The following is a 57,671-nucleotide window of genomic DNA, read 5'->3' as shown; positions in this document are numbered from 1 at the left end:
TTTGCAGCGGGAAACATCAAACGAGTTTCCGCAGCATAATGAAGTGGTTGAACAATTGATGAATACCATCATCACTATTGCCGCCCGTAACATCACCCTGCAGCAGCATGCCAATATTATAAAGCAACCATCAACAACTACACTGCCGCTGCTTAACTACATTCATGAATATATTTACCAGCCCGACCGCTTAAAAGCCGAGTGCATAGCCTCATCATTTAACTTTTCGCCAAATTATATCAGCGAATATTTTAAGAAAACCACCGGCGAAAGTTTGCAGCAATACATCACCAGCTATAAGCTAAAGCTGATAGAAACCCGCCTGCAATACACCGATAAGCGCATGAGCGAAATTGCCTATGAGTTTGGTTTTACCGATGAAAGCCACCTGAACCGCATTTTTAAAAAATATAAGGGAGAGAACCCGACGGCGTTCAGGAAGAGGTATGCGGAGGTGAATAGGTGAAAACAAAAAGGGACTTGCAATTTGCAAGTCCCTTTTGTGCTCCCGACGAGATTCGAACTCATATCGATGGTACCGGAAACCATAATTCTATCCATTGAACTACGGAAGCAGATGGGGCAAAGATATAAAATTGATTTAAACCAAAAGCATTGTTTAATACATTAACGTATTGTAATAATGCACAGCTTTAATAACAAATTATTATCAACGCTATGAGCATTATGTAAACGTTTACGTAAATAAAAGTGTGCCACCGCCCGCAACTCAATTGAAAGTTTAATAGTTTAGGTGTTTAATGTACAATTAAACGCTTCCTGTTCGTAAACTTGAGGAGCGATAAACCTGCTTGAATTTTTCTCTTAATAATAACGTATAATGAAAATTCTTCATTTTTTAGCCCTGCTCATAACGCCGTTTGCCTGTTATGCTCAGCAAAAAGTATTTAACATTACCGATTATGGCGCCAAAGCTGATGGTATTACCAATAACACCATCAGTATTCAAAAGGCTATTGATAATGCAAGCGTACAAGGCGGCGGTACGGTATACGTGCCTGCCGGCAAGTTTTTAACGGGTGTTATCAGCATGAAATCAAATGTTACGCTGAACCTTGCCCAAAATGCTATACTGCTGGGCAGTGCAAAAAGGATTGATTATGGAGAAGGTCACGCGGCACCGTTAATTGCTGCCAATGGCCTGCAGCATATTGCCATAACAGGTAAGGGGACAATTGATGGAAACGGGGAAGAATTACTGAAAGACGTTTTCGCGATGCTGAAGGCGGGTAAGTTAAGAGACTCGTTATGGCAAAAACAAAACCCCTGGGGGCAAACTCAACCCGAGGAGCCTAACCGGCCTAAATTGATCCATTTTTCAAACTGTATTGATATCCAAATAAAAGGCGTAACCATGAAAAACGGCCTGGTGTGGGTACAGGATTATACCAAATGCCGCGGCCTGGTGATTGACAGTATAAAAGTTGAAAGCAATACTTACTGGAATAACGATGGTATTGATCTGGTTGATTGCCAAAATGTAAAGCTTACCAATAGTTTTTTTAATGCCGATGATGACGGTATCTGTTTAAAATCGAGCGACAGGAATAGCAGCTGCGAAAATATTTATATAGCAAATTGTACCACCAGGTCAAGCGCCAGCGGGATCAAATTTGGAACAGCTTCAAGGGGAGGTTTTAAAAAGATAACAATAAAGAATGTAAAAATTTACGATACCTACCGGTCGGCCATTGCATTGGAGTGTGTTGATGGTGGGGTGATGGAAGATATTGATATCAGTGACATTCACGCGGTAAATACGGGCAACGCTATTTTTATTCGCCTTGGTCATCGTAATAAAGATGCTGTAGCGAGCACTATTAATGGCATCCATATCAGTAATGTAACAGTAGATGTACCTAAAGGCAAACCCGATAAAGGTTACCCGATGGAAGGCCCCCTGGTTAAAGGAAACCATAATACTTTTCCTTCATCAATTGCCGGGCTGCCCGGGCATCCTGTTAAAAATGTGATACTTGAAAATATTAAGATTGTGTACCATGGTGACGCCAGTAAAGAGATAGCCAATGTCAGTCTTGATTCATTAACAAAGATCCCCGAAAATCCACATGATTACCCCGAATTTTCGATGTTTGGCGAATTACCTGCCTGGGGCTTTTATACCCGTCATGCAGAAGGGGTGACGTTTAAAAATGTAACCCTTGGCTGCCCAGGTAATGATTTCAGGGCTGCCGCTGTGTTTCATGACGTGGATGGATTGAGTATTAACGGCCTTAAGATACCTCAGATTAAATCACTGCCGGTGGTTGTGTTTAACGGGGTAACCAAATCTTCGATTAAAGGTATTCAGATCCCCGGAAAGAGTAAAATTAAGATACTCAGGAAGTAATGCTATAAAATCCATCAATTCTTTTCACATAAAAAGAATTAACCTTGCTAAATCAATTTAAAGGCTTTTAGCCTTATGTATTAGGCATTTAGCATTAATATAACTTAATCGTTTACGTAAATAAATATCGCACATAATATAAAAGCACCGTTTTTTTTATCAAAATTTAATCATTATAAAACTAAACGGAGCATTTAATTGCAGTCCCAGATAAAACTTCATAGCCGCAATACTTAATTGGATTTTTCTGTGGTGTTGGGTTTAGGAGTGCAATAAAAGATAAGGTGCTTATTATTTAATAAAGGTTTACGATATGGAAAAGTTAACTGAAAAAGAGATGTCGCCATTGTCAAGTCTTGATGTATGGGAAGATGATGTATTGAGCAGGTATCCCGAGCCGGGTACTGCCAAAGCCAAAGACGAGTTTAGGGTTTATAACGATGCAGGGGATAACCCGGTACGTGAATTTTACAGGCTTAACCATACTTATCAAACCTATGGCAACGTATTGGCTAAAAAGGCCAACTTTTTACAGTTTGATAAAAAGGAAATGCCATGGTGGTCGGCCATGGAATATTTGAATACGCTGGTTGATGAATCAGACCCGGATATTTCGCTTGATCAGCTGCAGCATTTACTGCAAACATCTGAGGCTATCCGCGCTGATGGTCATCCTGATTGGTTTGTGTTAACCGGCTTTATACATGACCTGGGCAAGGTACTTTGCCTTTTTGGCGAGCCACAATGGAATGTAGTAGGTGATTCGTTCCCTGTGGGCTGCAAGTTTTCGGATAAGATAGTTTACCCTGAGTTTTTTGCTGCGAACCCTGATAATGATGATGAACGCTACAATACCAAATACGGCGTTTATACTCACCAGTGCGGGCTCGACAATGTGCATATGTCATGGGGCCATGATGAGTACCTGTACCACATTACCAAAGATTATTTGCCTGAAGAAGCCTTGTATATGATCCGTTATCACTCTTTTTACTCGCAGCACCGCGAAAAGGCATATGATCATTTACTGAATGCTCATGACCAGGAGATGTTTAAATGGGTTGATAAATTTAACCCATACGACCTTTACTCCAAGAGCCCGAAACCACCGGTAGTATCGGAGTTAAAACCATATTATGAAGATTTGATCGCCAAGTATTTGCCTGCTACAGTGAAATTGTAATTTCGGCCGGTATTTCATTTGATCATTCAAGTTTACCCGTTTGGCTCAGGCTGTAAGCAAAGTAGTTTTACAGCTTGAGTTGAACTTTAAGAAAAGGCAATAAGCCTCCTTTAACCAATTACTGAATAAAATTATTAATGATGTTGCTGTGAAGCATATCTATTGAAAAAAAAATAGTTGTACTATTAACAATAATTCCTTTCTATTGATTAATGAATAAATAAATAATTATCAGGTTTTTATGAGTATAAATGGAGATAAAGATTTAGTGTTTCGCTTACACGATGATGACATCAGTGCATTTGATATGCTTTATCAAAAATATCACCATGCCATTCATCGCAATATTTGCAAACTCACTAAAGATGATGATATCGCCAGGGATATTTTGCAGGATACTTTTATTGCCCTTTGGGAAAAGCGGGCCGATATTATCCCTGATCAATCTGTAAGTGGCTGGCTGTTTGTGCTCAGCTTTAACAAATCCATCTCTTATCTCCGTAAAAAAGTACGCGAAACCGCAATCGTTAACACCATGCCTTTCGCCGAAATGGAAACTGACAACGGTGACGTGCAATTAATGGATGAGCAATATTATTTATTGCAGCAAGCCATCAATCAGCTATCGCCGCAGCGTAAAAAAGTATTTACCCTTTGTAAGCTGGAAGGAAAAACTTATGAGGAAGCTGCCGAAAAACTGAACCTGTCAAAACATACCGTTAAAGAGTATCTTGGGCATGCGGTTGTAGCAGTTAAAAACCATATAAAGGAACATCATGCTGAATGGAAAACAGCAGGGGTTACGCTGGTTTGTTACTGGATAGGGTTAAATCAGTAGTCAGGCAGGTTGCTTTAATTATTGGGGATACAATTCGGTGATCATAGGGTAGGGCATCCTGCAGATGGCTTGCAGGCCGATCACGATAACCCCAGCTGGTATATCTGAAACTTTCAGGCATCCATCTTCTTTCGTCCTACAAACCTAATCACCGACCCTTGGCCACTGTGATAAAGCCCTTCATTTAAATCGATCTCTGTTTCCAAAAGTTCTAAAATCTCATAATTATTAAAATCGGCTTTAATTTCTTCTAAAGAAAATAGTGATTCGATATCTCTCGGACCGCCCATTTTTTCATCTTTTGCCAGGTAGTCCAGGTGGTTTTTACTAAAAGCCTCGAAAATGATAAGCCCGCCGGCGTTTAAATATTTATTAAGGGTTTGATGTACAGACGATTTGATGTTGGCAGGAAAATGCGCATAAATTAAGGCGATCACGTCAAATTGACTTTCCGTATAGTTGAGCGTCTGCAATTCTCCAGCCTGGTAATCAATAGTTACCTGTTTTTTTTCTGCAAGTTTCAGCGCTTTCTTTTGCCCTTCAATGCTAATGTCGAATGCGGAAACTGTCCAGCCAAGCCCGGCGGCAAAAACAGCATTACGGCCTTCGCCTTCTGCAGGGAAAAGAATTTTGCCGGGTTTTAGAAGTGACAGTTGTTGTTGCAAAAAAATATTAGGCTGTTCACCATAGGCAAATTCTTCATCGGCATATCGTTGGTCCCATTTTTCAGTCCAGGTATCTTTCATATGAGGGGTAGTTATTTAACTCTTTACTGGATGATAAAGGTAGTATTTAAGTAAGTCAGCACAAGGGCTATTGTTCATTGAAAAGACTTATCGATGTTTTTAATTTTTTTGAGGTTCAACGCGTTCTAAATATCTACCAGGACATTCACAGTGGCGGATCTGTATAGCGTATACATCAGGGTCCTCTGCGAGAGACCCTGATGGGACGTCAACACCAACCAAAAACAAATTTTTATTTTTCTTTAAAATAATCACAAATCCATCCCCCCGTTTTAAGGCTCCCGGCGTATTTATATAAAAAAAGCTTGTGGAAACCATTGTTAAACGCTTAGAAAGGCTTTATAATACTGAAAACTTAACTCCTGAAGATAGGCGCTGGCTTGCCGAATATCTACAGGGTGATGTTTCAGAATTATACCTTGTGGCGCTTGAAGGTTTCAGTAAAGATGTATTGGAAAAGAAGGTAAGCCTGAGCGTGCAGGCATCCGACCAAATACTCGCCAACATCCATCAACGGATAGCACCACCGCCTCCAAAGCAGGTATTTCCCATTTGGCGACTGGTGATTAAAATGGCTGTTGCTGCATCTGTTACCGCTATTTTTTGTGCTGGTTACATTTTTAGAAAACAATTGGATAACTGGCTGAACCCGGTTACCTACCAGGAAACGGTAGCCCTAAACGGCGAAATAAAGCTGATCACCTTACCCGATGGTACAACCATTTGCCTTAATGCTGGCAGTCGGTTAAAATATCCCGATAAGTTTAAAGAGAATACACGGGAGGTTATCCTTACCGGCGAGGCTTTTTTTAAAGTAGCTCATGATATCAGCAAGCCGTTTATCATCCATTCGGGTAAAATTAAAACCACCGTTTTAGGTACAAGCTTTAATGTTAAGGCCTATACCGAAGATAAAGCGATCAAGATCACGGTGGTAAGCGGAAAAGTTGGTGTGCTGCCAATAGCTTCAAAACATCCTGTATTACTTACGCCGGATATGCAGTTGGTGTATAACAAAGCCAGCCAAACATTGGTTACCGAAAAAATTGCCGACGCTTCATCTGTGATCTGCTGGCAGCAAGGGAAGTTGCAATACCATAATGCCCCTCTGTTTGATGTTTTGGCTGATGTTCAGCGAAAATACAACGTAGTGATCAGGGCCGACAAGAATTTACTGAACTGTACATTATATGCCGATTTTAATAATATGCCATTAGAGAAAGTATTAAAGCTGATGGAAGCCCTTGTAAATGCACATTTTAAAAAAGATGGCAATGCTTATACTTTAAAAGGCAAAGGCTGCAATTAATGTACCCGATATACCAATTATACGAGCGAATAAAATGTTTGACACCTAAAATAGAATTGCTATGAGTTAAATCCAGGAAAGAGAAATGATCCTCCAAAATGGCCGGGCCAGTTTTGGAGGAAATAAAATGTAAAGATTTTTTTAGTGGATCATGCACAAGGCCTCTCAAAACCGTAGCACGTTCCAGCTTGACCTATAACACTTTAATATAGCAAAAATATGAAAAAAACCATACCCGAAAGAGTCTTTCGAGCCATAACATATGTTATGAAAATTAATGCGATCATTTTATTAGTTGTCTGTTCACTGTCAACCATTGCCATGGCTGATAACTCATACGGACAAAGCGTACTGGAAAAGCCGGTTACGCTCAAATTGAAAAAAGCACCCCTTTCTGACGCGCTGGAGCAGATCTCCGCAAATACAGGCGTACGGATCATGTATACAGGGAATAACATTGAAAGCGATGTTAAAGTGACACTTACAGCCCGCAAGGAAAAGCTGGAAACTGTTCTGAAAAAAGTTTTACTGGATAATCAATTTACTTATACCGAAGTTGAAGGCAGTTTATTGGTTAAGCCGGCACCAAAACCTCCGGTAGAAAAGAAAGTAGAAATTCCGGCTATTATTGTTACAGGATCTGTTGTTGACGATAAAGGGTTGCCTTTAATAGGTGTTTCTGTTAAAATAGAAGGTCTTTCAACAGGTGCGGTAACCGATGTGGATGGTAAATTCAGGGTTCAGGTTGCCAATGAAAAGGCCGTGCTGGTGTTTTCCTATATCGGCTTTGATACTCAGAAAATAGCTGTAGGTAAGCAAACGGTTATAAAAGTTACGTTGTTGCCTTCAGCCAATTCATTGTCTACCGTTGTGGTAATAGGCTATGGTACAACTACCAAAAAGGAGTTGACCAGTTCAATTGCTACTGTTAAGGCCGAGCAATTTAACGCCGGCGTTGTAGCAACTCCTGCCGATTTATTGGAAGGTAAAGTTGCCGGTTTAAATATCACCAACGATGGTAACCCCAATGGTAAGGCTTCAGTAACATTGCGTGGCCCATCGTCAATCAGGGCGGGTGCCGCATCTGTGCCTTTTTATGTAATTGACGGTGTACCAGGTGCCGACTTTAACTTGCTGGCCCCATCAGATATTGCTTCGATAGATGTATTGAAAGATGCTTCGGCCGCGGCAATTTACGGAACCAGGGCTACCAATGGTGTGATCATCGTTACTACTAAAAGAGCAAAAGCAGGTCAGCTAAGATTGACCTATAACGGATACGGATCGTTTGAAAAAGTATCTAACCAGTTTGAGGTAGCGAGTGCCGACCAGCTAAGAGCTTATGTAAAAGCTAACGGGCAAAGTTTTACGCCTGCAAATGATAATGGTGGCAATACTGATTGGCAAAAAGCTGTTGAACGTACCACTGGTTTCTCTCAAAATCATAACCTTTCTTTTGGCGGCGGTACTGATAAAACCACTTATAACGGAAGTATAAACTATTTGCAAAATCAGGGTATTGTTAAAAGCAGCGATATGAAGCGCGTTATAGGCAGGCTTAATATCACCCAAAAAGCGCTGAATGATAAACTAAAGCTTGACTTTTCATTAAGTAATTCGGTAACCAATTCCAACCTGTTAGTTAATGATATTCCGCTGTCATCGGCAAACGGACAAAGCCCCGGCCTGTTTAAGTCGATAGTTCAGTATTTGCCTACCCGTACTATTTATAACGCTGATGGTACTTTTTATAATGACCCAACTCTAAAACTGGGTTATAACCCGGTAGGGCTTATCACTAACGATAGCTACAAGCAAAAAATTAATTTATTATTGGGAAATGTACGAGGCGAGTTGATATTGCCCGCAGGCCTGCTTTACAATTTTAATTTAGCTTACCAGGAAACAAATACTGATAATAATACCTATTACAACTCGGCATCAGAACTTGCGCCGGGTCTTAACGGTAAAGCTATCCGTTCAACTTATGAGGATACCAAAAAGTTATTTGAAAACTATTTAACTTACGCTCACAAATGGAACGATAAACACGACTTTAAAGCCTTATTTGGTTACTCAATAGATCAAACCACAACAGGTAATGGTTTTCAGTCAACCAACCAGGGCTTTATTTCGGATGCAACAGGTTCAAGTAATCTTAGTTTAGGCACACCCAGTGGAAACTATCGTGTTGATTATGGTTCCGTGCCCCTTGAAACTTTACGTTTGATATCCTTTTATTCTCGTCTTAATTACAGCTACGCAGGTAAATACCTTTTACAGGCATCTTTACGCCGTGATGGTTCAAACGCTTTTGGTACCAACAAACGCTGGGGATATTTCCCGGCAGCTTCTGCCGCATGGCGCATAATTGACGAAGGCTTTATGAAATCTCAGACCCTGTTTGATGATTTGAAATTGCGGGTTGGTTATGGTAAAACAGGTAACTCATTAGGCTTCTCACCTTATACGCCTATAACGCTTTACGGTACTACCGGTAGCTTTTATTACAATAACGCTTATATAGGTGCTATTGGTGTAATCCAAAACCCTAATCCCGATTTAAAGTGGGAGAGTACAGCTACCCTGAACGGTGGTGTTGATTTCTCGTTATTTAAAGGTCGTTTGGGAGGTTCGGTTGATATCTACAATAAAAAAACAACCGACATGATCACCTCGGTGCCGGTATCGCTTATTAACAACTTTGTTGGTACAAAAATTGAAAACGTAGGCAGCATGACCAATAAAGGCGTGGAGATAGCACTTAACGGAACGCCAATAAAAACAAAAGACTTTACCTGGAGCAGCTACGGAAATATTTCATTTAATAAAAATAAGATCACTGCACTGGCGCCAAACCTTTCAAAGATCTATGCAGGTGATCCGGAAGGGCCGGGACAAAGCGGTATCAAGGTTTCCATTATCGAAGCCGGTTATCCGCTGGGCGAGTTTTATACATTGAAGTATCTTGGCCGTGTTAATGGCGTATCTACCTTTTTAGGCGCCAACGGTCAGCCAACAACAACACCTCAAAGTACAGATCAAACTTATGCGGGCAATGCGCAGCCAACATATACATTTGGTTTTGGTAATGATTTTACTTACAAAAACTTTAGCCTTAATTTCTTTTTCAGGGGCCAGGGCGGTAACAAGATCATGAATGCATCATTGGCCAGCTTTAACCAGCCAACCCAGGCTTCGGCGCATGGTGTACCTGCTTTCACACTCAGTGAGCCTGGTACCGATGTTAACGCCAATTTATATTCAACACGTTATCTTGAAAGCGGCGCTTTCATCAGGTTAAGCAATGCTACGCTGGCTTATAAAATAAATGTTGCGGGCAATTATGTACATGGCATCCGGTTGTATGTTACCGGTACCAATTTATTTATTATCACCAAATACAAAGGCGTCGATCCTGAATTGAACTTAAACATCGATAACCAGGCAAGCGGCCAGTTTATCGGGGTAGACAGCAATAATTTTTATCCAAAAACAAGGAGTTTCCTTGCCGGCGTACAAGTTGATTTATAATAAATTTTAACCTAACTGACATGAATAATTTAAAAAGATATATAAAACCTGGCCTCATTGCCATGTTTATAGGAGCAATTTACCTTTCGGGTTGTACAAAGTTGGATATTACTCCAAAATCGGCGCTTACAACGGCCAATTTTCCAACCACACCGGCGCAGTATGTAGCTGCTACCGGGCCTATCTATACCTCATTTCGCGGGGCGCCGGGCAGGCAATACTGGTTGTTGCAAAACTTAAGTACCGATGAATGCGTACTTGTTGCACGTGGTGGTAACTGGCTTGATGGAGGTACTTACTCAACGGTAAACCTACACACGGTTACACCTGATAACGGTATGACCGAAACTTGCTGGTCAGGTGGTTACGGAACCATAAGTTTATGTAACCAGGTACTGTCGTTACTGGCACCTACCCCTGAGAGCGATGCAAAAAAACAAACCATTGCCGAAATTAAAACCATGCGTGCCCTGTCATACTTTTACCTGATGGATTTGTTTGGTAACGTTCCGATCAGCAAAACTTTTGGCGACACTACCAACCTGGGCACCCAGTCAAGGGCTACTGTATTTGCATTTATTGAAAGCGAATTACTTGCGCAAATTGCGGACCTGAGCGGTACTGCAGGGGTAACTACCTACGGCAGACCAACTAAAGGTTTAGCTTATGCCATACTTGCAAAAATGTATTTGAACGCACAGTATTATATTGGCACACCCCGGTACCAGGATGCTGTTACCATGTGTGATAATGTTATAAAAAGCGGCCAGTACGGTTTAGATGCAGATTATTTAGGCATGTTTAAACCTAATAATGGCCCGGGTATTAAGGATTTTATTTTTGCCATACCTTATGATGGTGTCCTGGCACAGGGGCAGTATTACGCCCGCTGGACATTGAATCCTAATTTGAAAAACAAGTATAAGATGCCATACACGCCCGATGGGCCTGTGTACACTTACAAAGAATATTATGCTTTGTTTAACGATGCTAACGATATCCGCAAAAAGCAATTTTTAGTTGGTAAGCAGTACAATAATGATGGCACACCAATCAATATTACCACAACCAACATCGGGCTTGATGCAAGTTACTCTGGCCCTAATCCAAATGCTACAGTGATTCACCAATTGGAGTTTACACCTGATATTGTGTGGAAAAACCCGGCAACTTTTGATATTGGTAATGATGAGCTTGCTAACGAAGCAGGTTACAGGAATAATAAGTTTTATCCTGATAGCCTGAACACAGATCGTAACCAGGGTAATGATGTGCCTATGTTCAGGTATGCCGATATTTTGCTGGAAAAAGCAGAAGCTATTTTACGTGGTGCATCAGCAACCAATGGCGATTCACCTTTATCTTTGGTTAACCAGGTTAGGTCACGTGCAAAAGCTTCAGCTTTAACTGCCGTAACCCTGTCTGATATATTGGATGAGCGTGGCCGCGAGTTTTCTATGGAAATGTGGCGTCGTAATGACCTGATCCGTTTTGGTCAGTTTGAAAAATCGTGGGGCATAAAAACAGATGCTAATCCTAACAAGCGTATTTTCCCTATACCAAGACCCGAAATGCAGTTGAACCCAAAACTGGTACAAAACCCGGGTTATTAATTTAATAACTATTATTTAAAAAACAAATGCAGGCCGTGTAACAGCCTGCATTTGTTTTTTAAGGACATTATTGATCTTAAAACTCCCGGAATTTCCTTCGGTATTCCATTGGCGTATTCCCAGTAGCCAATTTAAAATACCTGTTGAAGTTGGAAAGATTATTAAATCCCGAATCACGGCTAATTGAATTTATATTTTCATTGGTCTCCCTGATCAGTTTACACGAGTTCTCTATTCTTACCGTCAGCAAAAAATCAAAATAGGTTTGGCCGGTACGCAATTTAAAGTAATGGCAAAATGCCTTAGGCACCATATGAATAATGTTTGCTATTTCTTTAAGTTTAATATCCTTATAAAAATTGTCCATCGTATACAGGTAAATTTTTGTTAACCGCACCTCATCTATCCTGTTAAAGATCTTTTTTTCGGTTTCACCGGCTAAATTTGAGATTTGTTCTCCCTCTGCAATTTTATTTAACAATTGCAGTAATAGCGGAAGCTGCTCATGCTTAGCCGAGCCTTCTATTTGCCTGATAGATTCAATTGCCATAGCTTTTGAATTACTATTGATCAGCAATCCATTCTTAGCACTGTTTAAAAGATTGTTCAGAAGGCTGTTTTCAGGCAGCATCATGAAGGTGCTTCCTAATTTATTCGGATCAAAATGAAGCGTAAGCAGTTGCAGCGGTGTGGGTATCTTACCGCTTTTCATGGAGTAATCGTAATAGCGGTTAGTTTCAAATTTGAACATGTGGGGTACATTGCAACCAATCATGATCATGGTGTCTCCTGAAATTCTTTTTGAAGTATTTCCTATCGAAAAAGTTCCCTCTCCGCTTATAATATATATCAGTTCGAGCTCGGGATGGTTATGGAAATTATTAATGGCATGATAAGTATTTGCTTCGGCTATTGTAAAAGCTGAGTTGTCGACCTTTAAAATCTGCTCGAAAAAATCTTTCATTTTATACTATAGTGATATAAAAAAGTAAAAATAGGTAATATGTTATGAATATAGTATTACTTCTTATGAATATTTAAGCATAGGGCAGTTTGCTAAGCGGCTATCTTCGTTTTATAAAATTTTAGCCATGAAGGAAAAGAAATTTACTATGAAACTTATTGAAGCCTCAATAGGAGACATTGAATTAGTAGGAGGTAAAAATGCATCGCTTGGTGAAATGATGCAGAACATCTCTCAATTTGGCATTGATATTCCTGATGGGTTTATCGTAACAAGTAAGGCCTACTACCAGTTCATCGCAGACAATCAGCTTGATAAGCAAATCAGGGACATTATTGAGGATAAAGATGTTACCGATTTGCAGGTTCTTTTATTCTGTGGCAGTAAAATAAGGGAGCTTATCCAAAACGGTCATTTTTCTGCCACTATGGAAAATGAGATTGTTGAGGCTTATAAAGAGTTATTGATTCAATACGCAGATAACGCTGCCGATGTTGCAGTGCGTTCGTCGGCTACTGCTGAGGACCTGCCTGATGCCTCGTTTGCAGGTCAGCAGGACACTTACTTAAACATAAGGGGAGAAGAAAGTTTATTAACAGCTATAAAAAATTGCTTCGCGTCATTATTTACCGACAGGGCCATTAGTTACAGGGAGTCTTTTAACTATGATCACTTTAACATTGGCCTTTCTGTCTGTGTTCAAAAGATGGTCCGTTCGGATAAAGGTGTTTCCGGGGTTGCATTTTCTTTGGATACCGAAAGCGGTTTTAAAGACGCCGTTATTATTAACGGATCATACGGCCTGGGCGAAATGATAGTCCAGGGATCCGTTAACCCTGATGAGTTTATTGTTTATAAGCCATTGCTGAAAAGCGGTTTCCGCTCAATCCTCGAAAAGAAATTGGGCAAGAAACATAAGAAAATGATTTACGGAAATCCCGGGGAAGAGGCCGTAAAAATCATTGATACCCCTGTTGAGGAAAGCTCAAGGTTTTGCTTGTCGGACGATCAGATCATTCAACTCAGCAACTGGGTAATTATCATTGAAGAGTATTATACCAAATTGAAGGGTAAATGGTGCCCGATGGATATTGAATGGGCGGTAGACGGGATAACTGGCAGGTTATTTATAGTACAGGCAAGGCCCGAAACCATTCACTCCCGCAAAAAAGTAAATCTGCTTACCGAATTTCGGATCAATGATCCGGACAGAGCAAGTAGGATCTTGCTGAAAGGCATTGCTGTTGGCGATAAAATTGCCACCGGCAGAGTGCATAATCTTTCAGGAATCGGAAAGCAAAATATCCATGAAATAAACTTTTTGCCCGGCGATATCATGGTAACCGACATGACCGACCCCGATTGGGAACCGGTAATGAAAAAAGCATCGGCTATCATTACCAATAAAGGTGGCCGCACCTGTCATGCTGCCATCGTGGCCCGGGAGTTAGGTGTTCCTGCAATAGTTGGCTGCGAATGTGCAACTACCACCCTTAAAACTGGAGATGAAATAACCGCTTCATGTGCAGAAGGTGATGCCGGAATTATATATAGCGGCATAGTGGCGTTTACCATGCGGGAACATGACCTGAATGACCTGCCTGAAATTGAAACCCCGCTGATGATGAATATCGGATCGCCCGAAATTGCCTTTCAATACGCGCACTATCCCGGAAAAGGCGTTGGCCTTGCCAGGGAAGAATTTATCATCAATAACTATATAAAAATTCACCCATTGGCCCTGCTCCAGCACAGGAATTTGAATGATAGCTCATTAACAGCTCATATTGAGGAAGCCATGCTGGGTTATGATAATGAAGAGGCATTTTTTATTGAAAAACTATCCTACGGGATAGCAAAGATAGCTGGCGCATTTTATCCCAATAAGGTAATTGTACGTTTCTCGGATTTTAAAACCAATGAATATTACAATATGCCTGGCGGCAAATATTTTGAACCGGCCGAAGAAAATCCGATGATAGGCTGGAGGGGGGCATCCCGGTATTATTCTAAAGTATATAAAGAAGCTTTTGGAATGGAGTGCAAGGCTATCAGGAAGGTGCGCGAAGTAATGGGACTTGATAATGTGGTTGTCATGATACCGTTTTGCCGGACAGTGAACGAGCTTTTATTGGTATACGAAACCATGAACGAGTATGGCCTTAAACGAGGCGAAAACGGGCTTGAAGTTTACCTGATGGCCGAAGTTCCATCTAACGTGATTTTGGCCGAGCAGTTTGCTGATTATGTAGATGGTTTTTCCATCGGCTCCAATGACCTTACCCAACTTGTATTGGGGCTCGACCGTGATTCATCCTTAGTGGCCGGCTTATATAACGAGCGTAATGATGCGGTGAAATTTATGATCTCATCGTTGATAAAAACCGCGAAGAAAAGAGGCGTGAAAGTGGGGATCTGTGGGCAGGGGCCATCTGATTATCCTGATTTTGCCCAGTTCCTGGTAGAAGAAGGGATTGACAGTATCTCCGTAACGCCCGATTCGTTTTTTAAAACCGTAATGGCAATCCGGAAAATAGAGGATGAGCTTGAAGCGGCAAAACGGCTCTGCTTATCTGCCTGACAACTGAAATATATTAACTAATGCTAACAACCGCTACCTGGTTCCGGGTAGCGGTACTAATCCTAAAATATTATTTATATGAAAACGGTGAAAACTTTAGGTCAGTTTATTATTGAAAACCAAGCTGAATTTCCTTATGCTAAAGGCGAGCTCTCCAGGCTGCTGAGAGATATAGGTATTGCTGCAAAAGTGGTTAACAGGGAAGTTAACAGAGCAGGATTGGCTGATCTGACCCTCGATAACGGTTCGGTAAACATACAGGGCGAACACCAGAAGAAGCTGGATGTTTATGCTAATGAACAGTTTATTTCGGCCTTACAGCAGGGCGGCGAATGTTGTGTGGTGGTATCGGAAGAAAGTGATGAATATATTGATATTGACAGCGAGATCTCAAAGCATGCCAAATATATTGTAGCAATAGACCCATTGGGTGGTTCATCCAATATTGATGTAAATGTGAGCGTGGGCTCTATTTTCTCCATCTACCGTCGGAAAACAACGGATGGTAGGGCTACTATTAAAGATGTTTTGCAAAATGGCACCGAGCAGGTAGCGGCAGGCTATGTAATTTATGGTTCATCAACAATGCTGGTTTACACCACCGGAAAAGGGGTGAATGGGTTTACTTTAGATCCCTCACTGGGCGAGTTTTGCCTGTCGCATCCCAAAATGCGTATTCCTGACGATGGTGTTATCTATTCTATAAACGAAGGTTATTACTCTCATTTTCCTGATGGGGTAAAGAAATATATCAAATACTGCCAGGTGGAGGATGTAACAACAAACAGGCCGTTTAAAGCAAGGTATATAGGATCGATGGTGGCCGACCTGCATCGAAATATGATAAAGGGAGGGGTCTTTATTTACCCCGCCAATGCAAGCGACCCAAAAGGGAAATTGCGCTTGATATATGAATGTAACCCCATGGCCTTCATCATTGAACAGGCCGGGGGCAAAGCCAGTAACGGGTACGAACGTATTTTGGACCTGGAAGTCACAGAACTACATCAACGCTCCGGTATCTTCATTGGTTCAAAAAATATGGTAACTAAAGCCGAAGAAATGATGAAGCGCTTTTCGCCGATTACAACCAATGTTGACTATAGTTATATGGAATTGATATAAGCTGAACATATTCAATTAAAGGCTGCCCGGGGTACACATTATTATTCACATTTGGCTGTGTTTAAAATAATTAAATGTGTATTATTGCTTTACGTGTGCGTACACGTAAAGCAATAACTCAATCGATTTGTTAAAAAGCCAATCCCGGTTGAGCTTGATCATAAATAGCCTTTAAAAATTATTATGAAAGCTTATTTACAGCGCAGCTTAATTTTAACCCTGCTTATTGTGGGGTTAAGGTTTTCAGCATTAGCCATTAATGTAAAGCCGGTTGATTCGGTTCAGATAAAAGGTTTTCACCTCGATATGCGCATCCAGGTGATGAAGCTGCCTGCATTAAAAAAGTTTGTACTCAACTTAAGCCATAACGGTATCAATACCCTGGTAATGGAATGGGAGGGAAGCTATCCGTTTGCGAAGGAACCGCTTATAGCCAACAGGTATGCCTATTCAAGAGCAGAGGTCCGCGATTTTATTAGCTATTGCAATTCGCTTCATATCCGGGTAATTCCGCTTCAGCAAAGTTTTGGGCATGTAGAGTACATCCTGCGTAATTATAAATACGCTGCCCTGCGCGAAGATCAGAAGGATTTTAGCCAGGTTTGCCCAAGTGAGCCTGAGTTAAATAAAAAGCTGTTCACCACGCTTTATACCGACCTGGCTTCAACCCATAATTCGCCTTATATTCATATTGGCGGTGATGAAACTTATTTATTGGGTCACTGCGAAAAATGTAAAAAACGGGCTGCTGAAATAGGCTTATCCCGGTTGTATTTTGATCATATTAAAATGCTGTGCGATATTGTAGTTGGTTTAGGTAAAAGACCAATTGTTTGGGCCGATATCGCTCTGAAATATCCTGACTACATTAACCTGCTACCTAAAGAAACTATTTTTGTGGACTGGAATTACGGCTGGGACGTGAACCATTTTGGCGATCATGCCAAGCTGTTAAAATCGGGTTATGAGATCTGGGGATCGCCGGCCATCAGGAGCTACCCGGACAACTATTTCCTTACCGACTGGCAAAAGCATTTCAATAACATCAGGGATTTTATTCCTTTATCGCGAAAGCTGGGATATAAGGGTATCGTCATGACATCATGGTCAACCTCCGGCGTTTATTCATCCCTGTTTGAATCAGAAGATGAGCTGATCGACTTGTATGCTATCCGTCACGTATACCCTTTAAGCGGGTTCAATATCCTGGTCAGCTATTATTTAAGCACATTAAATGCAGGGCAAAAGTTAACCAACGATCAGTTTATCATCAACTATTGCAGTTCACATTATGGCTTAAATCAACAGCAGGCAATGCAGTTTAAAAACGCCTTGTTTGCTGCGCCATATAATGTAGTTCATGGCAAGGTGATGTCACCAAAGGAAATAACGGTTAGTCAACTATTGGATAGCGCCACTAATGCGCTGAATATGCTAAGATCATTGCAGCCTGTAAAAGGAGCGCAGGAGTTTAAGCATTATGTTTTGATGGCCAGAATCCGGGTGTATTACCTTACCTACATGAAAATAGAGGCCGAAGTAAACTCCCCCGATTTTTCTACCGATCAGGCTCCGGTGTACTTAACAAAACTCAACAAACTATTAGCCGATGAGCAAAGGCTGAATGCTGAGTTTACTGCGCTCAATAAGGATTTTCTTTACAAACCGGCGTTGGATGAAGAAAACCTGTTAAGGAGCCAAAAGATCCATGTAATGTATGATCGGTTGGCTAAGATAAGATGAGGGTGGGGTTGTTCTGTTTGAGGGATTAACTTGTGTATCTGCTTGTTTAAATAAAATAAAATGTCATTTCGAACCCTTGAAGGGAGGAAATAGCCGGGCAAGGGTGAGAAATCTTGTACGGCATGCATCTCGTACAGCATGCATTATTTATAAAACAGGGCGTATAAGATTTCTCTTTCGCTCCACCACTTAGCCTACCTCTGCTCAATCGAAATGACAACGGGTTTTATTTGATGTGTAAGATAGAAAAGATGCATAGCCGTAATAGGGACGATTATCCATTATAAAACAAATAATTTTCCTTCGTGATGATATCAATAGGCATGTAGGTTGATTTTTCAACCTCGCTTATTTTAAAAAGGTGTTTGTAAAGTGCCATAACACCAAGGTAGCCCTGCTCTTTAGGGCGCTGGCAAATCAGGAAGGTAATTTGGCCGGTTATAAGGTGATCGATATTTTTCTTCAAAAAATCATAGCCTACAAGCAAAATGTCAGTTGGTTTATGCTGCGCTAAAATTTCGGCTATGAGGTTTACTCTTGAATTGGTTACAAAAATAGCTTTGATGGTCGGCTCAGCTTCTAAAACAGGTAACAGCGCTTTTTCTGCCGCGGCAAGTTTGGTGTCGTCTATATTGAGTGTGATCACCTCGTTCAGTTTCCCGCTGCTCTCGAAAAGGCTTTTGAAACCCTGTTCCTTCCGCAGCAGGTGATGATTGTTTTCGAGATCGGTTGATATGTTCAGCGTTAAAATCTTATCCTGCTTTTGAATAGCAAGACTGATAAGCTGCGCGGCAAGTTTACCGCTTTGATAAAGCTCGGGGCCGATATAGGCAAGACCGGGTTGATCCGGTAAATCCGAATTAATAAATACCAGCGGCAGTTCAAGCTCCTGGATCTTTTCAGCAAATATTATCGACTCTTCCACAAATGAAGGAGCCATCAATATGGCATCGGGTTCGTTTTGCAGCATCTCTTCAGCAACTGCATGGAAACTGCTTTTTGAGTTGAGATCGTAAAAGTAATATTTAACAGTTACACCAAATTGCCTGATCTCTTCTGCTGCCTGCTTTATACCGTTTAAAGGATAGCTCCAATAATCTGTCTCGTCAGAGACGGCCGGGATCAGGATAGCGAAATTCAATATTTTACGCGAAGCTAACAGGCTTGCCATTTTATTGGGCCGGAAGTCCATCTCCTCAATAATGGCATTTATTTTCTTTTTGGTTTCCTCAGATACGCCTTTCCGGTTGTGGATAACCCTATCGACCGTGCCGATGGATACATTTGCTCTCCGGGCAATTTCTTTAACACCAGTTAATTCGATTCCTGTTTTTTTCATGTGTATACAAGCCAAATGTACTATATTTTGATAATCATTTTTTAAATCGGATAAGGAGGAAGATGCCTGTTTTCAATTAATGCCCGCTTATAATTGTTATTTTTGGCGCAATGAAATTATCTGTACTCAGGGTTATCCTGCTTTTTATATTTATGCCGTTTGCCGGTAACGCGAGTGCTTACTGGATGGAGGTCAAAGGCTCTGGCAAATTAAACGAAACTACATATATCCAGGTTTGTTATGGTAACATTGATGAGTTTAGTGTCCGCCATCGGGATACTGGTACTGAACTTGCCCGCACCGGTGATTTTGAAGTATTTGTTCAGGATGAAAAAGGTGACAAAACAGCATTGCCTATGATAAAAAAGGTAGATTGCTGGGAAGCAGCCTTTACGCCAACACATAATGGCTTTTATAGGATATTAGGAATAAATGACTCCCACGCAGTTGTCGATCGTTCCAAAAGCGGAGGAAAAAACATCAGACCAATAGATTATTTATGCGCTGCTTACCAGGTGGGCGGAGGAAATATAAATTCGGTCCCGGCCCAGCTACTGGATATCATCACCACAGGTAAAAATGGGTTGATAAAAGTCAAAGCATTTAAAAATGGACGCATTGTAGAGCCTAAAACGTCTTTAAGGGTTTTTAATCCCGAAAACTGGGAGAAGGAATTACTTACCAATGAGCAGGGTGAAGCCGTTTTTAAACCAACCATGCCCGGCCTTTATATTATCAGGGAGGATTGGGAAGATCCATCGCCCGGAACTTACAACGGGGTAGCTTATTCAGCCATCCGCCATCGTTGTAATTATTGTTTGCAGGTTTCTGCGGAGGAAATCGTAGCTGAATAATAATCTATTTTGATATAAAACAAAAAGGGGGCGTTAACGCCCCCTTTTTTGTTTAAAACTTAAGACTCATACTGCCAATAAACCTGGCAGGTGCCTGGGGCGTTAACCTTACCGACCATGCTTTTTCGCTGGTCAGGTTATCAACTTTAAAGCTGATACGGTATTTAGGCTGATCATAAAACAGCGTTGCATCAAGCAGTGTGTATGATGGAATAATGATCTTGGTAAGTGTAGTATTGGTTTGGTACGAAGCATTACCATAGTTACCGCCAAAACCGGCACCTAAGCCTCTCAGATTACCTGTTGGTATCCGATAGCTAATCCAGAAGTTTACCGTATGGGGCGAGCCTGACAAGCCCGGGCGCAGGCCCACCGTTGTTGAGTCGCCTTTGGTAACCTTGCTGTCGTTATAAGCGTAACCGGCCACAATGTTAAGGCCTGCAAATGGGTTGGCAGTAAGGTCAACCTCAAGGCCGCGGCTTCGCTGGTTACCATCTTGTACAGAATAGTTTACCGGGTCTGCTGGATCAGGCCTGATGATATCTTTTACTTCAATGTCGTAGTAACTGATGGTACCGGTAAGCCTGTGGTCAAACACATCGCCTTTTACGCCAAATTCAAGCTGGTTAGCATGCTCTGGTTTAAAACTGCTGCCATCTTTAAACACGCCGCTTTTGTTAAAAAAGCCGTTCATGTAATTACCGAATAGAGATAACTTATCTTTAAATAACTCGTAAACCACGCCCAGTTTAGGAGAGAAAGCGGTTTGACCATACGGGCCTGTTTGTACACCATTGGCACCAAGACCACCGGCGGTTACCCCTGTTGCAATATTGTATACACCGCCGTACTGATAACGATCGGCCCGTAAGCTGGCCATTACCAATAATTGGTCGGTAACATTAAATACGTCTGATATGTACGCTGCATAAGTATTATCACCATTGTTTTCTTTTCGCAGTGTTCCTTTGCTGGTCAGCGAGTCGATCTTAAAACGGCTAATACGATAGCTTGAGGGAACATTGATAAAATCAATTGCCGGAAGGTTAACGGTTACCCTGTCAAAACTGTTAGAGTTGTTGTAATAGTCCAGTCCGGCTACCACGCGGTTGCGGTGGTTACCGATCTTAAAATCGCCGATGAAATTTTGTTGAAGATCTGTTGCTATAAATGAGGTGTTACCCGCAATAACCTGCGGACTCATAGTAGTTGCCGATTTTCCATTAAGTGCCGTGATGTAACCGTTTATGGTTGAACGGGCGCGGGAAATAATGGTTTGCGAGGTCCATTTTTCGGAGATCTTATAGTTGAGCTGAGCAAAGATGTTTATCATCTGGGTTGAATAAGCCAGATCATTGCTCATGAAGGTTTTATTATACGGGAAATCAATATCTGCAATTGATTTTGGAGCTACCGGGGTTTTGTTGCCAACATAAGGGTTAAAACGTACTACCGAAGTTGCTTTGGCCTGACCAAACTCAACGTCAAGCAATAAGGAAAGCCTGTCGGTTATCTGGTATGAAAAACTTGGCGCAAGACTTATAGTATTGGTAAAGCCCAGGTCCTGGAAACTTTTTTGAAAGGAAGTAGCACCATTTAAACGGAACAATGCTGTTTTGTCGGCATTAACCGGGGTGTTTACATCCCAGGCAATACGGTTAAAGTTCCAGCTGCCGCCGTAATAAGCTACTTCGCCGCCAAAGCCGTTGTAAGGCTTTTTAGTAACACGGTTATATAAACCACCGTAGCTGCTGGAGATGCTGGTACCAAATAGTGTTGCCGATGGGCCCTTGATGGCTTCAATACGCTCGAGATTTACCGGGTCGATAAAAGAAAATGCTGCACCTGCTACACCGTTACGGGCGTTAGGCTCAGTTTCAAAGCCGCGTGAACGGAAGGTAACCCTACCCTGGTTGGCAATCATAGGGATGCCTGCTCCCGGTACATTTTTGGAGATACTGCCCAAATCAACCGCTACCTGCTCCTGGATCAGTTCTTTTGAAACTGAGTTATAGACCTGCGGATTTTCAAGATTTTTTAGCGGAAGGCGTGCAATGTACACGCTCTCTTTTTTTGAAAACTTGTTAACATTGCCCGATATGGTAACTTCCTGCAGGGCCTGCACATTTTCTTTGGGCAACTGGTAGTTAACCGTAATGGTTTGCCCTGCAATTACTTTTACAGGGATGTCTTTTTCGGCCGCTCCCAGTACCTGTACTTTGATGGTATAATTGCCTTCGGCGATATTATTGAAAGAATAATTACCGTGCTCGTCGGTAAGGGTGGTTTTGGCAAGTTCGGTGATAGATACCGAACCGGATGCCAGTGGCTGGCCATCAACCAAAGTTACTTTTCCGGTAATATTGCCTGTTGTTTGTGCTTGTAAAGTAAACGGTGTGATGAATAAAAATGCGAGGATGATGGAAAATAAGGGTTTCATCAATAGAAAATATGAGTTAGTGAAACTTAAACGCCGGCAAATATAGACCTTTATTTATAATAAGTCTAAATAAAGAAAGAAGGGTGCCTATTTTTGAAATAATCGCAATAAAATGCCTTAAATCACACTTCTGATTTAAATGTTGCTAAAACGTTTTTTAATTGTCAGTTGCAGCACTTAACTTTAAGGCCAGTCAATTCATCAACAAAACCTATATTCTAAATCTCAAATTAATGAACCTGAAAAAGTATTTACCTTTAGTTTTCGGAAGTTTCTTGCTTAGCACCGGCGCTTTTGCTAAAGTGACAATGCCTGGCGTTTTTAGTGATAATATGGTTTTACAGCAAAAAACCATGGCCCGCGTGTGGGGTAAGGCTGATGCCGGTAAAACTGTCTCCATTACATCGTCATGGAATAATAAAATCTATACAACCGTTGCTGATGCCGATGGTAACTGGAAAGTGAAGATCAAAACACCATCATATGGAGGCCCTTATAAGGTTACCATAACAGATGGCAGCGAACCTGTAGTTTTAAATAACGTATTGATAGGGGAGGTTTGGGTTTGCTCCGGCCAGTCGAACATGGAAATGCCCGTAGCCGGTTGGGGACAGGTTAATAATTATAAGGAGGAAATAGCCAACGCTAATTACCCGGAGATCCGTTTATTGCAGGTATCGCAGGCAACCAACCTTAGCCCGCAAACCAATATAAAAGTTGCTAATAGCGGCTGGATGGTATGCTCGCCTCAAACTATCGGTGAATTTTCATCGGTGGCGTATTTTTTCGGAAGAGAAATTAATAAGCAGGCAAAAATTCCTATCGGTTTGATCAGTACAAATTGGGGCGGCACTATGATCGAAGCCTGGAGCGATGAGAATGCTTTGACCAATAACCCTGTTTTCAGCGAGCAGATCAAACAGCAGCAGGAAACTGCTAAAACAGAAACTTCTACAACCTTTGCACAAAGGCTGGAGGCATGGAATAAACTGGCCACTGCCGCCGATTGGGGCTATACCAACAACAACGCCTTTAATACCGATACTACCGGCTGGCGAACTATGCAATTGCCCCAGTTTTTTGAAAAGAGTACTTTAGGAGATTTTGACGGCGTTGTTTGGTTTCGTAAAAAGATCAGCATTCCTGCAGCATGGGCGGGGCAGGATATTAAGATCAGTTTGGGTAAGATAGATGATAATGAGATAACATGGTTTAACGGTGAAAAAATTGGGGCTACTGACGGCTTTCTGCAGTCGCGCAACTATGTTATTCCTGCCGCAAAAGTAAAAGCGGGCGAAGCAGTTATTACTGTGCGTGTTTTTGATAGTGGTGGCGGCGGTGGATTGTACGGCGTAGATGAAATGCAATTAGTATCAGCATCGGGCGAGAAGATCTCATTGGCCGGTAACTGGGATTATAAAGTTGGTTTTAATATCAAAAGCCTGCCGCCTATGCCCGTTGGCGATAACCCGAACAGGCTGGCTGTATTGTATAATGCCATGATCAATCCGCTGACTCCTATGGCTATCCGCGGTGCTATCTGGTACCAGGGTGAAGCTAATACCGGCAGACCCAGTCAGTACAAGGAGCTGTTTGAAGGCATGATAAACGGTTGGCGCACTACCTGGAACGAAGGAAATTTTCCGTTTTACTTTGTACAATTAGCCAACTGGCAAAAACGCGATGCTGAGCCGATACCGTCTGGATGGGCAGAATTAAGGGAGGCGCAGTCAAAAACGCTCGAACTCCCCAATACAGGTATGGCCGTGGCTGCCGATCTGGGCGAGGCGGATAATATCCACCCCAAAAATAAGCAGGAAGTTGGCCGTCGCCTTGCTTTGGTTGCTTTAGATAAAACCTACCATAAGTCGCAGTCATATTCGGGCCCAATGTACAAATCGCAAAAAATTGATGGTGATAAAATTGAACTAAGCTTTAATTATACCGATGGTGGTTTAAAGGCACAGGGCGGCGAAACAATGCAGGGCTTTGCGATAGCCGGCGAGGACATGAAGTTTCATTGGGCTACCGCCATTATTAAAGGAAACAAAGTTATTGTGAGCAGCCCGGATGTTGCGAACCCGGTTGCAGTAAGGTATGCCTGGGCCAATAATCCGGTGATCACCTTATACAATGGTGTCGGTTTGCCGGCTTCGCCTTTCCGTACGGATAACTGGGTGGGTAAGTAATAAAAATCATGTTCCAGAACGGCGAATCTGCATGGCGTATACATCAGGGTCCTCTGCGAGAGACCCTGATGGGACGTTAGCACTGTCTTTAACAGAAGTTTTAATACAGTTGAAATTTTTTACTGTAAACTATTTTGCCGTCATGGTAAATATTTAACACCCAGTTGCCTTTTAAAACTTCGTGTTTTTTTTCGAGGGTATAACTGCTGTTATTAACCATGTTTGCGGGGATGGCCAGCGGATACTTTAAGCTTGTATTTGTGATTCTCCCGGCAGGATCATGCATTTCCGGATATACCCATTCAACTTCAACAGGAACAGTCTCATTTCTATCAGCCGATACTTTGTATTCAGCACCAAATTTGATGCCTAATTTAGCCGGGACCCTTAGCGTTTTTTTTACCAGTATTGAAGTATCTGCCATGTTATGGTTATCTGTTGGCGATCCGGCCATAGGTTCTTTGGCTACTGTTTTTGAAGCGTAGATACCATAGCTTACTTCGGTAATTTCAAATGTATGTACTACTGTTTGCTGGGCGTTTGTGCGTGCGTTGATAAGCAGCAGGAAGGCAACTAAGCCAAGTGATAAAGGTTTGATCATTTTGTAAAGATTTATGGTTTCGGTAAAGTAACAGGACTATTCCATGTGATAAAGGTTTAATTATTTTGCAAAGATTTATGGTTTCACTAAAGTAATCGACCGGACTATTGGATCAAAAAATAGTCTAAATTTATTGCTATGAAAAAGCATTTCGTTATAAAGCTGGTTGGAAACCGCCCAACGTTTCCGAATGATATGACCGACGATGAGCGGGCCATCATGAAAGCTCATTCCGAATACCTGAAAGGAAAAATGAAAGAAGGACTGGTGCTCATCTTCGGCCCTGTTTTCGATCCGAAAGGTGTTTATGGCTTAGGGATCCTGGCTGTAGATGATGAAGCCCAGATAAAGGAACTGATAGCTAATGACCCGGCCAATGTGCTGGGTAGTTATGAAGTGGCGTTGATGATGCCGATTTTATCTGCTTAGGTAATTGACAACAAAGCCGCCCGTTTGCACAGGCGGCTTCTATTAAAACAATGAAATTAAAAGCTTAATTAAGCGGTGGCTGAAGCTCGGTAGCTATACCTATGCGGTTCCATGCGTTGATGGTGATGATGGCCATAATAACCTGGGCCAGGTAAAGTTCGTCAAGCACCTCGGCTGCTTTTTTATAAGTTTCGTCGGATACGCGGCCGGTGATCAGGGTTACTTCTTCGGTAAGGGCCAGTATGGCACGTTCCTGCTCATCAAAGAAAGGGGTATCGCGCCAAACGCTGATGTTGTAGATGCGGCGTTCGGTTTCGCCGGCTTTACGGGCATCGGTGGTGTGCATATCTACACAAAAGGCACAGCCATTAATTTGTGAAGCGCGGATCTTGATCAGGTCTTTATGACGGGTGATTAAACCAGTACTTTCAATATATTTTTCAAGGGCTATCAGGGCCCTGTATCCAGCCGGTTCGGCGGTGTTCATTTTTAAGCGGTTCATGTTTTTATCTTTTTGTTAATACAAAGTTGCAGATAAACATGCCCTGAAAAAATGAACTGAGTTTAAGAAAATCAGATTTTTTTGGCCCGGAGCCGGCTTAAAAATTGCGGGGTAAAGCCTAAGTATGAGGCCAGCATATATTGGGGCACCCGCTGTACAAAATCAGGAAACAGGCGGGTAAAATAACGATAACGTTCCTCGTCGTTTTGGTTGAAGATATAGCCAATGCGCCGTTGCGAGGCAACAAAGGCCTTTTGCATCATAACACGGAAATATCCCTCCATATGTGGCACTGCTTCAAACAATGCTACGCGATTCTTTTCACTAAGCAGCAGTAATTCCGAAGCCTCAATGGTTTGAATGTAAGTGGTAGCCGGTTGGTGGTTGAGCAGACTGTCCTGGTCGGCAATCCACCAGTTTTCCAAACCGAACTGTATTATTTGCTCATTGAGCTTGTTGTTGACAAAGTACTGCCTGACCAGTCCTTTGGTTACAAAGTAGTTCCCCGCGCAAAGTTTGCCCGGTTCTAAAATGAACTCCTTCTTTTTAAATTTCTTTAATTCAAAATGTTGGCATATGCTTTCGTCATCAGCCGCGGATAGCTGAACATATCGTTTAATGTGGTTGATGAGTTCGGGGTACATATTATTGGGCACAAATTTCTCGAATTGCATCGAATTATACGAATTAGTATTTATGAGTATTTTGGCTATACTAATTGTTATTCATAATTTAAATCGTTCGTTCCGAAAGATGTTTCCATAGGGTCCACTGCTCGTTTCCTAAGTTTTGAATTTGGTGCTGAATCATTGACGATTTTAATTCCTGGTAGTTTTGGTGATAATAGGTTGATAATTTCGCTACCTTTTCATCGCCTGCAACCAGGTATAGATATTCGTTCGCATTTTTCTTACCAGATATAGAATAGGTTAAAAAACCTGCAACCTCGTTGATTTTATAAATCTTTTTCAAACCAAAGCCAAAGTTGCGGACCCTGGTTATTGTATCATCATCAATAATGATTGTTTGTGTTTTATAATTTAATTGATGCCCTATCAAACCACAGATAGTGCAATTAAAAATCATGTAAGGAAATATTAGGAAATGAAGCGGCTTGCCACGGACAAAAAGAATGTCGAAATTGTTGAAAGCATAAAAAAATATAAGGCAACTCAAAAGCAGGCACATCAGCAGAAAAAACTTTGGCCAAAATTTGAATTTAGATTTCATGTGTTTAAGAAAAATAATTCAATAAACTTTATCAGTTCCGTCAAGTTCTGCCTTTTCTTCATAACCTAAACTCAGGTCATCTTCAATTTTTTGCCTGCTGGGGCGCTGGTAAATGAAATAGGCAACAAGGGCTCCTGCTATGGCCAGGAAAATCAGCTTACCGGTTAATAAAAAGCCTATAATACTAAATAGTGAAGGTCCCTCAAGTAATGCGAGCCTTATTATCGTAGCGGATTGATAGGCAATGAGTTTAGCTTTCAGTGGGGTGTCTTTTCTGATGTCGCTTAAAAGTTTTAGAAACAGGAAATGTCCGGCAATAAAACAAGTAATGGCTAAAACAGGTGCAATATAGATTAGCATATCATTGGCTGCGCCTTTTTCCTGGCTTTTAGGAATTATAAATGTAACCGCTGCAAATAAAATCTGGCCTGCTGCAAGGGCCATGTGTATAATATTGAGTGTTTTTACGATAGCCGCCGGGCTTTGATTTTGTGGTTGTTTACTGATCATGTGATATGGCTGGTATTTTGTTGTACCAAGTTAAATAATAAACGCAAAATCCGAAACGTGATTTTATTGTTGTTTGCCGGATATGAATATCACCTGCTATCAGTCGTAAAACACCCTGATAATGTCATTTTCGCCCCCTTTAGTCTCGTGATATAGTGGTTAACTTTATTCTAAACAAAATCAAACTATCATGACAACTAAAGAAATTGTGCAACAGGTTATCGACGCTTTTGATAATAACGACGTTAAAAAGATCCTAAGTTTTTTTGCTGATGACGTAACATGGACTATGAAAGGTTCGTCGATAACTATAATGAACGGGAAGAATGAAGTGGAGCAATTTTTAGGCGGGATGGAAGATGTAAAAATGGTTTCATCAACTAAAGACCATATTATTGCTGAGGGTAATACTGCCGCTGTTGACGGTCTTGTGCAATGCAAAGGCAAAAACGGGGAAGATATGGCTATGTACTACGCCGATTTTTATGAACTGGAAAATGATAAGGTGAAAACACTTACATCATATATAGTTGATAAAAAGGACTGAATTAACACGAATTACACGAATAGCCTTTATGATCGGATTCGTAATAATCCGTGTAATTTGTACTTAAATCGTTGACGGCGCTACCCCAAATGTTTTCTTGAATGAATATGAAAAGTGCGAGAGGTTCTCAAAGCCAACATCAAGGTAAACATCTGATGGCTTGCGCCCTTTTTCGCGGATCAGAAAATAGGCTTCGTTTAGCCGCTTTTGCAATAACCACTGACCCGGAGGAATTTTAAACACCTTTTCAAAATCACGTTTAAAACCGGCAAGACTCCTACCGGTAAGCCGGGCGAACTGGGCTGTTGGTACATTGTACATATAGTGCCGGTTCATATAGGCTTCCAAGTCTATCTTATAAGGTTCGCTGAAATCAAACAAAAAGTTTTTTAGTTCAGGCTTCGCCCTCAGCAGTAATTCAACCGCTTCAAGGGTTTTCAGTTCGGCCAGTTGCGCGTTAAGTTGTGATGAATGGTTAAAGTAGGGGAGCAGTGAATCAAAATAGCCTTTTATGAACGGATCATCGGTGAGCTCAATTAATGGTTCGCCAGTATAATGACCAACCGGCGGCAGTTTGTTTTCGGCAGCATACCGGCGCAAAAAGCCCTGATCTAAAAATATATTGATCGATTTAAAATCGCCACCCAATGCCGGTACTTTTACCGATTTTACCAATTGGTTGCGGCGCACCAGGCCAATCATCCCTTGTTTAAATACCTGTTTTTGGTTGTTGCTCAGGGAGTGAACCTCACCCGATACAATGTATCCAAACGCGTGTTCATGCACAAACTGCTCATTGCCGCGTTGTTTTTGCTCTGTGCATGAATATAGCAGGTTGTTAAACTGGATATGGCTTTTATCTTCCATTGGATTTGATTAGGCTAATATAAATCAAACTGATTTCATCTGGCTGCTAATCAAACCATCGAAGGCGCGATCAGACAACAACTTGCGTAAAAAAAGCAGCAGCGAAGCCATATAGCCGCCATGGTAACGGATTTTTGGTTTTTTACTGGCGATAGCTTTACGTACCAGGTTCACAATCACCATTGGGCCGGGAATTTTAGCTTCAACAGTTTGTGTTAACATGATCGCAAATTTCTTCGCCAACGAAGCATATGCCCCACCGCCCGAAACTTTAAGCAGGTTATCGGCCGCTATGCCGCTCCATTCGGTTTTAATGCCGCCGGGTTCAATTACTACTACGTTAATACCGAACTGCTTTACCTCGTTACGCAAGCTATCGCTCATGGCCTCCAGCGCAAACTTGCTTGAGTGGTACCAGCCACCCAGCGGCGAAGCAAACTTGCCGCCGATACTTGATACGTTGATGATAGTACCTAAACGCTGTTTACGCATACACGGTAACACCAGTTGAATTAAGCGGGCCGCACCAAAAACATTTACCTCCAGTTGGTAACGGGCATCGCTCAACGGCACGTCTTCAATCGCTCCGTACGAGCCAAAACCTGCATTGTTAATGAGCACATCTATCTTGCCTTCGGCCTGAATGATGGTATCAATGCCCTGAGCCATTTCGGCTTCGCTGGTCACATCCATTGCCAGCACATTTACACCGAGCCTGCGGATGTCTTCCATTTTTTCAACGCGGCGGGCGGCTCCGTAAACGATATGCCCGTCTTTTAATAATTCTTCAGCAAATGCTTTACCCATGCCGGCAGATGCCCCGGTTACCAATATTACTTTCTTTTCCATTATTTCAATTTGATTTTTGTCAGCTATGTGGCTCAGTGGCCTTACAGCAAAACAAAGGTCGCGTTTAAACAAGGGCGCAGGTTTGGTGTGCGGCTCAAAGTTGCTTTGGTGTGGAGCTCAGTTTTGAGGCGAAAGATAAAAGGTTAAAGGCGAAAAGTTTAGGGAGGAATGATTAAACTTCTTCCAGTGTTAGCAGGTTATCAATGCCAGCTCTGTCGGTTAACGATTTGAGGTGTTTTTTGCCGCCATCTTCGGGTTTTACTACGGTAAGGTAGGTTTTGCCTCTTTCGGTACTTACATAAAAAGCCTGGCTGTTGGCTTCAATACGGGCTATGGCTTCGGCAACGGAGATCACCACCCTTGGCCTGTCTAGCGATTCATAATAACCTATATGGGTTATTTGCTCGTGTGTGCTTGATGCTTTGGGTTTATCAATACAGTTTACCTGATAGCTTGCCATAAAATATAAATGTGGGATTTGTAAAGATATGGTTTATTGGACAAGAATGTTAAAAAAGCACAGTGGGTTAGGCCCCTGCACTTATCCATCATTGCTTGCACGCAAAGGCGCTAAGACGCAAAGGTTTTTTCTTGGCGCCTCTGCGCCTTTGTGTGCTTATTCAATGGGACAGGCTGATCCGCTTCATGCCAGTAACAAACTATAATTTAAAAACCCTTACTTTTGCCCCTCATCAATCCCCATAAATTTGTACTCAAAAGAACAGGCAACTCAATTAAAACAGGCTTTCTGGACAGCGTTTGGACAATACCTCAAGCCTCAGCTATCTGCCGACGGTCTGCGTACTAACTGGGTTAATTATAAAACAGGCATCAAGCACCTGTACTTTAAAATGGAGGCCGATAAAAGATCGGCTTTTATAGCTATTGAAATGAGCCACCCCGATGTCGACATCCAGCAATTGATGTTTGACCAGTTTATTGAATTAAAAATTATCCTTAACGGCCAGCTTGATGAGGAATGGGAATGGCAGCTTCATACAACTGATGAGTACAACAAAACCGTAAGCCGTATTATTAAAACATTGCCTGACGTAAGCGTATTTAATCAGCAGGACTGGCCTGCGCTGATCTCCTTTTTTAAGCCCCGCATTATTGCGCTTGATGAGTTTTGGAGTATGGCGCAATATAGTTTTGATTTGTTCAGGTAGAGGCTACTAATGTCTAAAACTTTCGTCATTGCGAGGAACGAAGCAATCGCGAACATTACAGAGCGGCTCTGCAAATTGGGGATTGCTTCGTGCCTCGCAATGACGAGGTGGAGAATGCAATGACAATTCCTTTACGCCATATGCGCCAAATCATCGCCTGTTGTTAAAAAGCAATGATTAACAGTGTCGATAACATCGCTCAAGTTAAAAGGCTTGGCAATAAAAGCATCTGAACCATAGTTGCCCAATGATTCAAGTACACGCGGGTAGGCTGATACCATCACCACCGGGATGTGCGCCGTCGCCGGAGTGGTTTTTAGCATGTGGCAAAGTTCGCCACCGTTTATACCGAACAAAATGTAATCCAAAATCACAAGGTCGGCATTTGCTGATAGTGCCGCCCTGCATATGTCATCAGTATAGTTCAGTACCTCAACTTCATAATGCTCCATTTCAAGAGCTTCTTTCATCACTTCCAAAATATCCTCGCTATCATCGAGGATCAATATCTTTTTCGACATAATTAATAATTGGTAAAGAAGATAACGCTGGGAACGTTTCTTTTGTTTTCAAAGTTAAATCCAATTATTGTAACAATCAAGTGGCAGCCTAAGGTCTCTCAAGTGCGGGTATATTTACAGCTTCAGGCTGTCAACCATACTATGAACTGATGCCAAAACTATATCAAGGTTTGTAGGCGAGTCGGTCACTTTGGAGATCATAATACCCCCCTCAATAAGTGCTATCATGCTTAAAGCTGTTTCGGTGGTGTTGATATCCGGCTTCAGTTCGCCGGCTTCTATACCTGCTTTAATGAGGTTTTCGATGCCTGTTTTCCAGCGGGTGATTGCTCTGGCAGCTTTATCTTTTAGTAATGGGTTAGTATCGTCAGCATCAACAGCAGTGTTTAGGATCGGGCAGCCGCCAGGAATAAAATCACCACGGGTAAAGCTATGATATACCTGTGCATAAACCAGCAGTTTATCGTGATAGCTGGTAGCCCGCTGAATTCGCTCCTGAATTTGTTTGCGCACCTTGCCCGAGTTATATTCAAATACTTCAGCAGCTACTTCTTCCTTGTTTTTAAAGTTGCCGTAAATGCTGCCTTTGGTAAGGCCTGTAGCCTCGGTAAGGTCAGAAAGGGAAGTGCCTGCATAGCCCTTTTTATTAAATATGGATGAGGTACGCTCAATAATGAACTGGCGTGTACGCTCAGCCTTTGATAATTCGTTTTCCATAATACAAATATACCAACTGGTATTTAGTTTTTAGTGATCGCTTATAATTACTATAGGCCCGGCTTGTTTTTTACGATTGATAACCAGGAACAAGAGCGGCATCGCCAGTAAAAATATTAAACCCGAAAACAGGTAAGCATCCAGGTAACTTAACAAATATGATTGCCTGTTGATGGTGCTATCAATAACAGCAATAGCTTTTTTCTGGGCATCAAATGATGAAAAGCCCCGGCTGCTGAAATAATTGGTTAGCTTAGCTATCCGCGCTGTAGCCTGATCATTGAAGATGTTGATATTCGCCAACAGGTCGCTGCGGTGCAACCCGAAACGTTGTGCTACGTAGGTGTTAATAACCGCAATACCAAACGACCCGCCTAACTGCCGCATCATATTATTCAGTGCTGTTCCCTGCGGAATATCTTTTGGTTCGAGACCAGATACGGCCAAAGCGGTAAGCGGAACAGTTAATAATGCAATGCCCATAGCCCTGTAAATTAGCGGACCAACCAGATCGCCAGGAGCCGCTTCCAAATTCATGCGCGACATTTGCCAGGTAAAGGTGATGAAGATGATGAAGCCGGCTGTGATAATAATTAATGGTGATACCCCTTTTTTAAGCAACGTGGCCGAAAACAATAAGCCTACAATTGCAAGTACCGCACCCGGCAATAAAATCAGCCCTGTAATAGTAGGCGGAAATAGTAACACTCGCTGTGCCAATACCGGTGTAAGGAATACCGATGTAAACAACCCGAAGCCGGTTACAAATGTTAGTATAGCTGCCACCGCAAGCGATTTACTTTTAAGCACCCTTAAATCAATAACGGGGTTCGGAGTTGTAAGTTCCCACCAGATAAAAGTACTAAGGCTGATAACCGCCACTATGGTAAGCACAATGATATAACCTGCCGAAAACCAGTCGTCAGTTTCACCTCGTTCCAATACAGTTTGGAGCGAGCCTATACCTATCACGAGCAGGAGAATACCCCACCAGTCTACACTTTTTGCTTTGACTTTGATCTCAGGTTCGGTAACCAGCAATAAGCTTGATATAGTTACTGCTATGCCGATAGGAATATTGATGAAAAAAATCCATGGCCAGGTATAGTGTTCGGTAATAAAGCCGCCGAGGGTAGGGCCAATGGTTGGGCCTAAAAATACTCCCACACCAAATAATGCGCTGGCTATACCAACACGTGCTTTACCGTAAACTTCAAAAACAATTGCCTGCGATACCGATAAAAGCGCACCGCCGCCAATACCCTGTAAAAAGCGGAAAGCAACCAGTGTCCATATGTTTGAAGCAAACCCACACATGGCCGAAAAGAAAGTAAAGGCTATAATTGACCCGATATAATAATTACGGCGGCCAAGCTTAGTTGTTAAAAAGCTGGTCATGGGTATTACGATGATGTTGGCTATGGCGTACGCTGTGATCACCCAGGAAGTATCTTCGAGCGTGGCGCCCAAATTACCACTCATGTGCGAGAGGGCTACGTTTACTATGGAGGTGTCTATCAGTTCCATAATAGCGGCGGCTATAACGGTAATGATGAGAATGCTTTTTTTCATTGAAGTAAGAATTATGGAACTACAATCGCTCTAAAAAATACCAATCGGTATTTTTTAGAGCGAAAAAATTAGACCAGAGAATTATCTCTGGTGAAGGGCTTTCAAAGCTTCGGCTGGGTTTGACAGGAACAGACGGTAGAATGGCTCGGTGCCACCAACGCGGATCTCATAGTTGTTGGTTTCGAAGCCAGCTATAAATTCATCAGCAACTTGTGAAGCGGGGATACCGTTGCGCCCGCCAATCTCTGCCGAAAATTCAGTATCAACCAAAGGCGGCATCAGCTCAAATACTTTAATATTGGTATCTTCCAAAGCGGCCCTTAACGAAATGGTGTAAGAGTGTAAAGCGGCTTTAGTAGCTGAATAGGTAGCGGTTTGTTTGCCAGGCAAAAAGGCAACTATTGATGATACGTTTACGATAGCTGCTTCGCTTTGCTGTTGTAATACGGGCAGCAATTTTTCATTAAGGCGTACAACAGAAATGTAATTCGTGAACATTTCTGTTTGTGCGTTTTCAAAAACGTTGGGTGTAGTAAGCAAATCATTGATTGAAGCCGCGCCGGCGTTATTGATCACCACGTTCAGCTGTGGAAAGTCTTTTTTCACTTGAGAGGTTAAGGCTTCCACATCCTCTGCATTGGAAATATCGGCTTTAATTGCAGTTACATTTTGCAATTGGGCAGCTGCTTTATCCAAACGCTCCTGGTTACGGCCAATGATAATTACATGGTTATTTTTAGCTGATAATTGTTTGGCTATTTCAAAACCTATCCCGGCACTGCCGCCGGTAATAAGTACGGTGTTTTCTGAAGTTTTCATGTTGTTTGTTTTTATAGAGCGTTGAAGATTATTTACCAGGATTTATCGCTTTTAAAGCTTCATCTGGGTTTGAAAGATATAAGCGGTAAAACTGTTCGGTACCGGCAACCCTGATCTCGTAGTTGTCAGTTTCAAACGATGCAATCAGTTCATCAGCAACCTGTGAAGCAGGGATCCCCCTTTCGGCACCACCAATTTCGGCAGAAAATTCGGTATTAACCAGTGGAGGCATTAATTCAAATACTTTTACGCTGCTGTCTTTCAATGCCAAACGCAATGCGCGGGTATAAGAATGTAAGGCGGCTTTGGAGGCTGCATAAGTGGCCAGCCCGATGCTTGGTGCAAAGGCTACAATTGATGATACGTTTACGATAGCTGCTTCGGGTTGTTTTACCAATGATGGTAATAGTTTTTCGTTAAGCTTTACTATTGACAGGTAGTTGGTGAACATTTCGGCCTGGGCTTTATCAAAAATGTTTTCATCGTTAATAAGGGTGTTGTATTGAGCAGCACCGGCATTATTAATCACAACATTCAATTGAGGAAAATCGCTTTTAAGCCTGCTAACCAAAGCATCAACGTCTGCAGCGTCTGATACATCTGCTTTAATGGCAGTTACATTTTGTAATTGAGCAGCGGCTGCATCCAAACGTTGCTGGTTACGGCCAACTATAATTACATGGTTATTTTTTGCTGTTAATTGTTTAGCTATTTCAAAGCCTATGCCGGCACTGCCGCCGGTGATTAATATGGTGTTTTCTGAAGTTTTCATTTTCTGTTATGTCGATCATTACTTTCGACACCACAAAAATATACCAATCGGTATATTTTTGTATCATCTTTTTGTCATTGTTGTAAATTGTTGATTTTTAGGGTGGATTGGTGGTTGTTGCGTTTGTTGATAACAAATGCAAGTGTAAAAAAAATGTCATTGCGGAACAACGAAGCAACCGAATGCTTTACAGAGCGGCTATGCTTCCGTGCGGTTGCCACGCTGCGCTCGTAATGACATTTTTCTTATTATCATTGCGAGTTACGAAGCAATCGAATACTATACAGAGCGGCCATGCTTGCGTGCGGTTGCCGCGTTATCGCTCAGCAATGATATGGGTTTATTAGCTTTAAGAAAGTATAAACACCGATAAACTCCGCGGCCCATGCGCCCCGATAACCAGTGATTGTTCAATATCCGCCGTTTTTGATGGACCTGATATAAACGAACCATAACCATAATCAGCCTCGCCAATAGTTTGATAGGCCTGCGCCATGGTAGGCACAAAATCATCTTTGCCAATCACCACTGCCAAATGCTGGGCAATAAAAGGCAATACCCGGCTGCCCATTTCTTTTTCAGTAAGCCAGAGTGCGCCATTTTCGGCAACACCAAGATTGGTACGCAAGACGGTTAACTCTACATCGGCAAAAGTATGACCGTCTTCATGTTTTACAGTATCGGCATAAATGTAATCGCTCAGCTCATCAAGGGCAGATATGATCTTTACTCCTGGCTTAAATTCATTTTTGAGGATGGTTTTGATCTCATCAAAGCCACTTACTTCGTAAACAAAACTGCCGCCTGCAGTGGCAATGGTTTTATATTTGGCTATCAGGTCTGTCCTCACATCGGTGAGCGTGTTCAGCACTTCCATATCAGGCAATGGGTTGGCTGTAGGCTGGTTGAATTTTACAGCGGCTAAGATCTTTTCGCGGCTCATGAGTTTTTTGCTCCTTTCCTTTTTGCATACCATTCGCCAAATGACTCCTCGGGTGCTTTGGGCATTTCCCTTTGGTTATACCAGGGGTTTAATTTATTGTTTACCGCAAATGGGGCGTATTTAAATACCAGTCTGCCGGTTTTGCCGCCCATACGGTATAAGGTTGGTGAGGCCAGTGTTAAGGCCATAGCCTTCATGGCCATAGTCTTTGTTTTGGGCGAATATCCCTCTTTAACAATCACCTGCCGCCATTTATACAGCTGGTCATGAATATCTATTTTAACCGGGCACACGTTACTGCACGAACCGCAAAGGGTAGAAGCAAAGGGCAAGTCGGCATATTTTTTCATGTCGAGGTTAGGGGCCAGGATAGAGCCTATTGGCCCGGCAACAGCAGTATGATAGCTGTGGCCCCCGCTTTTGCGGTAAACCGGGCATGTGTTCATACAAGCCCCGCAACGGATACATTTCAACGAGTTGCGGAACTCCTCGCGGCCTAATTGTATGCTGCGCCCGTTATCAACAATAATAATATGAATTTCGCTGCCATCCTGTGGTTTGCTGAAATGGCTCGAATAGGTAGTGATGGGTTGTCCGGTAGCACTGCGGGTAAGCAGGCGTAAAAACACGCCGAGGTGTTTCCTTTCAGGGATGATCTTTTCAATACCCATCGATGCAATGTTGATCTCGGCCAGGTGAGCGCCCATATCGGCATTGCCCTCGTTGGTGCAGATCACAAATTCGCCGGTTTCGGCCACGGCAAAATTAACGCCGGTAAGGGCTGCTCGACGGGTTAAAAATACCTCACGCAAATGCTGGCGTGCAGTTTCTGTCAATATTTTTGGATCCGATTCGCCTTTGGCCGAACCTAAGTGTTCGTGAAAAATATCGCCTATCTCTTCTTTCTTTTTATGGATACAAGGCAGAACGATATGGCTTGGCGGTTCATTGGCCAGCTGTACAATACGTTCGCCAAGGTCAGAGTCAATTACATCTATACCCTGTTCTTTCAAGTATTCGTTTAAATGGCATTCCTCGGTAAGCATCGATTTGCTTTTTACCATTTTGGTAATGCCACGTTGCTCAAGTAAGCTGTGTACAATCTGGTTATGTTCTGCAGCATCGGCCGCCCAGTGTACTATGATACCATTTTTGATGGCGTTTGCCTCAAACTGCTCCAGGTAGCTGCTCAAGTTTGAAAGTACGTTCAGTTTTATTTGTGATGCCGTTTCGCGCAGCAGTTCCCATTCGGGGAGTTTATGTGCGGCGATATCCCTCTTCGCGCGTACCCACCACAGGGTTTCATCGTGCCAGTTTACACGGGGCTCATCGCGGTTAAATTCTGCAGCTAAATGCGGGTGATCTTTGGTAGTAGCGGTACTCATTACATGCTGTGGTTTAAAATTTCGGCTACGTGAATTACTTTAACATCGCTGTTTTGGCGACGCAGAATACCTTCTAAATGCATCAGGCAAGAAAGATCGGCTGAGGTAATATATTGTGCTCCGTGTGATACGTGATCAGCTACACGGTCTTTACCCATTTTTGCAGATACGGCTTCTTCAACTACACAAAATGTACCGCCGAAACCGCAGCAATCATCCTGGCGGCTGAGCGGTACCAGTTCCAATCCGTTCACCATATCAAGCAGTTGTTCCGGTTTGCTAAAAGGTTCGGCAACCAGCTCGCTCATTTGGGCAATCCGCAAACCACGCAAACCGTGGCAGCTTTGGTGTAAGCCAACCCGGTAAGGAAAGCTGGCCGAGAGTTGTTTTACTCCTAATATATCAACTAAAAACTCGGTAAGTTCATAAACCTTTTTGCGGATCTCTTTTGCTTGTTCCTCTTTCCCATCGGTATGTAAATGCTCCTTGATGTGTAGGGTACAACTTCCTGAAGGACAAACGATATAATCGTATCCCGAAAAATTATCGACAAATAAATTATTACAACCGCCGGTTAAATGCTCATAGCCCGAATTGGCCATCGGCTGTCCGCAGCAGGTTTGATTTTTAGGGTAATGGACTTCACAGCCAAGTTTCTCCAGTAACTCCAGCGTGGCAATAGCCGCTTTGGGGTAAAACTGATCAACATAGCAAGGGACAAACAAAGCAACTCTCATCGTTTACACGTTTACTTTAAATTGGTTAAAGCAATATTAGCGTTTATAATTTGCACAACTATCCTTTGGTATCCTGCAAGGGAGACATGGCTATGCACACTAAACACCGAAAGTACAGCTAAGCGAGTTAACTGTTTTCAATTTTATTTGCAAAATGTTGACGTTTATTAGCAGGAATGAGGTGGCTGAACCGAGATTTGGAGGGATTTATTGGATTAAAAGGAGAGGATTTGCCTAATATATCGCGTCATTGCGAGGTACGAAGCAATCCCCTATTAACAGAGTGGCTGTGCAGATTTCTCTGCATAGTTTGGAATTGCCTCGTACCTCAATGACGCTTTGAGATTAAAAAGAAAAGATGTTTCGTTTGCGAAACATCTTTTCTTTTTATGAACCGCTCCCCTTTTTGTGGGGAAACTCACTGCACATAAGCCAGCTTCACATCCTTATAAGCCGGTTTCTGCAGCTGCTTTTTCAAGCCTTTAAAACTTTCCATTGGCCCCTGGGCGGCAAACATGTTAATAAGCCAGGCAGGTACTGAACCTCCCGGGTCAAGGTGTAAAGTATAAACAATACTTACATGGGCGCTGTCAACTGGGGTAATCACCCATCTGCCGGTTGAGTTTTCAACCCTTACAATACCATCTTTTACAGGCATCATATCTGATATAACCGGCGCATCTATGGTAACAACTTTTGTTTTAGGGTCTTGGGTAACTTTAAGATGTGCTATAAAATCACGGTTATGCACCGGCCAGGGTATGTTAACTTCTGAGTAATAATAAATATCAGATGGGGATACCTCTTTAATAACAGTTGCAGATTTGGTATGATAAACCCATTCTGCACAGGTTTTTATATCCATCAATACAGCTACCAACTGGGCAGCTGTAGCGTTGAATGTACATTCTACTTTTATGGCTTTAATTTTTGAGTCTGCAATGTGTCGGGTATAAACTTTAATACCTTCCTTGTCGCTGCTTAACGACCAGGGTTGTTCCGGGCCGGCTATTGCAAATTTTGCAATGAACAATAATAATATGATCGGGAGTATTCTGCGCATGGTATCAGTGATTGTAAATAAGGTGTGACAAATTTATATACAAAAACAGGCCGGGGTTGCCCCGGCCTGTCAGTAAATGGTCATTTGATATGCGCCAATATTAAAATATGAAAATACTATGGCATTTGCGGCTCTATTATTTCAGCTCGAATACATAACTCCCTGCTGTTGCTTTGTAAGAGCTATTGATGGCAAGTGGCTTGCCGGCCAGGTAAACTTTACCTGCCGGAAACGTGATAGTAGCAGTTGAATTTGCCGGTACGGTAACTTTATAAGTTACACCATTGCCAGTACGCTGCCATGATGAAACGATGTTGCCATACGGCCCTTTGTGGGTTGCCGTAAACTCATTTAAGCCCGGTACAAAATGCGGTTGCAACAATACATTTTTAAAACCCGGATGCTCAGGATCGGGATGGATACCGGCAATGCCTTTATATAGCCATGCACCAATTTCACCAAACATGATATGATTAAGCGAGATATCGGATTTGGCATCTATCTGCCAGTTTTCGTACAAAGTTGTCGCGCCGTTCACCATCCACCAGCCCCATGATGGGAAGGTTTCCTGCGAGGCTATTTTGTAAGCCACATCTGCGTGACCGTTATCGCTCAAAGCACTCAAGATTGCTTTGGCACCCAATATCCCAACATCTAAATGGAAGTTATCGGCAGCAACACGTTGAGCAAGATTATCCGCTACTTTACTTTTCAGGTTTTCGGGTACTACGCCCCAGTAAAGCGGTACACTTAATTCTGTTTGTAAGCCTTTACCGTAAATGCCGGTAGTCGTATCTAAATATTTTGCATTGATTGCATTTTTGATCTTATTGGCCAGTGCTGTGTATTTTACATAATCGGCCTGTTTGCCTAATATTTTAGCTGCTTTAGCCAATATGCTGGCATCGGTATAGTAATAAACAGACGAGGTAAGTTCAACCGGCGAAACCGATTTTACAGGCACCCAGTCGCCCAAGCCCCAGGTAGTAAGACCTGTGGGGTAAAGTTCATCAATATGGTTTACGTATTTTTCAATGGCAGTGTAGCTATCAGCCAGCAGTTTGCTATCGCCATAAAATAAATAAATATTGTAGGGTATAATGGCGATGGTACTTGTCCAGTCGGGACCGTTGCCCCATTCGTAACCCCATCCGCCGGTTGGAATAATGGATGGTAGTACACCGTTTGGCTGCTGTTCATCGCGGTGATCAGCCAACCATTTTTCGTAGACAGTAATACCGTCGAAATTGTATAAACCGGTTTCGCTGGCAATGTGGGCGTCGCCTGTCCATCCGTTTTTCTCGCGTTGTGGGCAATCGGTTGGGTAGCCGAACAGGTTGCTCAGGTAGCTATTGTTGGTGGCAGTCCAGATCTGGTTAATGGTTTGGTTTGATGCTTTGACCGTACCGATCGGCTCCACATCGCTATGCATAAAAAATGCTTTGATGTTTTCCTTACCTATTTGAATTGGTTTGCTGCTGTTTACTTCTATGTATTGAAACCCTTTGTAGTTAAAGCGTGGTGAAAATGTTTCTTCACCCTTGCCGCCTAAAATGAAAATATCGGTTTGGAAAGGATCTTTATCATCGGTAGGGCGGTAATGCAGATCAATGTTGGATTGATCAACATGACCGTTCTTGTTCAATCTTTCGGCATGCTTAAGGCGGATCACTGTGCCCGAGTCGCCTTTAACGGTGATCTGGCTTACGCCCGAAATATTCCGCCCCATATCAAACACCCAAACGTCGCTATCAATTTTGGTTACGCTTTTGGTGCTGATGGTATTAACCGCGCGGATAGGTTGCATAGCCTGCGATACGATATTCATAGAAGGTGCAGAGCGGTTGATAACCGGTTTCCATTTGCTGTCGTCAAAATTGGCAGTGTTCCAGCCTGCTTGCTCCAGTCTGCCGTCATAGTGTTCGGCAGTATAAATGCTATTGAAAACGATTGGGCTAAGCGAAGTTTTCCAATCGGTACCTGATTTTACGGTTTCAACTGTACCATCGGTATAAGTGATGCGCAGATCCATGCAAAATGCCGGGCGACCGCGCCATGGCGCCTGGTGAAAAAACCAAACCGCTGTACTTTGGTGATTGTACCATCCGTTGCCCAATAATACGCCAACGGCATTTTTGCCACTTTGCAATTGAGCGGTAACATCATATGAAACATAAAGTGTACGCCTGTCGAACCGGGTATACATAGGGTCGAGCCTATGATTGCCGATCTTTTTTCCGTTTAGATATAGCTCGTATAAACCAGCCACAGCAATATAAGCCCTTGCCGAGCGGATAGTTTTTGTCACCTTAAATGTATTCCGAAAATAGGGGGCGGGGTTTACGGCAATACCTTTATTATCACTGATCCATGAGCCTTGCCAGTTTTGCATCCCCATCATACCGGTTTCAAAGCTATTTATAGCTGATGGAGCAAGTTTTTTACTTGCCTGATCCCAAAGCTGAACCTTCCAGTAATACTTAGTAAAAGGTTTTAGTTGCTGGCCATTATAAATAACAAGGTTGTTTGATGAAGCAATTTTGGGAGTAGCCCAGTTACTGCCTTTACCTGTAGAAACCGCAATTGAATCGGTACCAACAAATAGTTGATAAGCACTTTGAGCGGCTCCCTGTGCTTTATCGTTCATAAGCCAGGTTAAGCGGGGATGGGTATTATCAATACCTATAGGATTTACAAGGTATTCGGATTTAAGACCTGCAGCCTCCGGCGTTTGGGCTTGTGATATCGAAAAAGAGCAGCATAATAAGGCAATGCTAAGCAATGGCTTACATAAAGGGTGTTTCATGTGGTTAAGATAGCGGTTTATACAATATTGGCCAAAGCCTATGATATGTTGTCACAAGCAACAATGTTAAATGGATGGTTTGGGATTTGCATCCTGTACTGTCTTGTTTGTTGAACCATGATTTATGGGATTTAATGATTATCAGGAGAATTACAGCACGCCGTCGCTCGGCTCCAGCCGAGTGGCAACTACCCCACGGCTATGGCCGACGTGATAAAGAAAAGGCCAAAGGCCTGGAAATAATAACCACTCGGCTGGAGCCAGGCGGTGGCGGTTAGCTTTTACACAGTTTTACTCACTTTTACAAGTAGCTTTTATACATTTGCACCATGAGCAAGCTATGGCAAAAAACTACCAACGTTAACGAACTGGTTGAAAACTTTACTGTTGGGCGCGACCGCGAATTTGATGAGCAAATGGCGGCGTTTGATGTTTTAGGATCCCTCGCCCATACCCGCATGCTGCAAAGTGTAGGGCTTATGGACGATGCCGATCTGGAGCTTGTTCAGCATGAGCTGAAGAATATTTATGCCGATATTGCCAAAGGTGGGTTTAAGATCGATGAGCATGTAGAAGATGTGCATTCGCAGGTTGAACTGTTGCTTACCCAGCGTATAGGCGATGCCGGCAAAAAGATCCATAGCGGCCGCTCACGTAACGACCAGGTTTTGGTTGATCTTAAACTCTTTTTCCGCCATCAGTTGCAGGAAGTTGTTGAAAGTACCGAAACGCTGTTTCGCCAGTTGATTGAACTGAGCGAAAAACATAAAGATGTTTTACTGCCGGGTTATACCCACCTGCAGGTGGCCATGCCATCATCTTTCGGTCTGTGGTTTGGCGCTTATGCAGAAAGTTTGGCTGATGATCTGGAACTGGTTTTAGCGGCTTACCGCATCACTAATAAAAATCCCCTGGGTTCGGCAGCTGGTTACGGTTCATCGTTCCCGCTAAACCGTACTTTAACTACGCAGCTTTTAGGTTTTGATAGCCTTAATTATAACGTTGTTTACGCGCAAATGGGGCGCGGTAAAACCGAGCGTGTCATTGCGCAGGCTATTTCTTCAATTGCCGCTACATTAGCCAAAATGGCTATGGATCAGGCACTATATTTAAGCCAGAACTTTGCTTTTGTAAGCTATCCGGATGCACTTACCACCGGCAGCAGCATCATGCCACATAAAAAGAACCCGGACGTTTGGGAAATTATGCGCGGCAAATGCAATCGCCTGCAGGCCCTGCCTACAGATGTGGCTATGATGACCACCAACCTGCCATCGGGCTATCACCGCGAGCTGCAATTATTAAAAGAATTGTTGTTCCCAGCCTTTGCCGATTTGAAGCACTGCCTGCAAATGGCAACCTTCATGCTACAAAATATCACTGTAAAAACCGATATCCTGAATGATGCCAAATATGCCTATCTGTTCAGCGTGGAGGAGGTGAACCGTTTAACATTAAGCGGCACACCATTCCGCGATGCATATAAACAGGTTGGTTTAGCTATTGAAGCCGGTGATTTCAATCCTGATAAAACGGTGAGCCATACTCATGAGGGCAGCATCGGTAATTTGGGTAATGAACAGATCTCCGCAGCTTTTGATAAGCTGATCAGTAATTTTGATTTCGGAAAGGTGGAGCAGGCGATAAAAGGGTTGGTTGAGTAAAATAATAAAATACTATCTTATCAAGCATCGTCATTGCGAGGAACGAAGCAATCCCAAACTGTACAGAGCAGATTTGCATAGCCGCTCTGCTTCTTGGGGATTGCTTCGTACCTCGCAATGACGGTAAGATTTAATCAGCGAAATCAACCTAATCAAAAAAATCAACGGTCATGAACGGACAAAACAGAAGCGATATATATCCCGGCCTTGAGGTTGACATTATCTTAAAGAAAGATCAGCGTACGGGAACACTCACCCGCGGCTTTGTAAAACGGTTGCTCACCAGCGCGGCGTACCATTCACGCGGGATCAAGGTACAGCTTGACGACGGGCAGGTAGGCCGTGTGGCCTGGATAGTGGAGGAGGAAGATTAAATCATTATCTTCATCAATTCTACACTAATCATCGCCATATTTACGGTAGAACTTAAAAACCATCCATGCCGAAGATCCCAAAAACCAAGCAGAAAGTATTTTTACGGTTAGATGCACATCACCGGCTGCTCATTTCATTAGGGGTAAGTGCGATAGTGCTATTCTTTACATGGTCTAACTTTACGGCGCCTACCACGGTGTTAATCACCTGGATAGCATTCGGCCTGTGCGTCATTATTATGGATTGGATCATAATCCTTACCGCTCATCCGGCCGAGATCCGTAAGATAGCCAGTATAGAAGATTCCAGTCGTACATTGATATTTTTATTTGTGATCGTGGCATCGCTGATGAGTTTGCTGGCTATTATGCTCCTGCTGTTATCAACAAAGAACCAATCAGATGCGGTAGTTACAGCAAGGGTTTTGCTGGCTATGGCTTCGGTAATAGTTTCGTGGTGGTTGGTACATACTATATTTACGCTGCGTTATGCCCATATGTACTACGCAACTGATCCTGATGATGATAAAAAATTAAAACACCTCGGCGGCCTCGAATTTCCGGGCGATGAAAAAGAGCCGGATTATCTCGATTTTGTATACTTTTCATTCGTTGTAGGCATGACCTTCCAGGTATCTGACGTAGAGATCTCTGCCCGTTCTATCCGCCGCCTGGCCTGGCTGCACGGGTTGATTTCTTTCGCCTTTAATACGGCTATAGTTGCCTTGAGCATTAATGTGATATCGGGTATGGTATCTAAGTAAAAAGAAAAACGTCATCTCATAAACTTGTATCAAACGAGGGACTGTCAGTCTGAGCTTGTTGAAGACTTGTGCGCAGGGGCCTGCCCACCATGCTTCGACAGGCTCAGCATGACATCTATCCGATTATTCTTACTATTGTAACATTTAACTATCTACGCCCTCCGCACCTTTCAAAATAGTTAAATATTTTGTTACTTGTAACGCCTTTTATTTTAAACATTTATGCACAGAAGAAATTTCCTTAAAACCGGTTCACTGGCTGGCTTAACGATCTCCACTTTAGTGGCGGCTTCCTGCAACCAACCATCTGCCGAAAATAAAGCGGATGATACTGTTGCCGCCGAGAACAGTAAGGACGATATATTTGAGCTGAGCGAAATGACCATTACTGATCTGCAGCAAAAAATGCATAGCAAACAGTTCACTTCCAGGCTCATCACCGAACTGTACCTGAAACGCATAGATCAGATTGATAAAAAAGGCGTTATGCTTAACTCGGTTATTGAGCTTAATAAAGATGCCCTGAACATGGCCGATGCGATGGACAGGGAACGTGGAAGTGGTAAAGTGCGCGGCCCGCTGCACGGTATACCCGTGCTGATCAAAGACAACATCAACACCGGCGATAATATGCACACCACAGCAGGTTCATTAGCTTTAGCTGATAATTTTGCCAAGCAGGATGCATTTATCGTGCATAAGCTTCGTGAGGCAGGGGCGGTGATATTGGGTAAAACCAACTTAAGCGAATGGGCGAACTTTCGTTCAACGCATTCGACAAGTGCCTGGAGCAGCAGGGGAGGGCAAACCAAATGCCCTTATATTTTAGACAGGAACCCCAGCGGCTCAAGCGCCGGTACTGGAACAGCCGTAGCAGCCAATCTTTGCGTTATAGGTATCGGTACCGAGACCAATGGATCTATAGTTTCACCGGCATCGGTTAATGGTTTAGTGGGCATTAAGCCAACAGTTGGCTTGTGGAGCCGATCGGGCATTATCCCTATTTCTAAAACGCAGGATACCGCCGGGCCAATGGCACGTACGGTTAAAGATGCCGTTATATTACTTGGCGCACTTACCGGTTTAGATACGCTTGACCTGGCAACGCTTGGCAGTAAAGACAAAGTTGAGGCAGATTATACTAAATTTTTAGATGTTAATGGCTTACAAGGCAAGCGCCTCGGTATTGAGAAAACAGCGCTTAATGATAACCCGGCTGTTGTTGCATTATTGCAGGATGCTATCAAAACCCTGAAAAGCAAAGGCGCTGAAGTAGTGGAGATAGAGTTGTATAAAGAACTGAAAACCATAAACAACAATGAGTTTAACGTGCTGCTTTATGAATTTAAAGACAGCCTTAACCAATACCTTGGCAACGCCAACAGCAAAATAAAAACGTTGACGGATGTTATTACTTATAATAAACAGAATGAAGCCAAAGCAATGCCTTTTTTTAAACAGGAGATTCTGGAGCAGGCCCAGGCCAAAGGTGATCTGAACAGTAAGGAGTATCTGGATGCTGTAAAACAAACAAATACCGGCACACGCAAGGTTATTGATGACATGCTTGCCAAATATAAGCTTGATGCCATTATTGGTACAACTAATGGCCCTGCGGTATGTATTGACCTGGTGAATGGCGACTATGATAATGGTTTCGGTTTTTCGGGACCGGCGGCTATGGCGGGTTATCCGCACATTACAGTGCCCATGGGCCTGGCACATGGCTTGCCGATTGGGTTGTCGTTTTTTAGCACGGCATATAAGGACGGGGACATCATTAAGTTAGGGTATGCCTATGAACAGGCATCTAAAAAGCGGGTGGCACCACTGTTTAAGCCCGATCTGTTTGCTTAATTTTGTATGATGGAAGCACCGCTCTCTGTTCCGAAGAAGATACTGGCTCGTCAGCATGAAATTACAGCCGACTATTTGAAGGCTATCGATAAACATCTGGACGATGTGCTGAACAACCGCGTATTGGATATGTACGAGATCCGTGATTTTGCCGATGGAATGCATATCCATCCTACACATTTAAGCAATACCATCAAACTGACTACCGGGAAACATCCTTGTTTCTTTTTCGAGGAAAAGATCATGGAAATTGCAAAAGCGATGCTTAAAGATAGCACAGTGAGTGTAGCCGAAATAGCGAGCAGACTTACCTTCGATCCATCAAATTTTACCAAGTTTTTTAAACGTTTTGAGGGAGTAACACCGAAGCAATACCGGGAGCAATGGCTGATGGGGAAGCTGAACCATGATTTTTAGGATTAAAGGATTACAGGATAAATAGTTAGTAGATTGATGTCATTGCGAGGAGCCTGTCGTGGGCTACGAGCGGGAGAGACTACGCGGCAATCGCACGGAAGCACTGTATAATATGTCATTGTACGCTATCGCTCGCAATGACCATTATCAGCTTCTTCTATAACACCCCTTTTATCACTGGCCAAATATTATTAGCTATAATCTTATAGCCCTCTGCATTAGGATGAAGTCTGTCGGGCAGGTTAAGGTTGGCTATCCCGGCAACATCCTGTAAATAAAACGGTACAAAGGCGATATTATTTGTTTCGGCAAGCTTGCGGAAGATGGCTTTAAACTGTGCTGCAAATGCGCCGGGGATAAAAGCGGGGATCTCCATTCCCATCAGGGCAATTTTAACATCGGGATGTTTTTGTTTAACCTTGTCAATTATGGTTTGTAAATTATTGGCCGTAGTTTGAGGCGGAATCCCCCTGATGATATCATTAATTCCCAGTTCCAGCACAAATACAGTTATCGGGCGGTTGATCCAATAGTCCAGCCGATAAAGGCCTCCCGAAGAGGTATCGCCGCTAAGCCCCCCGTTAATAACATGATATGCTAAATTTTCTGAAAGAATCCTTTGCTGGATGAGCGCAGGTAATGATTCGGTTTTGGCATTGTTAAGGCCGTAACCTGCCGTTAGGCTATCGCCAAAAAATAGTATGTTGTGCATAAAGTATAAAGCAGGACAAATTAACGCCTGCTGTTATCTCTGAAATTTTGAGTGCGTACAGCAATTTGTTCCAAAGTAAGTTCGCCATATTTTTTAGCGCGGTCGGCCCAGTCAGGAGCATTGTCAACCAGGTTGTCGATAATTGATTTACCGTCAGGCCCTTTTTTGGTTACGTAATTTATTCCGTAAGCAACTGCAGCACCTATAGCAAGAGTTTTGATAAAGCCCATAATTTATTTTCTTTTATAATATATGACAATGATAATGCCAGTTTGTTACCTGCTTACTAAAAGCTTCTATATTTGAAGTACTTAAACACAATAGCCACGATATGTTTTTTATATTTTCAAAAGTGCTTTCATTTTTAATGAACTTGCTTTTATGGGTATTCGCATTTTTATTGGTAGCCCTTTTTTCAAAGAACGTAAAACGTAAACAAAAATTTTTGCTTACAGGTATTATCGTACTTTATATTTTTTCTAATTCGTTGTTACTTAATATAGTAAGCTGGTGCTGGGATATAAGGGAAACCGATACACCGGTTAGCAAAAAATATACTTGCGCCATAGTACTTGGTGGTTTTAGTTCGGAAGATGGCAGTGGGGGAGGTTTTTTTAATACTGCTGCTGACAGGTTTATCCAAGGGGTACGATTACAGAAAACCGGCCAGGTTAAGTATCTTCTGATGACGGGCGGAAACGGCCTGTTAATGCCAACTGCATTTAGGGAGGCAGATTGGGTAAAAGGGCAACTCAGGGAAATGCAGGTTCCGGATAGCTGTGTAATAACCGAGCCTAAATCACGTAACACAATTGAAAATGCCGCCTTTTCAAAGGTGCTTTTACAGCAGTATAAGCTTAAGGGGCCTTATTTACTGGTTACCTCGGCATTTCATATGCGGCGCTCCATGATGATATTTAAAAAGCAGGGGATTGATGTGATTGCATATCCCTGCAATTTTTCCAGTCGCAGGCTTTCAGTATCCTTCGACGATTTCCTTCCGAATGCTGGCGCTTTGGCCGGCTGGGGATCATATATTAAGGAAGCTATCGGTTATGTGGTAACCCGGTACTTCAAATGATCAGCCGTGTTTAAGATACCTCGTGGAAGGGGTGATATCTGGGTCCGGGTGATTATGTTTATTCCAGTTGGCTATGTCAACCAGTCCGGGTGGAGTTTGATAATGATCGGCGTTAGCGCCGCATCTTACAATAAATTTCCCTTTAGACTGTGCTATAACAGGCCTGCTGCCGCAGATGATGCACGGCTCGCAAAAGATAGCCACCTGGATTTTAATTGGTTTATTCATGATGAAACTAAGGTGCCATCAATTCGCTGAAAATTCAATACCAAGTAGTTGGTATTTTGATAGTATTTACTACTTCTTTTTTCTAACCGGCTGGTGCATCATTAGTTGTTCAATATCTTTTGCAATGGCATCGGGTTCCATAGCAAATTGAAGGTATAAAAATTTTTCGCCCGGTATCACTACATCGGTACCGTCGTCCTTTATTTCCATATTGAGTTTGCGGTAGGTAAAATAGGGTTTCGGCCCTCTGATGGCTGTTAGTACGGCCGTTTCGTCCCAGCTATTGCGGCCAACAGTGTTGTTATCTTTTGCGAGGGCAATCTGAAACGCGTCTTTTACCGGGCTGTTTTGTATCGAGTAATTGTTGATGAGCCGAATTCCGGTCAGGATTTTTTCGCCAATTTCAAAACCGCTAAGCGTTATCGGGGTAGGCCAGTTTTTAAAAACTTCCTGTGCCGAAGCGGCATCCACATTTACATTGTATTCGCTAAAAGTTTTGCCATCGGTACCTATTCCGGTAGCCATGGATACCAGATTTTTTACCTTCTGTTTTACCAGCTGTACACCGGTTAAAGGACTGTATTTATCGGCTCCTGAACCAAGCAGATCGGCCAGGTTGGTGAAAAAGCCAGCCGAAATAATAGTTACACTGCCATCAGCCTGGCTTGCCAGTATCTTGCGGTAAAGTGCTACTGCTTCAGTTGCCTGGCTGTTTGATTTGATATGGTGAGGAAACCCGGCAATGATAGCCTGAGCCCACTTTTGAGGGCAATCTTTATTGGGCTTGTTCTTTTTCACTATACCTATGGGGATATCCGGGCGGCCAAAATAAGCATTGAGCACGCTGATGGTTGGAGCGGTAGTTTCAAAGGCATTGCATGAAATGGTAGCCAGTATTTTAACCTCACCCTTGTCTGCAAAAGCATGCAGCAAAGCCATCGCGCCTACATCGTCGTAATCGCCGGCAATATCTGTGTCGAAAATAACGGGGATAGCGTTATGTTTTTGCGCCTGGGCAATGTTTATTGTAAAAATCAATAACAGGATAGGTAATGCTGATTTGAAATTCATTTTATGCAATTAAATCTAAAAAGATAAAATTTATGTAACTGGTTTATTAATAGGTTATTAGTTATACGAATTTAAGTAAATAAATTCGTATTTATTAAAAAGACCCTTCTAATCGATTTAATTACAAGGGGCGCCATTGAGTAATCAAATCGAGATTGTGCCGCCAATTGCAGCATTTTAAGCTTCGGGCTCTTTCTTTTAGCCTGGGTGCTCAGAAAGCTGGCTCATTAGAGATTTTTAGTCTCTTATCAACATATTGAATTGATTTTCAATTTTAATTTTCTTTGTCTCTAAAATTTGCCTTAAATGCTGCATGTTAACTACTGCTGCTGATAACTCATTTATTTCGACACCATCTACAAGAAACTGCACATGGCCTTGAATAAGCAATATTGAGAACTTGACATTTTTAGTTATGCCGAATGAAAATTTCAAACTGTATTTCGACTTCGAATCTTGATAGGAGAACTTTTCATAATATTTATTTTTATTGAGAGTGGTTAAAATCGGTTTTATTTCCTGTTGCGAGTAGTGCATGGAGATAGATTTTAAACAAGATAGGAATATTAATGTATAAAGTAGTTTTTTTGGAGTTTTCTTGTTAGGATAAAAGACTATATCTTTAAGCAGTTAATTAAATCAGAATTTAATTTTAGAGGTCCCCTGGGCTGCGATGGTTTTCGAGGTTCATTTTTTTAAATTAGTTTATCCCCTCAAGCGATTTATAGGAGCGTTGACTTAACTGATATATAGATGTTTGTAATTAAGAAGTTGTTAATAAATCTCGCATTATTTAATTACTTTGGCAAGTATAAATTTATAACGAAGCACGCTGAATCAAATGACTTATTGCCTGGGAATTAAAGTTAAAGAGGGTTTATTGGCTATTGCTGATACCCGCATAACTTCGGGAACCGATACCACTGTAAAAAAGAAGATCACTATAGAACAAAAAGATCATTTTTCACTGTTTATCATGACCAGCGGCTTGCGCTCGGTACGCGATAAGGCCGTGATCTATTTTAACGAATTATTGGAAACAGCCGAGTTCAATAAAATGTACAAAGCTGTGAATGCCTTTGGCGAACAGGTAAAACGTGCAGCCCAAGAAGATAAAGTTTCCCTTGATGCTGCCGGTTTGAGATTTGACTTAAACACCATCATAGGCGGACAATTACGCGATGACGACGAGCATAAGCTTTTTTTGTTGTACCCGGAAGGAAACTGGGTGGAGTTAGGGCAGGGGGCACCTTACGTGGTTATTGGTAATTCGGGCCATGGCAAGGCTATCCTTAATCGCATCCTTGATGAAAATTCGAGCCTGAAGCTGGCGCTGAAAACGGGTTTTCTTTCGTTCGATTCAACAAGGGTAAGTTCAAATAATGTCGATTTTCCGATAGATGTAGCCGTTTATAAGAAAGACAGCTTCAATATTGTTGAGCAACGTTATAATAAGCAGGACCTGGAGCATATCTCAAGCCAATGGGCCGAAGAACTGAAACTGGCCCTCGATCATATCTCGGAGGATTGGATGGATGCCACATTTAACAAATTAGAAGAAATAAAAACAGAAAGCTGATAACATGAAATTCGATGTGTTTACCCAAATGGAATATGTAGTACGGTCGCCGGGCACATTGATTTTAAATATACATGCTTTACGCAGCCCAAATCAAACAGTAATAAGTGAGGAATTTGCTTTAGAACCCTACATTAAGTTTGAGGAGTTGCAAACCTTGCAGGGCGAAAACCGCTTGGTGCGTTTTGAGGTAACTGCCGATACGCCCAATGTTAAAGTTACTTACAAGGCCACCGTTGATAATTGTTATGAAATAACCGATTTTGGCAACCTGCAGGAAACTCATGTTTCAGAGCTGCCCTCACCGGTGCTGCCATATTTAAATCCAAGCCGTTACTGCCAATCGGATAAGCTATACCGCCTTGCGCACAATATGTTCGGGCATATCACCAACCCCTTTGAGCAGGTAGTTGAATTAACCAACTGGATTCATAAAAACGTCCAATACTTAAGCGGCTCAACCAATTCGCAAACATCGGCTTTTGATACGGTGACTGAACAGGCCGGCGTTTGTCGTGATTTCGCGCACCTGGGCATAGCCCTTTGCCGTGCGCTGACTATACCTGCACGTTACTTTACGGGTTATGCCTATCATCTTAAACCAGCCGATTTTCATGCCTGTTTTGAAGCTTATCTTGGGGGCAAATGGGTGCTTTTTGATGCCACGCGACTGGTGCCTTTGAATGGTCTTATCAAAATAGCTACCGGCCATGACGCTGCGGATTCGGCCATAGCCAATATTTTTGGTGATGTCACCTTTACTACTATGCAGGTAAGTTGTGAGCTTGTCGAAGATGGCTTTGCGCCCTTTTATTATGGCGATAGTGAATTTAAGGGATTATCGTACTTGTAAAAGAATGGCAGGCACTGCTGCCTCAAATAAGACAACAATGGAAAAAGTGACATCTCTCGCCGTCATTGCGAGGTACGAAGCAATCCCAAATTATACAGGGCGGACCTGCCAATCGGGGATTATTAATAATTATAATTGTTTTTTATAGGTATTAATGAGCTCCCTTCGGTCGGTTGTCTTCGTACCTCTCAATGACGATTCTTTATTATTTGTAAATGCATTTTTAGCGCTTCTTTGCTAAACTCTTATCGTTTCCCTTTTTTGCCGGTACTTTTTTACGCTGCTTTACCCCATAAACCCAGTTAGCCGCCAGTACCCCCACACAGATCAGTAATCCGAAAAATTCACGTACTTCTTCAACCCAGGGCTTTTCGGCTTTCATGGTTTGTACAAGGCTTTCGGCGTGGTGATATTCAAACCAGTCGATAAGGCCGTTATTATCAAATATCTTATAAATTGCGTAGCCTGTAAAAGTGATAATGCCAACTGCATAACCAATAGGGTAAAACTCCTTTTTAACCGCCAGGTAACAAAACCAGGCACAATACAGGTAAATGGGCATCCAAAGGTAAGGGTCGGGGTCGTTATATTGTAAACCCGCAAAAATGATAAAAAGTACAACCCATACAATGTTGAAGATCTTCATAAGTAAAAAGCAATTGCAATAATTTACACCGGTTTATCTTGCTTAAATGCAGGTTAAGCAATGCTAAATATAGGGATTTAGTTTGCACTTTTTGAAGTGCGAAAATAGTTTTTGTGCAGCTTGATTGCAGCAAAAAGCAGGCTTAGGAAATACAGGATGAAAAACTATTTGGGAAAATTTGATGTCGCGGGCAGATTCGAACTGCCGTTTAGGGTATTGCGGACCCCCACCTATCCTCTCGGTCACGCGACTTGAAAACTATAAAAAATCACTTAATCAGATCGGTTGTGGGGTGTAGATATAATTATCTCTCTCCTGTTTTGCACAGGAGCAGGAATTAGCACCTTTTACATTATGCGGATGTACAGGTTGCTAAGACGTCTTTGGGCCTTTCCCTCAGTCTTTCTTGATAAGTTAAATTAAAAGAACGTTTTGTCGTTGTTGACAGTGCAAATATAAAAACAAATTATATAATTCCTATAGTTTAAGTAGAATTTTTATTTTTTATTCAGATTGCTATTTTCTTCAGTTATGAATCAAGTTCAAAAAACTGAAATGATCACCATTTAATCTGAAGTAGTCACCATAATTTTAGTTGCTAACTATTGCACCTTTGTATTGTTAAAACATTTAAAAACAACACAATGGGAACAAATAAAATAGCACTTGTAACCGGCGGCAGCCGTGGATTAGGTAAAAACGCCGCCCTGCATCTTGCCAAAAAAGGAATCGACGTAATTGTTACTTACCGCAGTAAAAAAGAAGAAGCAGAAGCTGTTGTTGCAGAAATTGAATCGGCAGGGCAGAAGGCTGCTGCTTTGCAACTGGATACGGGTATTGTATCCACCTTTGATGCTTTTATTACCGACCTAAAAGCGACATTGAATGAAAAATGGGGACGTGAAACTTTTGATTTCCTGATCAATAACGCGGGTATTGATGCCGCATCGCCATTTGCAAAAACTACTGAGGAGGATTTTGATAACCTGTTCAATGTGCACTTTAAAGGTGTTTACTTTTTAACCCAGAAAAGTTTACCCGTAATTGCCGATGGCGGCCGCATCATTAATTTTTCGACCGGACTGGCCCGTTTCTCAACACCGGGATACGCTGCCTACGCCTCAATGAAAGGTGCAATTGAAGTATTCACCAAATATTTGGCAAAAGAATTAGGCAGTCGTGGCATAGCTGCGAATGTTGTGGCCCCCGGTATTATCCAAACCGATTTTACCAAAGCCGCATTCGATTCGCATCCGGGTTTAGAAGAAAGGATGTCACAATCCACCGCTTTGGGCAGGGTAGGTCAGCCCGATGATATTGGCGGTGTAGTAGCTTTTCTCTGCACAGAAGATGCCCGCTGGATCAATGCACAGCGTATTGAAGCTTCGGGTGGGATGTTTTTGTAGATTGATTGTCTGAATCAGAATTTACAGGATTGAAGAATTTTCAGAATCAGGTGATTTGTCTGCAATGCATCCTGTTAATTTAAAAATTCGGTAAATTCTGATTCAGACAATTTCCTATCTTTCGCACAAAAAAGCATTATGGAATTTGGTAGAGTAACTGACGAAGAATTATCAAGGGTTGATTTTACCCTGCCGGCCGATCCGCAGATAACTGTTGATACACTTGCCGCCGCTAAAAATGATATGCCACTTCAGGTACATGTTGGCTGTGCCAAATGGGGACGTAAGGAATGGGTCGGTAAGATCTATCCGCCAAAAACCAAAGACGCTAATTTTTTAGACGAGTACGTAAAGCACTTTGATTGTATAGAGCTTAATGCTACCTTTTACCAGGTTTACGGGCCTGATACCATTGCCAAATGGGGAGCCAAAGCAGATAGCAATCCTGGTTTTAAATTTTGCCCCAAATTTTCGCAGAGCATCAGCCATATTCGCAGGTTAAAAAACGCGGAGGATATTACCACTACTTATTATGAAGGTATTTTAGCCTTCGGCGATAAGCTTGGTCCGCTGTTTTTGCAGTTAAGCGATAATTACACGCCGAAGAGTTTCCCGGAGCTTAAGGCATATCTTGAACAATTACCAAAAGATATCCCTGTATTTGTTGAATTGCGCCATAAAGATTGGTATGCCGTCGCCGAAAACCGCGATAGGGTATTTAACCTTTTCCGTGATTTAAACATTGGTTCGATAATAACCGATGCCAGCGGTCGCCGGGATGTGGTACATATGGCTTTACCTACGCCGCATACTTTTATTCGCTTTGTAGGCAACAGCCTGCACCCAACAGATTACGCCCGCGTTGATGAATGGGTTGAACGGATCAAAAACTGGAAGGATCAGGGCCTAAAATCGGTATGGTTTTTTATGCACCAGCATGATGAACGGTACTCGCCTGAACTGGCCGATTATGTTGTTGAAAAACTAAATGCAGCATTGGGCACACAATTAATGCGCCCCAGGTTTATCCAAAGGGACGATAAACCGACAGCCCAAACCTCACTGTTATTGTAAAGGCTCAGTAGTAGCCGGTGGAATCTTTAAAGCCGGGTTAAAGTTCGGGATCAGTTGTTTCACCTTCTCCGCAGTCGAGTTGTTCATATCCAGGAACGACCAGCTTTTGCCGCCGTCGCCGCTAACTGCCAACAGGTTGCTGTGCATTGCCATCCGGCCTTTGGAGCTTGTCATAACTATAGTTTCGGGCAGCAGGCAGTGAATTTCTTTTCCTGCTTTATAAAATTTGCCCGGCGTGCCTACCGTAATGCTTTCAAAGCTGATACCTGCGGCTTTCATTTGCTGCATAGCAGTACCAATCATGACAGTCATCTTTTCTTTACCACCGGCCATCTGCACCGCTTTTGGATAGGTATAATCAACAATGCCCTTATAATCTCCCTTTGTCATGCTTTGGGCCATTAACGTTGCCTGTTGTTTTACTACTACCGGGTTTTGTGCATGTAATGCCAGCGGAGATAATATGATGATCAGAAGCCTGAATACTTTTTTCATGGAGATGCTTTTAGTTTTTTCTGAGGATGTCATTGGCGAGTTGATCAGTGCCGTCAACCTTGCCATTGTATTTAAGCCCCAATATGCGATTTACTAAATTAAAAACATCAACATTTTTAAAAGATGGTATTTGTTTGCCGCTTGCAAATGCCGGTCCCCAGGCCAGGAAGGTAGCATGCATGTCTTTCACTGTATAGGGATCGTAACCATGCCAGCCGATATTTATTTTTTTGCTGTTCCATAAATTAAAGATCAGCGGGTAATGAGGGATCAGCAAAATATCGCCTATACGGTTGTGCCAATCGTCGGTTTGGCTATAGTGAAGATTGGCGGGTACATTGGTTTTCAGGTACACCTCGTAGTCTTTGGCTTCGGTTTTGAGCTTGTCATAAGTTGACTGGATGGCCGTTTTATCTTTAGCATAAAGCTCAACCAATATCCCATCGCCCGAGATCCTGAATTTGGCAGTATCGATAGCTGCAGGAATACCAATCGGATGTTCACGGTCGACCTTGCTCATACCGTGGTCTGATACAAAAATAAAGTTAACGTCAAGTCCGGTGGTCTTTACGGCCTTGTTTA

55 protein-coding genes, 1 tRNA gene and 1 riboswitch (2 of these 57 running past the window's edge) are annotated in these 57,671 nt (G+C 42.4%); of the genes, 26 read left to right on the top strand and 30 right to left on the bottom strand.

Translation table 11 applies throughout. The features are described from left to right. A protein-coding gene (locus tag AC1DUD_RS10415) for a helix-turn-helix domain-containing protein (RefSeq protein WP_477374316.1) crosses the window boundary here: on the top strand, nt 1-466 show its 3' portion. It extends 377 nt beyond the left edge of the window; the window shows 466 of its 843 coding nt (coding positions 378-843); the start codon falls outside the window, past its left edge; the stop codon is at nt 464-466. 37 nt (nt 467-503) lie between these two features. On the opposite strand, the gene AC1DUD_RS10410 is transcribed toward AC1DUD_RS10415, so the two are convergent. After that, nucleotides 504-575: transfer RNA gene (locus AC1DUD_RS10410), tRNA-Arg, on the bottom strand. 266 nt (nt 576-841) lie between these two features. On the opposite strand from AC1DUD_RS10410, the gene AC1DUD_RS10405 reads away from it, so the two are divergent. From AC1DUD_RS10405 to AC1DUD_RS10395, 3 genes are all read left to right on the top strand, one after another. Next, nucleotides 842-2,371 (top strand): glycoside hydrolase family 28 protein, encoded by a 1,530-nt coding sequence (locus AC1DUD_RS10405; protein WP_477374313.1) that lies wholly within the window; start codon nt 842-844, stop codon nt 2,369-2,371. Between the two features lie 313 nt (nt 2,372-2,684). Next, nucleotides 2,685-3,554: an inositol oxygenase family protein gene (locus AC1DUD_RS10400; RefSeq protein WP_477374311.1), complete on the top strand. Its 870-nt coding sequence runs from the start codon at nt 2,685-2,687 to the stop codon at nt 3,552-3,554. 241 nt (nt 3,555-3,795) lie between these two features. Next, nucleotides 3,796-4,392, top strand: a complete 597-nt coding sequence (locus tag AC1DUD_RS10395; protein ID WP_477374309.1) for an RNA polymerase sigma factor — start codon at nt 3,796-3,798, stop codon at nt 4,390-4,392. Between the two features lie 113 nt (nt 4,393-4,505). On the opposite strand, the gene AC1DUD_RS10390 is transcribed toward AC1DUD_RS10395, so the two are convergent. Further along, complete coding sequence (locus AC1DUD_RS10390; protein WP_477374307.1) at nt 4,506-5,138, bottom strand: class I SAM-dependent methyltransferase; 633 nt, start codon at nt 5,136-5,138, stop codon at nt 4,506-4,508. 307 nt (nt 5,139-5,445) lie between these two features. Between AC1DUD_RS10390 and AC1DUD_RS10385 the strand changes: the two genes are divergently transcribed. The 3 genes from AC1DUD_RS10385 to AC1DUD_RS10375 all read left to right on the top strand — a co-directional run bounded on the left by AC1DUD_RS10385 (nt 5,446) and on the right by AC1DUD_RS10375 (nt 11,594). Then, nucleotides 5,446-6,447, top strand: coding sequence for a FecR family protein (locus AC1DUD_RS10385; RefSeq protein ID WP_477374305.1), 1,002 nt, complete (start codon nt 5,446-5,448; stop codon nt 6,445-6,447). Nucleotides 6,448-6,714: 267 nt separating this feature from the next. Next, on the top strand, nt 6,715-9,981 hold the full coding sequence (locus AC1DUD_RS10380) for a SusC/RagA family TonB-linked outer membrane protein (protein ID WP_477374303.1): 3,267 nt from the start codon (nt 6,715-6,717) through the stop codon (nt 9,979-9,981). Nucleotides 9,982-10,001: 20 nt separating this feature from the next. Beyond that, nucleotides 10,002-11,594, top strand: coding sequence for a RagB/SusD family nutrient uptake outer membrane protein (locus AC1DUD_RS10375; RefSeq protein WP_477374301.1), 1,593 nt, complete (start codon nt 10,002-10,004; stop codon nt 11,592-11,594). 76 nt (nt 11,595-11,670) lie between these two features. Here the strand turns inward: AC1DUD_RS10375 and AC1DUD_RS10370 are convergent, their stop codons facing one another. Then, the gene (locus AC1DUD_RS10370) at nt 11,671-12,558 is read right to left on the bottom strand and encodes an AraC family transcriptional regulator (RefSeq protein ID WP_477374299.1); all 888 of its coding nucleotides are present in this window, start codon (nt 12,556-12,558) and stop codon (nt 11,671-11,673) included. A gap of 127 nt (nt 12,559-12,685) precedes the next feature. Between AC1DUD_RS10370 and ppsA the strand changes: the two genes are divergently transcribed. The 3 genes from ppsA (at nt 12,686) to AC1DUD_RS10355 (ending at nt 18,007) form a co-directional block, all read left to right on the top strand. Continuing rightward, nucleotides 12,686-15,139, top strand: a complete 2,454-nt coding sequence (gene ppsA, locus AC1DUD_RS10365) for a phosphoenolpyruvate synthase (RefSeq protein ID WP_477374297.1) — start codon at nt 12,686-12,688, stop codon at nt 15,137-15,139. Nucleotides 15,140-15,217: 78 nt separating this feature from the next. Further along, the gene (fbp, locus tag AC1DUD_RS10360; protein ID WP_477374295.1) at nt 15,218-16,264 is read left to right on the top strand and encodes a class 1 fructose-bisphosphatase; all 1,047 of its coding nucleotides are present in this window, start codon (nt 15,218-15,220) and stop codon (nt 16,262-16,264) included. Between the two features lie 183 nt (nt 16,265-16,447). Further along, nucleotides 16,448-18,007, top strand: a complete 1,560-nt coding sequence (locus tag AC1DUD_RS10355) for a beta-N-acetylhexosaminidase (protein WP_477374293.1) — start codon at nt 16,448-16,450, stop codon at nt 18,005-18,007. 274 nt (nt 18,008-18,281) lie between these two features. On the opposite strand, the gene AC1DUD_RS10350 is transcribed toward AC1DUD_RS10355, so the two are convergent. After that, entirely contained in the window at nt 18,282-19,346 is a 1,065-nt protein-coding gene (locus tag AC1DUD_RS10350; RefSeq protein WP_477374291.1) for a substrate-binding domain-containing protein, read from the bottom strand. 110 nt (nt 19,347-19,456) lie between these two features. Between AC1DUD_RS10350 and AC1DUD_RS10345 the strand changes: the two genes are divergently transcribed. Continuing rightward, nucleotides 19,457-20,200, top strand: a complete 744-nt coding sequence (locus AC1DUD_RS10345; protein WP_477374289.1) for a hypothetical protein — start codon at nt 19,457-19,459, stop codon at nt 20,198-20,200. Between the two features lie 52 nt (nt 20,201-20,252). On the opposite strand, the gene AC1DUD_RS10340 is transcribed toward AC1DUD_RS10345, so the two are convergent. Next, nucleotides 20,253-22,640, bottom strand: a complete 2,388-nt coding sequence (locus tag AC1DUD_RS10340) for a TonB-dependent receptor domain-containing protein (protein ID WP_477374287.1) — start codon at nt 22,638-22,640, stop codon at nt 20,253-20,255. 233 nt (nt 22,641-22,873) lie between these two features. On the opposite strand from AC1DUD_RS10340, the gene AC1DUD_RS10335 reads away from it, so the two are divergent. Next, nucleotides 22,874-24,829, top strand: coding sequence for a sialate O-acetylesterase (locus AC1DUD_RS10335; RefSeq protein WP_477374285.1), 1,956 nt, complete (start codon nt 22,874-22,876; stop codon nt 24,827-24,829). Between the two features lie 100 nt (nt 24,830-24,929). Here AC1DUD_RS10335 and AC1DUD_RS10330 read toward each other — a convergent pair whose 3' ends face one another. Beyond that, complete coding sequence (locus AC1DUD_RS10330; RefSeq protein WP_477374283.1) at nt 24,930-25,430, bottom strand: DUF3859 domain-containing protein; 501 nt, start codon at nt 25,428-25,430, stop codon at nt 24,930-24,932. Between the two features lie 138 nt (nt 25,431-25,568). On the opposite strand from AC1DUD_RS10330, the gene AC1DUD_RS10325 reads away from it, so the two are divergent. After that, entirely contained in the window at nt 25,569-25,859 is a 291-nt protein-coding gene (locus AC1DUD_RS10325) for a YciI family protein (RefSeq protein ID WP_477374281.1), read from the top strand. A 64-nt stretch (nt 25,860-25,923) separates the two neighbouring features. Here AC1DUD_RS10325 and AC1DUD_RS10320 read toward each other — a convergent pair whose 3' ends face one another. The 4 genes from AC1DUD_RS10320 to AC1DUD_RS10305 form a co-directional block, all read right to left on the bottom strand. Further along, nucleotides 25,924-26,361 carry a carboxymuconolactone decarboxylase family protein gene (locus tag AC1DUD_RS10320; RefSeq protein ID WP_477374279.1) on the bottom strand — a complete coding sequence of 146 codons (438 nt, stop codon included), beginning with the start codon at nt 26,359-26,361 and terminating at the stop codon, nt 25,924-25,926. Between the two features lie 71 nt (nt 26,362-26,432). Continuing rightward, complete coding sequence (locus AC1DUD_RS10315) at nt 26,433-27,035, bottom strand: Crp/Fnr family transcriptional regulator (protein WP_477374277.1); 603 nt, start codon at nt 27,033-27,035, stop codon at nt 26,433-26,435. A 58-nt stretch (nt 27,036-27,093) separates the two neighbouring features. Continuing rightward, the gene (locus AC1DUD_RS10310; protein WP_477374275.1) at nt 27,094-27,447 is read right to left on the bottom strand and encodes a hypothetical protein; all 354 of its coding nucleotides are present in this window, start codon (nt 27,445-27,447) and stop codon (nt 27,094-27,096) included. 162 nt (nt 27,448-27,609) lie between these two features. Further along, nucleotides 27,610-28,101, bottom strand: a complete 492-nt coding sequence (locus tag AC1DUD_RS10305) for a hypothetical protein (RefSeq protein WP_477374273.1) — start codon at nt 28,099-28,101, stop codon at nt 27,610-27,612. A 190-nt stretch (nt 28,102-28,291) separates the two neighbouring features. On the opposite strand from AC1DUD_RS10305, the gene AC1DUD_RS10300 reads away from it, so the two are divergent. Continuing rightward, nucleotides 28,292-28,648, top strand: a complete 357-nt coding sequence (locus AC1DUD_RS10300; RefSeq protein ID WP_477374271.1) for a nuclear transport factor 2 family protein — start codon at nt 28,292-28,294, stop codon at nt 28,646-28,648. A gap of 63 nt (nt 28,649-28,711) precedes the next feature. Here AC1DUD_RS10300 and AC1DUD_RS10295 read toward each other — a convergent pair whose 3' ends face one another. From AC1DUD_RS10295 to AC1DUD_RS10285, 3 genes are all read right to left on the bottom strand, one after another. Further along, nucleotides 28,712-29,515 carry a helix-turn-helix domain-containing protein gene (locus AC1DUD_RS10295; RefSeq protein WP_477374269.1) on the bottom strand — a complete coding sequence of 268 codons (804 nt, stop codon included), beginning with the start codon at nt 29,513-29,515 and terminating at the stop codon, nt 28,712-28,714. A 24-nt stretch (nt 29,516-29,539) separates the two neighbouring features. Next, nucleotides 29,540-30,364, bottom strand: a complete 825-nt coding sequence (locus AC1DUD_RS10290; protein WP_477374267.1) for an oxidoreductase — start codon at nt 30,362-30,364, stop codon at nt 29,540-29,542. A 172-nt stretch (nt 30,365-30,536) separates the two neighbouring features. Further along, on the bottom strand, nt 30,537-30,824 hold the full coding sequence (locus tag AC1DUD_RS10285) for a DUF3892 domain-containing protein (RefSeq protein ID WP_091211933.1): 288 nt from the start codon (nt 30,822-30,824) through the stop codon (nt 30,537-30,539). A gap of 247 nt (nt 30,825-31,071) precedes the next feature. Between AC1DUD_RS10285 and AC1DUD_RS10280 the strand changes: the two genes are divergently transcribed. After that, complete coding sequence (locus AC1DUD_RS10280; RefSeq protein WP_477374265.1) at nt 31,072-31,533, top strand: DUF4268 domain-containing protein; 462 nt, start codon at nt 31,072-31,074, stop codon at nt 31,531-31,533. Between the two features lie 131 nt (nt 31,534-31,664). On the opposite strand, the gene AC1DUD_RS10275 is transcribed toward AC1DUD_RS10280, so the two are convergent. The 10 genes from AC1DUD_RS10275 to AC1DUD_RS10230 all read right to left on the bottom strand — a co-directional run bounded on the left by AC1DUD_RS10275 (nt 31,665) and on the right by AC1DUD_RS10230 (nt 42,868). Continuing rightward, the gene (locus AC1DUD_RS10275) at nt 31,665-32,054 is read right to left on the bottom strand and encodes a response regulator (protein ID WP_477374262.1); all 390 of its coding nucleotides are present in this window, start codon (nt 32,052-32,054) and stop codon (nt 31,665-31,667) included. Nucleotides 32,055-32,168: 114 nt separating this feature from the next. Beyond that, nucleotides 32,169-32,771, bottom strand: coding sequence for a TetR/AcrR family transcriptional regulator (locus tag AC1DUD_RS10270; RefSeq protein ID WP_477374260.1), 603 nt, complete (start codon nt 32,769-32,771; stop codon nt 32,169-32,171). A 30-nt stretch (nt 32,772-32,801) separates the two neighbouring features. After that, nucleotides 32,802-34,343, bottom strand: a complete 1,542-nt coding sequence (locus tag AC1DUD_RS10265) for a DHA2 family efflux MFS transporter permease subunit (RefSeq protein ID WP_477374258.1) — start codon at nt 34,341-34,343, stop codon at nt 32,802-32,804. An 81-nt stretch (nt 34,344-34,424) separates the two neighbouring features. Beyond that, complete coding sequence (locus tag AC1DUD_RS10260; RefSeq protein WP_477374256.1) at nt 34,425-35,162, bottom strand: SDR family oxidoreductase; 738 nt, start codon at nt 35,160-35,162, stop codon at nt 34,425-34,427. A gap of 28 nt (nt 35,163-35,190) precedes the next feature. Further along, nucleotides 35,191-35,934 (bottom strand): SDR family oxidoreductase, encoded by a 744-nt coding sequence (locus AC1DUD_RS10255; RefSeq protein ID WP_477374253.1) that lies wholly within the window; start codon nt 35,932-35,934, stop codon nt 35,191-35,193. 349 nt (nt 35,935-36,283) lie between these two features. Next, the gene (locus AC1DUD_RS10250; protein ID WP_477374251.1) at nt 36,284-36,877 is read right to left on the bottom strand and encodes a LutC/YkgG family protein; all 594 of its coding nucleotides are present in this window, start codon (nt 36,875-36,877) and stop codon (nt 36,284-36,286) included. Further along, nucleotides 36,874-38,262 (bottom strand): lactate utilization protein B, encoded by a 1,389-nt coding sequence (locus AC1DUD_RS10245; RefSeq protein ID WP_477374249.1) that lies wholly within the window; start codon nt 38,260-38,262, stop codon nt 36,874-36,876. The genes AC1DUD_RS10250 and AC1DUD_RS10245 overlap by 4 nt, the downstream gene beginning before the upstream one ends. Then, nucleotides 38,262-38,999 (bottom strand): (Fe-S)-binding protein, encoded by a 738-nt coding sequence (locus AC1DUD_RS10240; RefSeq protein WP_477374247.1) that lies wholly within the window; start codon nt 38,997-38,999, stop codon nt 38,262-38,264. The genes AC1DUD_RS10245 and AC1DUD_RS10240 overlap by 1 nt, the downstream gene beginning before the upstream one ends. Before the next feature lie 418 nt (nt 39,000-39,417). Next, nucleotides 39,418-40,062 (bottom strand): START domain-containing protein, encoded by a 645-nt coding sequence (locus AC1DUD_RS10235; protein ID WP_477374245.1) that lies wholly within the window; start codon nt 40,060-40,062, stop codon nt 39,418-39,420. A 136-nt stretch (nt 40,063-40,198) separates the two neighbouring features. Beyond that, a complete protein-coding gene (locus tag AC1DUD_RS10230) occupies nt 40,199-42,868 on the bottom strand; it encodes an alpha-L-rhamnosidase (RefSeq protein WP_477374243.1) in 2,670 nt (889 codons plus the stop codon). 134 nt (nt 42,869-43,002) lie between these two features. On the opposite strand from AC1DUD_RS10230, the gene AC1DUD_RS10225 reads away from it, so the two are divergent. The 6 genes from AC1DUD_RS10225 (at nt 43,003) to AC1DUD_RS10200 (ending at nt 47,944) form a co-directional block, all read left to right on the top strand. Then, the gene (locus AC1DUD_RS10225) at nt 43,003-43,146 is read left to right on the top strand and encodes a hypothetical protein (protein WP_477374241.1); all 144 of its coding nucleotides are present in this window, start codon (nt 43,003-43,005) and stop codon (nt 43,144-43,146) included. Nucleotides 43,147-43,197: 51 nt separating this feature from the next. Continuing rightward, nucleotides 43,198-44,532 (top strand): argininosuccinate lyase, encoded by a 1,335-nt coding sequence (gene argH, locus AC1DUD_RS10220; protein WP_477374239.1) that lies wholly within the window; start codon nt 43,198-43,200, stop codon nt 44,530-44,532. Nucleotides 44,533-44,702: 170 nt separating this feature from the next. Next, a complete protein-coding gene (locus AC1DUD_RS10215) occupies nt 44,703-44,906 on the top strand; it encodes a YwbE family protein (protein WP_112572483.1) in 204 nt (67 codons plus the stop codon). Between the two features lie 65 nt (nt 44,907-44,971). Continuing rightward, nucleotides 44,972-45,670, top strand: coding sequence for a DUF1345 domain-containing protein (locus tag AC1DUD_RS10210; protein ID WP_477374236.1), 699 nt, complete (start codon nt 44,972-44,974; stop codon nt 45,668-45,670). Between the two features lie 222 nt (nt 45,671-45,892). Next, the gene (locus AC1DUD_RS10205) at nt 45,893-47,527 is read left to right on the top strand and encodes an amidase (protein ID WP_477374234.1); all 1,635 of its coding nucleotides are present in this window, start codon (nt 45,893-45,895) and stop codon (nt 47,525-47,527) included. 9 nt (nt 47,528-47,536) lie between these two features. Beyond that, the gene (locus AC1DUD_RS10200; RefSeq protein WP_477374232.1) at nt 47,537-47,944 is read left to right on the top strand and encodes a helix-turn-helix domain-containing protein; all 408 of its coding nucleotides are present in this window, start codon (nt 47,537-47,539) and stop codon (nt 47,942-47,944) included. 157 nt (nt 47,945-48,101) lie between these two features. Here AC1DUD_RS10200 and AC1DUD_RS10195 read toward each other — a convergent pair whose 3' ends face one another. Then, nucleotides 48,102-48,656 carry an arylesterase gene (locus AC1DUD_RS10195; protein ID WP_477374230.1) on the bottom strand — a complete coding sequence of 185 codons (555 nt, stop codon included), beginning with the start codon at nt 48,654-48,656 and terminating at the stop codon, nt 48,102-48,104. A gap of 20 nt (nt 48,657-48,676) precedes the next feature. Further along, on the bottom strand, nt 48,677-48,886 hold the full coding sequence (locus AC1DUD_RS10190; protein WP_121231199.1) for a YtxH domain-containing protein: 210 nt from the start codon (nt 48,884-48,886) through the stop codon (nt 48,677-48,679). Between the two features lie 101 nt (nt 48,887-48,987). Between AC1DUD_RS10190 and AC1DUD_RS10185 the strand changes: the two genes are divergently transcribed. After that, nucleotides 48,988-49,737 (top strand): YdcF family protein, encoded by a 750-nt coding sequence (locus AC1DUD_RS10185; protein WP_477374227.1) that lies wholly within the window; start codon nt 48,988-48,990, stop codon nt 49,735-49,737. On the opposite strand, the gene AC1DUD_RS10180 is transcribed toward AC1DUD_RS10185, so the two are convergent. Together AC1DUD_RS10180 and AC1DUD_RS10175 are read right to left on the bottom strand one after the other, a co-directional pair. Then, a complete protein-coding gene (locus tag AC1DUD_RS10180; protein WP_477374225.1) occupies nt 49,738-49,965 on the bottom strand; it encodes a hypothetical protein in 228 nt (75 codons plus the stop codon). Between the two features lie 69 nt (nt 49,966-50,034). Next, complete coding sequence (locus tag AC1DUD_RS10175; protein WP_477374223.1) at nt 50,035-51,036, bottom strand: nucleoside hydrolase; 1,002 nt, start codon at nt 51,034-51,036, stop codon at nt 50,035-50,037. An 841-nt stretch (nt 51,037-51,877) separates the two neighbouring features. On the opposite strand from AC1DUD_RS10175, the gene AC1DUD_RS10170 reads away from it, so the two are divergent. Together AC1DUD_RS10170 and AC1DUD_RS10165 are read left to right on the top strand one after the other, a co-directional pair. Then, nucleotides 51,878-52,615, top strand: coding sequence for a proteasome-type protease (locus AC1DUD_RS10170; protein WP_477374221.1), 738 nt, complete (start codon nt 51,878-51,880; stop codon nt 52,613-52,615). 4 nt (nt 52,616-52,619) lie between these two features. Further along, nucleotides 52,620-53,468: a transglutaminase-like domain-containing protein gene (locus tag AC1DUD_RS10165; protein ID WP_477374219.1), complete on the top strand. Its 849-nt coding sequence runs from the start codon at nt 52,620-52,622 to the stop codon at nt 53,466-53,468. 223 nt (nt 53,469-53,691) lie between these two features. Here the strand turns inward: AC1DUD_RS10165 and AC1DUD_RS10160 are convergent, their stop codons facing one another. Beyond that, a complete protein-coding gene (locus AC1DUD_RS10160) occupies nt 53,692-54,114 on the bottom strand; it encodes a transmembrane 220 family protein (protein WP_477374217.1) in 423 nt (140 codons plus the stop codon). A 301-nt stretch (nt 54,115-54,415) separates the two neighbouring features. After that, nucleotides 54,416-54,530: riboswitch (SAM riboswitch) on the bottom strand. Between the two features lie 228 nt (nt 54,531-54,758). Here AC1DUD_RS10160 and AC1DUD_RS10155 point away from each other — a divergent pair. Together AC1DUD_RS10155 and AC1DUD_RS10150 are read left to right on the top strand one after the other, a co-directional pair. Further along, nucleotides 54,759-55,520, top strand: coding sequence for an SDR family NAD(P)-dependent oxidoreductase (locus AC1DUD_RS10155; protein ID WP_477374215.1), 762 nt, complete (start codon nt 54,759-54,761; stop codon nt 55,518-55,520). A gap of 138 nt (nt 55,521-55,658) precedes the next feature. Beyond that, the gene (locus AC1DUD_RS10150; protein WP_477374213.1) at nt 55,659-56,594 is read left to right on the top strand and encodes a DUF72 domain-containing protein; all 936 of its coding nucleotides are present in this window, start codon (nt 55,659-55,661) and stop codon (nt 56,592-56,594) included. On the opposite strand, the gene AC1DUD_RS10145 is transcribed toward AC1DUD_RS10150, so the two are convergent. Both AC1DUD_RS10145 and AC1DUD_RS10140 read right to left on the bottom strand, forming a co-directional pair. Then, complete coding sequence (locus AC1DUD_RS10145; RefSeq protein WP_477374211.1) at nt 56,586-57,089, bottom strand: hypothetical protein; 504 nt, start codon at nt 57,087-57,089, stop codon at nt 56,586-56,588. The two genes, AC1DUD_RS10150 and AC1DUD_RS10145, sit on opposite strands and share 9 nt — an antisense overlap. Nucleotides 57,090-57,099: 10 nt before the next feature. Beyond that, nucleotides 57,100-57,671, bottom strand: the final stretch of a protein-coding gene (locus tag AC1DUD_RS10140; RefSeq protein ID WP_477374209.1) for an alkaline phosphatase family protein. 694 nt of this gene lie beyond the right edge of the window; only the last 572 of its 1,266 coding nucleotides appear in the window; its start codon lies beyond the right edge, outside the window; the stop codon is at nt 57,100-57,102.

It is taken from the genome of Mucilaginibacter sp. P4_A11 (assembly GCF_056402535.1).
This window is presented reverse-complemented; position numbering and strand designations above follow the sequence as displayed.

Coding starts and splice junctions, on each gene's coding strand:
- AC1DUD_RS10395 (WP_477374309.1), top strand. CDS start 3,796: ATGAGTATAAATGGAGATAAAGATTTAGTGTTTCGCTTACACGATGAT.
- AC1DUD_RS10320 (WP_477374279.1), bottom strand. CDS start 26,361: ATGAACCGCTTAAAAATGAACACCGCCGAACCGGCTGGATACAGGGCC.
- AC1DUD_RS10310 (WP_477374275.1), bottom strand. CDS start 27,447: ATGATTTTTAATTGCACTATCTGTGGTTTGATAGGGCATCAATTAAAT.
- AC1DUD_RS10190 (WP_121231199.1), bottom strand. CDS start 48,886: ATGGGCTTTATCAAAACTCTTGCTATAGGTGCTGCAGTTGCTTACGGA.
- AC1DUD_RS10275 (WP_477374262.1), bottom strand. CDS start 32,054: ATGTCGAAAAAGATATTGATCCTCGATGATAGCGAGGATATTTTGGAA.
- AC1DUD_RS10175 (WP_477374223.1), bottom strand. CDS start 51,036: ATGAATTTCAAATCAGCATTACCTATCCTGTTATTGATTTTTACAATA.
- AC1DUD_RS10205 (WP_477374234.1), top strand. CDS start 45,893: ATGCACAGAAGAAATTTCCTTAAAACCGGTTCACTGGCTGGCTTAACG.
- AC1DUD_RS10340 (WP_477374287.1), bottom strand. CDS start 22,640: ATGAAACCCTTATTTTCCATCATCCTCGCATTTTTATTCATCACACCG.
- AC1DUD_RS10235 (WP_477374245.1), bottom strand. CDS start 40,062: ATGCGCAGAATACTCCCGATCATATTATTATTGTTCATTGCAAAATTT.
- AC1DUD_RS10335 (WP_477374285.1), top strand. CDS start 22,874: ATGAACCTGAAAAAGTATTTACCTTTAGTTTTCGGAAGTTTCTTGCTT.
- AC1DUD_RS10195 (WP_477374230.1), bottom strand. CDS start 48,656: ATGCACAACATACTATTTTTTGGCGATAGCCTAACGGCAGGTTACGGC.
- AC1DUD_RS10165 (WP_477374219.1), top strand. CDS start 52,620: ATGAAATTCGATGTGTTTACCCAAATGGAATATGTAGTACGGTCGCCG.
- AC1DUD_RS10185 (WP_477374227.1), top strand. CDS start 48,988: ATGTTTTTTATATTTTCAAAAGTGCTTTCATTTTTAATGAACTTGCTT.
- AC1DUD_RS10305 (WP_477374273.1), bottom strand. CDS start 28,101: ATGATCAGTAAACAACCACAAAATCAAAGCCCGGCGGCTATCGTAAAA.
- AC1DUD_RS10210 (WP_477374236.1), top strand. CDS start 44,972: ATGCCGAAGATCCCAAAAACCAAGCAGAAAGTATTTTTACGGTTAGAT.
- AC1DUD_RS10270 (WP_477374260.1), bottom strand. CDS start 32,771: ATGGAAAACGAATTATCAAAGGCTGAGCGTACACGCCAGTTCATTATT.
- AC1DUD_RS10230 (WP_477374243.1), bottom strand. CDS start 42,868: ATGAAACACCCTTTATGTAAGCCATTGCTTAGCATTGCCTTATTATGC.
- AC1DUD_RS10180 (WP_477374225.1), bottom strand. CDS start 49,965: ATGAATAAACCAATTAAAATCCAGGTGGCTATCTTTTGCGAGCCGTGC.
- AC1DUD_RS10370 (WP_477374299.1), bottom strand. CDS start 12,558: ATGAAAGATTTTTTCGAGCAGATTTTAAAGGTCGACAACTCAGCTTTT.
- AC1DUD_RS10265 (WP_477374258.1), bottom strand. CDS start 34,343: ATGAAAAAAAGCATTCTCATCATTACCGTTATAGCCGCCGCTATTATG.
- AC1DUD_RS10215 (WP_112572483.1), top strand. CDS start 44,703: ATGAACGGACAAAACAGAAGCGATATATATCCCGGCCTTGAGGTTGAC.
- AC1DUD_RS10155 (WP_477374215.1), top strand. CDS start 54,759: ATGGGAACAAATAAAATAGCACTTGTAACCGGCGGCAGCCGTGGATTA.
- AC1DUD_RS10350 (WP_477374291.1), bottom strand. CDS start 19,346: ATGAAAAAAACAGGAATCGAATTAACTGGTGTTAAAGAAATTGCCCGG.
- AC1DUD_RS10285 (WP_091211933.1), bottom strand. CDS start 30,824: ATGGCAAGCTATCAGGTAAACTGTATTGATAAACCCAAAGCATCAAGC.
- AC1DUD_RS10160 (WP_477374217.1), bottom strand. CDS start 54,114: ATGAAGATCTTCAACATTGTATGGGTTGTACTTTTTATCATTTTTGCG.
- AC1DUD_RS10355 (WP_477374293.1), top strand. CDS start 16,448: ATGAAAGCTTATTTACAGCGCAGCTTAATTTTAACCCTGCTTATTGTG.
- AC1DUD_RS10330 (WP_477374283.1), bottom strand. CDS start 25,430: ATGATCAAACCTTTATCACTTGGCTTAGTTGCCTTCCTGCTGCTTATC.
- AC1DUD_RS10400 (WP_477374311.1), top strand. CDS start 2,685: ATGGAAAAGTTAACTGAAAAAGAGATGTCGCCATTGTCAAGTCTTGAT.
- AC1DUD_RS10170 (WP_477374221.1), top strand. CDS start 51,878: ATGACTTATTGCCTGGGAATTAAAGTTAAAGAGGGTTTATTGGCTATT.
- AC1DUD_RS10240 (WP_477374247.1), bottom strand. CDS start 38,999: ATGAGAGTTGCTTTGTTTGTCCCTTGCTATGTTGATCAGTTTTACCCC.
- AC1DUD_RS10390 (WP_477374307.1), bottom strand. CDS start 5,138: ATGAAAGATACCTGGACTGAAAAATGGGACCAACGATATGCCGATGAA.
- AC1DUD_RS10260 (WP_477374256.1), bottom strand. CDS start 35,162: ATGAAAACTTCAGAAAACACCGTACTTATTACCGGCGGCAGTGCCGGG.
- AC1DUD_RS10200 (WP_477374232.1), top strand. CDS start 47,537: ATGGAAGCACCGCTCTCTGTTCCGAAGAAGATACTGGCTCGTCAGCAT.
- fbp (WP_477374295.1), top strand. CDS start 15,218: ATGAAAACGGTGAAAACTTTAGGTCAGTTTATTATTGAAAACCAAGCT.
- AC1DUD_RS10375 (WP_477374301.1), top strand. CDS start 10,002: ATGAATAATTTAAAAAGATATATAAAACCTGGCCTCATTGCCATGTTT.
- AC1DUD_RS10300 (WP_477374271.1), top strand. CDS start 28,292: ATGACAACTAAAGAAATTGTGCAACAGGTTATCGACGCTTTTGATAAT.
- AC1DUD_RS10405 (WP_477374313.1), top strand. CDS start 842: ATGAAAATTCTTCATTTTTTAGCCCTGCTCATAACGCCGTTTGCCTGT.
- AC1DUD_RS10380 (WP_477374303.1), top strand. CDS start 6,715: ATGAAAATTAATGCGATCATTTTATTAGTTGTCTGTTCACTGTCAACC.
- AC1DUD_RS10250 (WP_477374251.1), bottom strand. CDS start 36,877: ATGAGCCGCGAAAAGATCTTAGCCGCTGTAAAATTCAACCAGCCTACA.
- AC1DUD_RS10150 (WP_477374213.1), top strand. CDS start 55,659: ATGGAATTTGGTAGAGTAACTGACGAAGAATTATCAAGGGTTGATTTT.
- AC1DUD_RS10290 (WP_477374267.1), bottom strand. CDS start 30,364: ATGGAAAAGAAAGTAATATTGGTAACCGGGGCATCTGCCGGCATGGGT.
- AC1DUD_RS10345 (WP_477374289.1), top strand. CDS start 19,457: ATGAAATTATCTGTACTCAGGGTTATCCTGCTTTTTATATTTATGCCG.
- AC1DUD_RS10145 (WP_477374211.1), bottom strand. CDS start 57,089: ATGAAAAAAGTATTCAGGCTTCTGATCATCATATTATCTCCGCTGGCA.
- argH (WP_477374239.1), top strand. CDS start 43,198: ATGAGCAAGCTATGGCAAAAAACTACCAACGTTAACGAACTGGTTGAA.
- AC1DUD_RS10325 (WP_477374281.1), top strand. CDS start 25,569: ATGAAAAAGCATTTCGTTATAAAGCTGGTTGGAAACCGCCCAACGTTT.
- AC1DUD_RS10245 (WP_477374249.1), bottom strand. CDS start 38,262: ATGAGTACCGCTACTACCAAAGATCACCCGCATTTAGCTGCAGAATTT.
- ppsA (WP_477374297.1), top strand. CDS start 12,686: ATGAAGGAAAAGAAATTTACTATGAAACTTATTGAAGCCTCAATAGGA.
- AC1DUD_RS10315 (WP_477374277.1), bottom strand. CDS start 27,035: ATGCAATTCGAGAAATTTGTGCCCAATAATATGTACCCCGAACTCATC.
- AC1DUD_RS10225 (WP_477374241.1), top strand. CDS start 43,003: ATGATTATCAGGAGAATTACAGCACGCCGTCGCTCGGCTCCAGCCGAG.
- AC1DUD_RS10255 (WP_477374253.1), bottom strand. CDS start 35,934: ATGAAAACTTCAGAAAACACCATATTAATCACCGGCGGCAGTGCCGGC.
- AC1DUD_RS10295 (WP_477374269.1), bottom strand. CDS start 29,515: ATGGAAGATAAAAGCCATATCCAGTTTAACAACCTGCTATATTCATGC.